Raw genomic sequence first — 52,556 nt, forward strand, 5'->3', positions numbered from 1 at the left:
CTGGTCCTGCCAACAGGGCGACACAAGTTAAAACAAATCCTCCCGGGCGTGGTGCTGACGCTGGCGCTGTTGGGCGCAGGAGGGTGGGGGTTTTCTGTCTATATCGCGCAATTCGCTTCTTACAGCGCAACTTACGCAGGTCTGGCAGGAGCGATGGCCGCGTTGATCTTCCTGTATCTGTGCGCAGCTATTCTGATCCTCGGGGCCGAATACAACGGTGCGCTGATGGATTTGCAGGATGAAACCGATGGGCCAGCGGTGTGAGGCTGGTTGCGCTCTTTTTCAGTCTGTTTGTACCTTTAGGCGTATTCGCTGAAACCCCGAATTATGTCGGGTCTGACCAATGCGTTGAGTGTCACGCGGATGAGGCAAAGGAATGGGCCGCGTCCCATCACGCTCTGGCCTGGACCCAAGTTGACGAAGGTCACGTCAAAGCGGATTTCGACGGTGTGCGGTTTGATCATGACGGTATGTCCGTGGAATTCGTACATACCGACGATCTGCTGCAGGCCCGTGTGACCGAGAAGGACGGGGTTGAAACGCTCTATGACGTGCATTCAGTCGTCGGGATCGAGCCGTTACAGCAATATCTGTTCGAAACTGAGCCCGGCCGATTGCAGAGTTTTGATGTCGTCTGGGACACGGAAAACCAGCGATGGTTTCATCTTTATCCCGATCAAGACCTGCCACCGGATGACGGGTTGCACTGGACTGGTCCTTACAAAAACTGGAACGCCCGTTGTGCGGAATGTCACGCCACCAGGTTTGAAAAGAACTATGATGCGCTGACCCGAAGCTATGACTCGGCTCAGGCCGAGATCGGGGTCGGATGTGAGGCCTGCCACGGCCCCGGATCTGCGCATATCGAATGGACGCGGGGCCAAAGTCTTTCTGCCGATCTGGGCGAATTTGGATTCACCTTGAATTGGGGCAGGGGCCGGGTTGAGGAGGAAATCCAGCAATGTGCCGGTTGCCATTCCAGACGCGAAGCACATGGCGACGGAAACCCGATCCCGGGAACACCCTATCACGACGCCTACAATATGGCGGTGCTACGCCCCGGTCTTTACCACCCGGATGGCCAGATATTGGATGAGGTTTACGTTTACGGCTCGTTCTTACAGTCCAAGATGTACGGGCGAGGCGTGGGTTGCATGAATTGCCATAACCCACACAGTGCAGAGTTGAGGGCGGAAGGAAACGGGGTCTGTACCCAATGCCATTCTCCGGCTGGCAATCCTGATTTTCCGACCTTGACGGCAAAGGACTATAATACGCCCACACATCATCATCACCCGGAAGACAGCGAAGGGGCGCAGTGTACATCCTGTCACATGATCGAACGTGTCTATATGGGCGTAGACGGGCGGCGCGACCACAGTTTCCGCATACCGCGTCCCGACCTGGGGCTGGGCGAAGATGCCTGTACCGATTGTCATCAGACGAAGGATCAGGCTTGGGCGGCAAGTCAGATCGAAGTTTGGTTCCCTGAAACCACTCATCGTGGTCCACATTTCGGAGCAGTGTTTCAAGCAGCTATGACCGGACAGGCCGGGGCGCCGGATGACTTACTGGCAATTGCGAGTGACGCGGAAACAGCAGGTATCGTGCGCGCAACTGCGGCCTACCTGCTTCAACCCTATGCAACGGGGGAAATAGCGTCAAAAACCACACCCCTATTGTCAGATCCAGACCCTCTGGTGCGTGCCAATGCAGCTCCGTTGCAACGTCAGGCAACCTTGACGGATCGGGTTCAAAGGCTGGAACCGCTACTCTCGGACCCAATGCGCAACGTGCGAATTTCAGCGGCCAAAGAGTTCCTGAACGTCCCGAGCCAATCCCTGACTTCGGATCAACAGGCGCGCGTCGGGCAGAGCATGGGCGAATGGCAGGATGCAATCGCCAACCGTCTCGATTTTCCGGAAACTCACCTTGTTCTGGGCGGGATGGCTTTGACATTCCGCAACGCTCCGGCCGCCGAACGCGCATTCCGAGAGGTCGTAACTCTGGACCCGCAGCGCGTCGAAGCCTGGCCGATGCTGGTACAACTGGCACAGATAAATCGAGGGCCAGAGGCAGCGCTAGAGGCGCTGAAAGAAGGGCTGGCAATGTTGCCGGAAGATCCTGGCTTGCTGCAGTTAAAGTCCCAACTGTCCCCATAGATCGGCATTGCGTGGCCCGGTTTGCGCCATGAAACGGGCAAATTCATCGATTAACGACTGGGATGGGTGAAATCTTCGCCAGCCTTAAAGGTGTTTCATGTCTGACAAACCAGTCCACACATCGCAGCTACAAAATCCGGTTTCCCTGAATCAGAGGATCGCGGAATTACAGGCCAGAAAACCGCAGTTTATTAATCGCGACGAAGCGTTGGAGTTGCAGCGTGACGCTGCCGCGTCACTGCGCGAACAATTCTTGGCCGGAGACCGCAGTTGGCTGGACGATTAAGTCAGCCTCGGAACCCGGTCGCGACCACGAATTTCTCGGAACTGTCCGAACGTGATGCGGGTGGTTTCACATTCGCCACCTTTTCAAACTTCTGCTTCAGAAGTTTTTGCAAATCGCCCTCGGCTCCTCCGGCCAGAACCTTGGCAACAAATGTGCCACCTTCTTCCAGAACGTCAAAAGCAAAGTAAGTCGCTGTTTCGCACAGCGCCATGATCCGCAGGTGATCGGTTTGCTTATGCCCGGACGAGGCCGCTGCCATATCCGACATCACCACATCCGCCTTGCCGCCGAGCCATGTTTTGACCTTTTCGTCGGCATCATCTTCCATGAAGTCCAGCACATGTGCCTCGGCACCTGCGACCGGTTCAACCTCTTGCAGATCGACGCCCAGAACGGTTCCAATCCGTTTGCCTGATCGCTCGCCCAGCGCATTGACGCGTTTGACGGCTACCTGCAGCCAGCCACCCGGCGCGCAGCCCAAATCAACCACGCGCGCACCGGGAACCAGGAACCGGAACTTGTCGTCCAGTTCGAGAATTTTATATGCCGCGCGCCCACGATAGCCCTCGGCTTGCGCGCGCTTGACATAAGGATCGTTCAACTGCCGCTCAAGCCAACGGGTTGAGCTGAGTTTGCGCCCGCGCGCTGTCTTGACCTTAACTTTCAGGTCGCGTTGTCCACGGCCCGAGTTGTTTTTGCCACTTGGTGTCTTCGCCATCAGAACGGTCCGTCTTCCAATACGCCGTCCGCACTCATTTGTGCATAAAGCAAACCTTCGCGCAGCCCACGGTCCGCCACGGAAAGGCGGTCGGTGGGCCAGCAGCGAAGCAATGCCTGCAAAATGGCCGAGCCGGACATGATCAGGGCCTGCCGGTCATCGCCGATACGCGGATCTCGCCGCCGCCCCAGTGGGCCGAGTTCTAAGTATCCTCGTATGACTTTGTCAATCTGATCGCTGGTCATACGCAGACCATCCACCTTCGTTCGGTCATAGCGTTTCAGCCCCAGATGTGAGGCGGCCACCGTAGTGACCGTTCCGCTGGTGCCGACGATCTGAAATCCTTCGCGGGCCTGTTCGTCTTTGTAGGGGGCGAAATCGGCTAGGTTCTCTTCGAAGAACCAACTCATCAGAGCAAAGCGAGCTGAGTCGTCCTCAACATCGTTGAACTGGTCCCGCAGTGTCGCCACACCCAGCGGGACACTGATCCAGTCCACCACTTTGGCTGTCGGAAAAGGGCTGTCGGCTGTATGAAACCCGTGATGCAGGCGCATGATCGCCGCCGGACGGTCCCGACGCGGCACCGATGAGATGTCGATCCATACCAACTCAGTCGAACCGCCACCGATATCCACGACCAACAATTGTTCGGTCTTGGTCGACACCAGCGGCGCGCACGAGATGACGGCCAAGCGCGCCTCTTCCTCGGGCTGGATGATCTCAAGCGTCAGTCCGGTTTCGCGCTTAACCTGCCGAATGAAGTCACGCGAGTTCTTGGCGCGTCTGCAGGCTTCGGTCGCGACCAGCCGCATCCGTTTGACCTTATTGCGTTTCAGCTTTTGCTGGCAGATTCGCAGCGCCTGAATGGTGCGTGCCATAGAAGACCGAGACAATCGTCCGGTCCGCTCCAAACCCGCGCCAAGCTGCACGGATTTGGAAAAACTGTCCACCACATGGAACCCGCTGCCCTTGGGCTGGGCTATCAACATGCGACAGCTATTTGTCCCCAAATCCAGTGCTGCATAGAGTGCATCCGGATCGGGTCTTGCTGGCGCGGGGCTTTCGACCGCCTTCGGGAACGCGCCCGCACCTTTGGGACGCTTGGGCGCCATATTTAACGCCCTCCGATTTTCGAGTTACCCCGACCATAGGTCGGCCTATTCCATCGTGCAAGACGCTCATTAAAGTGATGAGTATTTTGATATGCGCACATGCGTGCATTTTCGTTACAAGACCCGTATCCCATCCTGGGCAAAAGGTCGTTTGAAATACGCCGTGTGTCGAAAATCGACCGACCTTGCCCCATATAGAAGTTTAGAACCGACCCATCTGGTTAGGAGGAATCAACGGCAATGCCTGACGTCACCATCGTTTACTGGCGCGACATTCCCGCTCAGGTCATCGTCGGCAAAGGCCGTCGCGGCGCCAAGCGGCAGTTGGAGGAGCGGTTCGAGCAAGCCATCGACCGTGCTGCCATGAAGGTGAATGCCAAGGACAGTGATGCCTACCTGGCTGAATGGCGCAAGGCTGATCCCTTTGCAGTCGAGGGCGACCCGTCCGAGATTGCCGAGGCCGAGGCCACGCGTTTGGAAACGGAATACGATCAGGACCGCATCAAAGCGCTGATCGCCAATGACGGTTGGGCATGAGCCCTGATCTATATGGGAGGCCGGAATGGCTTTGCTGAACTTTAAGAAACGTGATGCGGCCGAGAAGGCCCCGGTGAACCCGACCGTCGAAGCCTTTTTGCAAGGCTATTCGATCGAGGTGATGCCACGCACTGCTGAAAAGGTCGAGGATTTCCGGGCGCTGCTGCCTGAAGGCACGCGCGTCTACATCGCCCACATCGAAGGCACCCCGATCGAGGATATGGTCAAAACAGCCAAACGCATCGCGGCGGAAGGCTATCCGGTCATGCCGCACTTCCCGGCGCGGATCATCAAGGATGCGGCGACCCTGGAAAACTGGATCTCGATGTACCAGGGCGAAGCTGGTGTTGATCAGGCGCTTCTGCTGGCTGGTGGTGTTGAAAAACCGCATGGAGATTTCCACAGCTCGATGCAGTTGCTGGAAACCGGTCTGTTCGACAAGGCGGGTTTCAAACGCCTGCACGTGGCGGGTCACCCCGAGGGCAACAAAGACATTGACCCGGACGGTTCGACCAAAAACGTGGACGACGCGCTGCGCTGGAAACAGAAGTTCTCGGAAACCACCGATGTGGAAATGGCTCTGGCAACCCAGTTTGCTTTCGACGCCAAGCCAATCATTGCTTGGGCCGACAACCTGAAAGAGGCGGGTATTGATCTGCCGGTTCATATCGGCATCGCTGGCCCGGCAAAACTGCAGACGCTGATCAAGTTCGCCATCGCGTGCGGCGTGGGCCCCTCGCTGAAGGTTCTTCAGAAGCGTGCGATGGATGTGTCCAAGCTGCTATTGCCCTATGAGCCAAACGATGTGATCACCGAACTGGCCAGCCACAAGGCGTCCAACCCGGACTTCAACATCACCAACGTGCACTTCTTCCCGCTTGGCGGCATTAAGACCAATGCCAACTGGGCGATCAATAACGGTGGCGCTTCGGCAAAGCCCGCAAACTCCTAAGGATCGGACATGACCCGTACAGTCGTAGAATCAAAAACAAAAACAGCCGTCCTGGGCTTTGACGAACCGTTCTGTGTGATCGGTGAGCGGATCAACCCGACCGGCCGCAAGAAGCTGGCCGCCGAGCTGGAAGCAGGCGATTTCTCGACTGTCGAGAAAGACGCGCTGGCGCAAGTTATGGCGGGCGCAACCGTTCTGGATATCAATGCAGGCGTTGTCTACAACTCGAACCCGAACCCGAACGAGACCGAGCCGCCCTTGATGCGCAAGATTGTTGAACTGGTGCAGGGGCTGGTCGAAGTACCGTTGTGCATCGACTCGTCGGTTCCGGGTGCGCTTGAAGCCGGTCTTGAGGCGGCCGAAGGTCGTCCGTTGCTGAACTCGGTCACTGGCGAGGAAGAGCGCCTGGAACTGGTTCTGCCGTTGGTCAAGAAATACAACGTGCCGGTTGTTGCGATCTCTAACGATGACACCGGGATCTCGGAAGACCCCGATGTGCGTTTTGATGTCGCCAAGAAGATCGTTGAGCGCGCTGCCGACTTTGGCATCCCTGCGCATGACATTGTTGTTGACCCACTGGTTATGCCGATCGGTGCGATGGCAACCGCTGGCCAACAGGTGTTTGCTCTGGTTCGTCGTCTGCGCGAGGAACTGGGCGTGAACACCACCTGCGGTGCGTCAAACGTCTCGTTCGGTCTGCCGAACCGTCACGGCATCAACAACGCGTTCCTGCCGATGGCAATGGGTGCTGGCATGACTTCGGCTATCATGAACCCGGTTGCGCTGCCTGTGACGCAGAAGAAGATCGCTGAGAAGAAAGAGCAAGTGACTGCTGCCGGCATCATTCTGCCCGACGGCATGGATGATGAGGCATTCGTTCAGATGTTCGGTCTGGGTTCGACCAAGCCGCGTGCCGGTAAGGAAATGGAGGCTATCCGCGCCGCTAACCTGCTGACCAACAACGACGCGCATGGCGGTGAGTGGATCAAGTTCAACAAATCGCCGGATGAGGCTGGTGCTGCCGGTGGCCGTCGAGGAGGTGGCCGTCGCCGCCGCGCTTGATCCGTGAATTGAAAAACGTAGTGAGGCCGGGCAAGACGCCCGGCCTTTTTCGTGTTGATACTGATCAATGCCGAAATAGGCGCCGTAGGTCAGACTATCTGGACCAGATGACGAAGGACCAGCGCGGAATGAAACGGCATCAACCACCAAGACTAGCGGAAGCAGATCTTAGCAGAAAACTTGGAAAGCAGGCGTATTTCAAAAAAATGGCTGAATTGCAGGCGCAGCTGGCATTGATCCAACAAGCGTATCTGTTTCACGGGGTCAAAGGTGTACTTGTGTTCGAAGGCTGGGATGCGGCAGGCAAGGGTGGCACAATCCGGCGTATCAGCCAGGCACTGGACCCGCGAAGCTTCAAAGTGTGGCCGATCGGAGCGCCGAGGAACTACTATCTAAACCGACACTACTTGCTTCGCTTTTGGGAAAGATTACCGCCTCAAGGCGCAATCTCGGCCTTTGACCGCAGCTGGTACGGGCGTGTTCTGGTCGAGCGGATTGAGAAGTTCACCCCAGAAGAGCGCTGGAGGGCAGCATATCGTGAGATCAACGATTTTGAACGTATGGTGGTGGATGACGGTACAAAGATCGTGAAACTGTTTTTCCACATCTCTCAGGAAGAGCAGATGGAGCGTTTCACTGAGCGTCTTCAGAACCCGATGAAGCGGTGGAAGTTGACTTACGAAGACTTTCGCAATCGCGAGCGTTGGTCCGAGGCTGAAGTCGCCGTGGATGAGATGCTGGCGCGGACCTCAACAGATGTCGCGCCATGGCATGTGATTCCGGCTAACAACAAGAAATACGCGAGAATCAATGCTATGCAGGCAATTGTTGATACGTTTTCCGAAGGAATTGACCTGAATCCGCAGCATTTGGATAAGCGTACATTGGATGCAGCCTGCGAAGTTTTGGACGTTGATCAATCTCTAATCGACAGCCTACGCGCCCGGACCGAGTGATTGTTGCACCCAAACGAAAGGTGCTTGCGAACGATCAAAGTGGGGTGTTATCCAACGCTACGCGGCGGGTATGATGTAATGGTAGCCTGTCAGCTTCCCAAGCTGAACGCGCGGGTTCGATTCCCGCTACCCGCTCCAACGGATCATGAGCATGAAAAAAGAACTTACTCGGCGCGCTAGAGTTTTGGTTAAAGAAGGCGGGCCTGTGGGGGCGCTGGCGCGCCTTTCGGCGGTGGCTAATCCTGACGGGGTGGTTTTTGATATCGGCGTAAACCGCGGGACGATCGCCCGGCACTTGATCCGGGTATTTCCCGATCACCCTTGTTACTTGTTCGAACCACTGCCTGGTCAGGCCGCATATGTGGCCGAAAGGTTCTCGGCATTCGATACAGTCACCGTTGTTGAAGAGGCGCTTAGCGACGAACCGGGCGAGGCTGAGTTCTTCGTGGGCAAGGCGCTTGGCACCTCGTCCTTGCTGTCGTCAAACACGACGACCCTAGAGCAGCACCCCGAAGCGGAAGTGGATACCTCGATCCGCGTCAAGCTGAATACTGTGGATGCGTTTTGCGGGCAAAACGGTATTTCCCAAATTAGCTGCATGAAGATCGACGCGCAGGGGTCAGAACTGAACATATTCAAGGGCGCTGAGAAAATGCTTTCAGAGCAGCGTGTTGATATGATCATGTTTGAATGGTTCGCGACGCCGCACTATGAAAATTGCCCGCTTCTGCTGGACCTGTGGAATGCTTTAGATCGGCAAAACTATTCGCTTTATAATATTTTTCCGGGTCGGCATTTCGCTAACGGACAGCGTCGGTTCGGCGATGCGGTCTTTATTTCGGAAAAGTTCCGATCAGAAAGATTGCCTCACCTCTGAAAATCTGTTGGTTTCCAGTTTCAGTTCCTTAAATGCCGACGCCCTAGCCAGAGCGTCGGCATTGCTTTCTTGGATTTTTACCCCCGGCGACGGCGACGGCGACCACCAGCGTTTTCAGTCTCTCCGCCAGTGTTGAACGATGGCGCGGGCAGGGTGACAACCTGAGCCAGTTCCGGAAATGGGTCGGTTTTGTGGGGGATCGCATTGGCGGCGACAAAATGGTCTTGGAACTTGGGCTCGATTGCGGTTTCGACCTTGGTGATTTCACGCACAACACGCTCAATTTCAGATCGTGCCGCGATGTTGCACAGGGCGATACGCGCGCCTGTCCCGGCAGCGTTGCCCGCGCTTGAGACCTTATCCAGCGGCGCGTCCGGGATCATGCCCAGAACCATCGCGTGTTTGGTCGAGATATGTGCGCCGAACGCACCGGCCAGAACGACGCGATCAACCTTGTCGACCTCCATCTCATCCATCAGCAGCCGGGCACCCGCATAGAGCGCGGATTTGGCAAGTTGGATGGCGCGGATGTCGCCCTGCGTAACGGTGATGCGCGGGCCTCCTTCGGCGCTGGCATCGTGGATCAGATAGGCGTGGGTGCGTCCTTCGGGTATGCAACGGGCTGTGCCGGTCTGTTCGGCCGACCCGATCAGCCCGCTTTCGTCCAGCAGGCCCGCGATGCGCATTTCGGCGACCGCCTCGATAATGCCGGATCCGCAGATGCCGGTGATGCCCGTTGTTGCAATGTCCTGATCAAAGCCTTCTTCGTCGGACCACTTTTCGGACCCAATGACCCGAAAACGGGGTTCCTTTGTGGTCGGGTCAATCTCAATCCGTTCGATTGCACCTGGTGCGGCGCGTTGACCGGAGCTGATCTGCGCCCCTTCGAAAGCTGGACCAGTAGGTGAGGAGCAAGCCAGAACCCGGCTAGCATCGCCCAGCAGGATTTCGGCGTTTGTCCCAACGTCGACGATCAGAACAAGGTCTTCGGACTTGCCCGGCTCTTCCGACAGGGCAACTGCCGCACAGTCGGCCCCAACATGGCCTGCGATACAGGGCAGGATGTAGACCTGCGCGCGCGGATTCATCTTGGTCAGGTCCATCTCGCGCGCGGGTAGAGAGATGCTCTCGGACGTAGCCAAAGCAAACGGGGCCTGACCCAGCTCAACCGGATCCAGACCCAGCAATAGATGGTGCATGACCGGGTTACAGACAAACACGGTTTCGACGATCAAATCCGCGTCAATCCCGGCCTCATCAGCGATCGAGGTCGTCAGGTCATTGATTGCCTCACGCACGGCTTTTGTCATCTCTTGATCGCCGCCGGGGTTCATCATCGAGTATGAAACGCGGCTCATCAGGTCTTCGCCAAAGCGGATTTGCGGGTTCATCAGGCCCGACGAGGCCTTGACCTCACCGGTCTCCAGATCAGTGAGGTGTGCCGCAATGGTGGTTGAACCGAGGTCAATGGCCAAACCATATAACCCGTTTTCATGCAGGCCGGGCCAAATCTCGACGATGCGCGCGATGGAATCCTTGTGGCCCTTGTGAACGGCTACCGTGACCTCCCATTTACCCTTGCGCAGAACCGGTTGCAGCTTGGACATCAGCGAAAGATCGGCAGTGACGGCGTCGATATTCCATTGCTGGCGCAGCGCGCGTTCGAGCCTTTCCAGATCGCCAGTTGGTGAATGCATGTCGGGCTCTTCCACCACCACAAAATACAGACGCGTTGCCGGATCCATTGTGATGGCGCGTGCGGCGGCAGCCTTGCGGACGACCTGACGGTGCACTTGGCTTTCGGGTGGTACGTCTATGACTATGTCACCCTGAACCGTGGCCTGACAGCCCAGTCGGCGGCCCGGCTTCAGCCCGCGCTTGTCGTCATATCGCTGTTCGACCGCGTTCCATTCGCTCAGCGCGTTTTCGGACACGGTAACGCCGTGCTTGGGAAACTCACCATAACTTGGGGTGATCTGACACTTGGAACAAATTCCACGCCCGCCACAGACCGAGTCCAGATCAACGCCCAACTGTCGGGCTGCAGTCAGAACCGGGGTTCCAACGGGAAAATGCCCACGTTTGCCCGAGGGGGTAAAGATGACAAGAGGGTCGGTGGTCATAACTGGCCTGCCTTTTCGTATTCGCGCGTATGCCGGGCAAGATATGAGTTTGTGCGCAAAGGGAAAGGGCATTCCGCGGCACGTTTTGGATAAGGAGCGTCGTTTTTTGCCGCGGTGGCGGCCCGCGGGTGAAAACTAGTTTAAGTCAGGGGCTTTCCCTTGACTTGAATCCATGTAATAGGGTCACCGCCAAACGGGCTTTTGCATGAGGTTAGCAGATGCAGATTCGTGAGGCACTCACCTTTGACGACGTACTCTTGGTTCCGGGGGCATCGACGGTGCTGCCTGCGACGGCGGACACGACCACGCGCGTGACCCGTCAGATCACCATGAACATTCCGCTGCTTAGCTCGGCGATGGACACGGTGACCGAAGCCCGCATGGCTATTGCAATGGCGCAGGCTGGCGGCATTGGTGTGATCCACAAGAACCTCTCGGTTGAGGAACAGGCCCGAGAGGTGCGTAGGGTCAAACGGTTCGAATCGGGCATTGTTTACAACCCAGTCACACTACGCGCTGATCAGACGTTGGCAGATGCGCAGGCATTAGTGCAGCGATATAACTTTACCGGTTTCCCGGTCGTGGACGAGGAAGGCCGTGTTGTGGGCATCGTAACCAACCGCGATATGCGCTTTGCCACCTCGGATGATACGCCGATCAAGGCGATGATGACTTCGGACAACCTTGCGATGCTGCAAGAACCTGCCGACCTGGAAGAAGCTAAAAGCCTGATGAGGGCTCGTCGGATTGAAAAGCTGTTGGTAGTAGACGAAGCGGGCAAGTTGACCGGTTTGTTGACTTTGAAAGACACTGAACAGGCTGTGCTAAATCCCACCGCCTGCAAAGACCGACTGGGCCGTCTGCGTGTTGCGGCGGCAACCTCGGTTGGGGATGCAGGCTTTGAACGGTCCGAGCAACTGGTGGATTCCGGCGTAGACATCATCGTGGTCGATACAGCGCATGGCCACTCACAAGGTGTTCTGGATGCGGTGAAACGGGCCAAAACTCTGTCGAATGAGGTCCAGATCATTGCTGGTAACGTCGCCACAGGTGACGCAACCAAAGCGTTGATCGACGCAGGTGCCGACGCGATCAAGGTCGGCATCGGGCCGGGATCGATCTGCACCACGCGAATGGTCGCTGGTGTTGGGGTGCCTCAGCTGACGGCGATCATGGACTGTGCATCAGCAGCAGGTGATGTACCGGTAATCGCCGATGGTGGGATCAAGTTCTCTGGAGATTTCGCCAAAGCAATCGCTGCGGGCGCGTCCTGTGCCATGGTTGGTTCGATGATTGCTGGAACTGATGAAAGCCCGGGTGAGGTGATCCTGTATCAGGGTCGTTCGTTCAAATCCTATCGTGGTATGGGCAGCTTGGGTGCAATGGCGCGCGGTTCGGCGGATCGGTATTTCCAGAAGGATGCCGCAAACGATAAGCTGGTCCCAGAAGGAATTGAGGGGCAGGTGCCCTACAAAGGTTCGGCCGGCGCGGTTGTGCACCAATTGGTTGGCGGCCTGCGCGCGGCGATGGGTTATACCGGTTGCGCGACGGTTGAGGAAATGCGTAAGAACTGCAACTTCGTCAAAATCACTGGCGCTGGCCTGAAAGAAAGTCATGTGCATGACGTGCAGATTACACGTGAGAGCCCAAACTATAGACTTTCATAATCAGTGAGTTATTGCTGATGCACGGGTGATCGTGCATCAGTTGATTGCCAGAAGGCGTCGTGAACACACCAAGAACAACTCAGAAAAACTGATGCAAACTGATGCGTTTTAAGATAGTGGCGATGAGTAACTGATGCAGATTTGGTTCACTGATCCTTCGCGAAAAAGAGGAATTATCGTCGCTGAAAGGCGATGCAGTTATCAAGATACGAGCTATGGCAAGACGGTCGATATCTGACAGAGAGATTGCTCTGATCAAAGCGATGTTGCGACGGGAATGAAGAATAAAGATATTCAGTTCTTCTTCAATCGCCCGGACAGATCGGTCAATTCAGGAAGAATTACCGATATCAGTAACGGAAAATACAGCGACTCTTTTTCTATTGAGGCCGCGACCGAACAGGATCTTGACGCTTTTCTGCGGGAGTTTGAAGCCACCGAGGTTTCCGCCTCGGTGGTGGTACCGGCGAGTGGACGTCCGGTTGATCCTCCCCCTCTGAAGTGGTCCGCCGTTATGGTTAAGAAAACGGAGGAACCACATGGCGAACAAGCGACCGAAGCCGGAAGAGATTGTCTCGAAGTTGCGACAGGTTGAGATATTGATGGGGCAAGGCATGTCCCGTCTGGATGCAATCCGGCAGATTGGTGTTGTTGAACAGACCTATTATCGCTGGAAGAAAAAGTACGGCGGAATGGGTACGGATCAATTGAAGGAACTCAAGCGCCTTCAAAAAGAGAATGAGCGTCTTCGAAAGGCCGTCTCGGACCTTACCCTGGACAAGCTGATCCTGACGGAAGCCGCAAAGTGAAATGTATGGTCCGCCCGTGATATGCAATCTCAGATTTTGATGCGCTGAACCGTTGCGTCAATGTATCCGGCCTCCGTGTGGAGCGCTGAGCTCCGGGCCTTGATGGGTATCCGCTGCCGCATATTGCTTGATACTAGCTCGGCCAGAACTGGCCAGTTTCCCACTTCAGCATCTATGGGTGGCGGATTGTTGCAGCGCCATCTCCTCTCACATCGCACATCATTCTTGAGCCTCAGGAGTACGCTTAGGCCTGAAGCGATCTGTATTCTTTTTCATTGGCCAGTACTGACCAGGCAATTCTCGCAAGCTTGTTTGCTAACGCGACGGTGGCAACATTCTTATGTGTTCTTTGTTCGAGATCATCGAGCCAGCCACCGATCCGATGCGTCGAACGGTTTCCGTTCAATTTGAAGCTTCGCGCGCCATGGATGAACATTCGGCGCAGGTAAGTGTTTCCGCGTTTGGTGATGCCGCCCAATCTGGTCTTGCCTCCGGTTGACATCTGTCGTGGCACTAACCCGAGCCAAGCTGCAAAGTCCCGCCCTCTTTTGAAAGCTGACCCGTCTGCGACAGCTGCAATCATGGCTGTGGCGACCAACGGTCCGACACCCGGAACTGTCATCAGGCGTTGGCATGCCGGATCTTTCTTAGCGAGATGTTCTAATTCCTGAGTGAGATTACGAACAGCTGCATCTGTTGACACCCATTCCGCCCAAAGACCTGAGATCAGCGTCCTCATGGCTGGCGAAAGCGCCAGATTCTCTTCGGCCAAAAGCTCCAGAACAACACCGCGCAATCCACCACGTCCTTGGTGCATGGTGATCCCATGTTCAACCAACAGGCCGCGAATTTGGTTGCTAACGGCAGTACGGCGACCAACAAGGCGATCCCTCACACGATGAACAGCCTGCAATTCCAGTTGCTCTCGTGTCTTGATCGGAACGAACCGCATTGTCGGTCGTTGAACAGCCTCGCAGATTGCTTCAGCATCGAGGAAGTCGTTCTTCTGAGTTCTGAGATATGGCTTCACGTACTGCGCTGGCATCAGACGCGCGTCATGACCCATTTCTGTCAGCGTACGACCGATGTAGTGGGCACTGGCACAGGCTTCCATGCCGACCAAACAAGGTGGCAGAGATCGAAACAAGGCGTACAGTTGTGGCCTTGTGGCCTTGTGTACTTGCGCCGCTTGACGATGTTTCCACGCACATCCATGGCGACAACGTGAAATACGTTCTTGCCGAGATCGATCCCGACGACTGCAAACTCTGGCATGGTCCTTTCCTCCAAATTTGTTTCGAGGAGAGGATGACCTGTATGGTCGCTCTCCGGAAAGGGCGGACCATCCCATTATTACTGAGCCCCGCCCGTCGCCGTGCCTGTATCGACCTAATCAGAAGCGAGATAAAGGTATCGGAACGTCGAAGCTGCCGGGTACTGGGGCAGCATCGCTCGACACAACGATATCAGCCACGTGCATGAGAAGACGAAAATCGTCTCGTAGCGGACGTGATAGAATTGGCCCGCCAGTAAGGCCGCTACGGTTATCGCCGGATCGCGGCTTTGCTGAGAGATGCGGGCTGGCAGGTAAATGACAAGCGCGTCGAAAGGCTTTGGCGTCGGGAGGGGCTGAAAGTGCCAATGAAACAACCAAAGAGGGGACGGCTCTGGTTGAATGATGGGTCGTGTATTCGGCTGCGGCCGGAGCATCGAAACCACGTTTGGAGTTATGACTTCGTGCATTGTCGAACGGATGACGGAAAGGCGTTCCGCACGCTCAACGTTATCGATGAGTACAGCCGGGAGTGCTTGGCGATCCGCGTGGACCGAAAGCTGAACTCCGGCGATGTCATCGACGTTCTGAGTGACCTGTTCATCATGCGCGGTGTGCCAAGCTACATTCGCTCCGACATTGGCCCTGAGTTCATTGCCGTGGCGGTGCAGACTGGATCAATGCAGTTGGAGCAAAGACCGCATACATCGAGCCAGGCAGCCCATGGGAGAACGGTTACTGTGAAAGTTTCAATGCGCGGTTCAGAGATGAGTTCCTGAATGGAGAAGTCTTCTAAAGTCTAAGAGAAGCGCAGATTTTGATCGAAGAATGGAGGAAACACTACAACACTAAACGCCCGCACAGTGCTCTGGGATATAAACCACCGGCCCCGGAAGCCATCGTTCAGATGGACCAAAGGCCAGTCATGCACTAACAATCAAATTGGACCACACAAGTGGGGCTGATCAGTGGCACCCGCACTTTCATATTCTTGTGTTCTTGAAAACGACACAGAAGGAGGCAGCTAAGTATCTCAGCATGAAGCAGAATTGGCTATCCTGTCTTCGCGCATTTGGCCTCGATGGCAACGGCCTCGCCTATTCTGTCGATGGAGTCGAGAAAGCTGCAAAATACATCTCCAAGTTCGGAAATAATGAGAAGGGCTCTGAAGACTGGGGCATTGCGCAAGAAGTGACCCTTTCTCAGTATAAATCGGACGGCACAAATTATGCGACAGGCCACACACCATGGGCTCTTCTTTCTGACTATACACACAATGGTGAAAAGCAGGCTGGTGCTCTCTTCGTTGAATATTGCAAAGCCTTCTACGGGAAACAGCAGCTTCAGTGGTCTCGTGGATTCAAGAAACTTGTTGGGGTTGATGAAATCTCCGACGAAGAAGTCGCTGATTGTGATACTGAATTCATGGGTGATCTTGATCGGATCGGGATCACAATACCCCCAAATGACTGGTTTGAGATGCTCAAAAAAACCAATCGTATTCAACGGCTTGAAATCCTGGAAACTGCCGAACTGACCGATGATGATGAAATGATTTGGGAAAAGGTTGAGGAGCTTCTGGGGCGTCCGGCGGATCGAGAACTCGACAAGTTCCGCCAGATCAAAGACCGTCGGGAGGTTATCAACCAGGAAGCGGAAAGCAAGGAAGTCGGCCCTCCCGTCTTAGTTGGACCGATTACTTGGCTCTTCCCCGACCCGAAAGACGAGTTCTACTTCGCTTGTAATACCGGACTGCCCAGGCGTTCACCTGTAGTGTAGAAAACAGCCCTGTGGGCCAGCCATTTACAGTAAGTGGTACAGGTGAACGATGGCGAGACTCGGAACTCAATGTCCGTTTCGAGCCAATCTTGACCGATTCTGCGCGACGCAAGAACGGGCGCGAACCACGTATTGCCGCCATTGGTTATGGTTAGTACGGCCCTTACCCGCCGTTCACGATTTCCGAAATCGCTGCACTGCAGTATTCCTGGGCCTGACATTGTTGTGGACAGCACATTCCTTGCTCAGGCAAACGCATAGTCACTTTTGGTGAGGATCGCAGTTTTGACTTCTACCTGCTTTCGTATTGGTCGCTTTCAATGCAGCGCTGACCGTGAGAAGATGAGTATATTACTAACTTCGGATAGTGTTCCCGCTCCGCGTCGGTGTCTTAAATTTAGCTTAGCAGCATCTCCAGAAAGTCTTTTCCGCGTACAAAAGTCCACCAGCTCGCAACCGTTCCGCACCCAATTGCTATCGTTACTCTCAACGACATCTCCGGGGTTGGACCAAGCTTGGTGAAAAGGGACAGCAGCGGCCAGGTGACCAGGACAATTGCAAGTTGACCAACTTCAACGCCGACGTTGAAGGCCAATAGGCTCTGCCAGATATTCGGAGACGTTACCTGCAGAATTTCGTGCAAAACGAAACTGAAGCCGAGACCGTGAAGGAGGCCCATCAATACTGTTATGACAAAAACCTTTCTGTTGGAACTGGTCTCTGAGCGGCCCTCCAACACTGCCAGAAAAGCCGCATAGATTATGGACAGAGCAATGCCCGTTTCCACGAATGGGACAAACCATGCGCCCGATGGCACGTAGCCAAAGAAGCCAAGCGACAAGGTGACGCTGTGACCAACCGTAAAGCCGGTGACCCGCCATAAAAGCGCATGCAATCCGTGCGCTCCGATGACGAGGCAAACAACAAACAGGACATGGTCGATGCCCTCCAGAATGTGGCGCACGCCCTCCCAGACAAAAGTTGCGATCCCTGCTATTCTGGAGCGGGAGACCTCGATCGGGTCCTTCATCAACCCCCGTGTTCGAAAAATCAATGGATCCCCGGCACCGTAATCCAGGATGAGGTTCGCGGTCATTTCCTGATCCGGCAAACCGGGGTCCAGCAGGCTTGAAAGAGCGTAGGCGGAAGGTGCCTGCCCGAATTGGTAGTGTATTACAATGTCCACAACCACGTCGCCGACATAGGCAGGCGGATTGGCCTGCAGGGTTGAGCCTTGAGATACAGCTTGTTTGGCTTCATTCAAAGTTGCAAAGCCGGGCTCTTGGCCCACAAGATGAAGCGCAACAGATTCAACATTGCCGGGAACATGTGTTTTCCAAGACTCTAAGACCGTACCAATCTCAGCGATATAGCCGAGCCCAAGCGGGTCTACCGCGATTTCGGCGGGATCGACAAAGTGAACCACACGGCCATTCTCAAAAGCATTGGTCGTAAACGGTGCGGCGGACGGAAGGTCGCCCTCAACTGGTTCACCGGTCTTGTCCGCGACAAGATATGGCATCGGCACGCGTAGAAAGATGCGGAGCCCGTCATCTGTGTGTTCAACATGAAAAACCCGCACATTGAGGTTCAGAAGGAAATGCGCCTGGCTTGCGACCGCTGAGACGATCAGAAAGGCGGTTATACAAATCAGAAGGATTTTTCGCATACGATCAGACATCTGGTGAACGTGCCTCCAGCACTGTGATGGCGGAGAGAGCCCAGTTTCCTCTGTTAGGCTGGAGCTCTACCCGGGCGCGATACTCCACGCGCCGACGGTGATCATGACCCCAATGCCCGGCCTGCGCGTTGACGCGCCACTGCACGACACCTTCGAACTGTCCTCTGCGGGTCATGTCGCCTTCGACAATAGCGACATCCGTGACGTCGACGATTTGCGCGCGTCCGCCGCCGGGCACTCGGATCGTCAAGCTGGTTTCCAACTCAGCAGCCACATCATCGAGCGATGTGTCGATGACGATCGGTGCAAGCGCCAGTTTCCGCTCTTCGGGAAATACTTCGAGAGCGGCTACATATGTATTGGTCAGAAGACGGGATATTGCGCCCGTCGCAATCTGAGTATCGGATTTGCCGGAGATCGGGCTCAGGACCGAAATTGCGTGTTTCCCTGAAAAGGCGATGCTGGTGAAAAGAGACATCGCAGAAAGCGCCACACAGCCAATCCGTATCAGTTTCCCGGATGATCGGAACGCAACTACGCCCGCGCCAGCCGAAACGACAACAGCCAGCACTGTCCACAACGGTACAACAAAGAGTCCCGCCGCTTGAACCGGTGCGACGTCGGGATTGTCGTATCGTTTCAGATGATTGGTCCATGTGACAACTGGTTCGTCAGGTGATGCCCACGCGAAGAAAGGGCCAGCAATGTCCGTCAGCGTTATCGGAACTTTTTGGATCGTATCATCAAACATGTCCCAGTTGATTGACGCTGTGGTCGGCAGTTCCGAGATCGGATAAGTCAGTATCAAGCCGACGAACGTCGTATCGGCTATCAGCGTCGGAGCGCCTTCAACCACTTGAAACCCTCTTTCTCCTAACGTCAGAAATGCTCCACGAGCCGAAGCAGACGCGGCAGTCTCACCGGAGATACTCAGTGGATTGCGGTCTTTGAACTCTTCCAGAGCAGCGGACATTATCTGCGATTGAAGCGCAGGTTCCAGCCTGTCACCGGTCATAAATTCCTGGTCAATCCACGAAGAGAGTTCTCGAACCCGGATGAGTACTTCGTGACGAATCTCACGCGGCGCCACGTAAAGATATGAGGTGGTGCCACTTTGTGCAGGTCGATTGAGATTTGGGTTTCCGAATGCCGTAAACCAGGGATCGGGCCAGTTGATAGTCAGTCGCGTGTCTTTGTTCAGAAAGCTGAAGCGCGTGACAGGGACCGAGCGGTCGAGAACCATAAAGCCAATTGCTGCTGCGCGCGATCCATCATCGGCATAGGGAGGGCGAATGATCAAAGTCTCAGGTCGCGCACCCTCAAAACTATAGAACACCTCAAGATATATGACCTCTGGGTTTTCTGGTGGGCCGGGGATTGGCCTTCCGGTGAGGGGGTCGATCTTTCCGGCAAAAGGCGAGGCCCGGTCAATTCTCTGTCGGTGCTCCATACGTATCACGTCAAACGGCAGCGGCTTCCCGTCAGCGCGAGCGACCACAATGCTTTCCGGATTCTCACCGGGTGACTGATGAAACTTGGCCCGTGTCGCGAGGGGTCCCGTTGTGAGCTTCAACTGAAAGGCGTGTTCGAAAACCTCCAAATCCTCGGGGTAGATTTCCAGTTGCAGACGAATGCCCTCGTCTTCAATTCGGAACACAGCGATATTTTTGGCGACTTCTGCCCCGCTGTACGGGATCACATCACCCTTGACGGCGGTTGCAAGGATGGAAACCGCGAGTGCCGTCAGTAAGCACTTGATATGTTGCGATAATCTCGTCATTGGTCAAAAACGGTACAACGCCCCCCTGCAATCATCGCGGATACACAAGTGTCGCAGACAGCCGAGCTCCCCAACCATCGGGGCCGGAGTCCGGAGAAACCAGGTAGTAGCGCGCGCCCGCCTGCAGCGATACGCGCTGTTCTCCAAACCTGACCAGCTTAGAAATCATGAGGTTCACCGGCGCGGTCCACTCGTCCGTGGTCCAGTCATAGGTGGATTCGGAATTCACCGTGTAAGTCAAAGCGTCCTTGGTGGTGTGCGCCAGAAAGGGCTGAAGGTAAGTTGAATTGATGTCGCTGCTTTCGAAAGACCAGATATGGTTGCCCAACCCGCCGATGGTCCATGGCCCCTCCTGAACCAGTATGACACCAGTGATCCCGCCACCCCATTCGCCCACGCCCAGTTCACGGTTACTGGATGTCGGCAAATAGAAGATGGGTCCGACGCCCCATGTAAACGACGACTTAGTTGGGCTGAACCAAAGGCTTACCGTTGAATCGCCGAAACCCTGGTTGCTCCCGGACTTGCCGGAAACATCGTTCTGCCATTTGTAAGGAATGATCGTCCGCGTGATCAGGTTCAGATTATCGTTCAGGGAAAAGGGTATGACAGGTTGAATGTTCAGAGTTGTCTGATTGCCATCTTCGCTACCGTAACCGGTGTCGTAATTGAACTGGAACGGAACCGAGATCAGCGACGCCAGCGGGTTCGACAATTGCTTGGCCAGTTCCGAGTCATCTGCTGCAGCGGGGCTCGATGCCAGAGCGGTAAGAGCAACCGACGCCAATATGCCTGATCGAGCCGGTTTGGATAAAAGGGATTTGGCAAGAGCTGTCATAAATCCGTTCTTTCCTTGAAACACTTTCCCTCACTCAGTCGGACAGAGACGCATCGACCTGCGATACTTGGGTTTGCAGGCGCGCCCGGCAGAGACGCGCCCTCCAAGTACGGACTATTTGTCATCCGGCATCTTCGGCGGGGTGTAACCCTTCCATTTCCCGGCCAAAATCTTGTCAGAGGGTTTATGTTCCTTGGACCGAGGCGCGTCATTATAGGCCTCTGTCACCGATGGGGGCAGCGCGTATTCGTCCACTGATGCTTCGCGCACCACGATTTTGTCCTTGGTCACGTTGATGACAGTCAAATCGCGCATCAATGTCAGGTCACCGTCATAGGTTGTGCGAATTCCCTCGAGGATTGCTTGGTAATTCTCCGGTGAAAGCACAGAATGATAACCCACCGCGTGACGAGGCTGGACTTCGGCCATGACTTTGCCAAAGGCCGCAGGCTCGGTGTGAACGCGCGTGGATACGTATGTCGCTTGGCCAAGGCTCCAACCGAAATATGGTGCCAGTGCTTTCGGTGGCAGGAAGGCTTCATGCGATGCGATATCTGCACCTTTGGCGTATTTCACGTACCAATTATTGGGATAGGTATCGCCGCCGAAGACATATTTCAGCCCATTCCATTCCAGTGAATAACTCACCGATCCATCCAGAAGATGAATGGCTGGCCAAGACCGTATCGTCACGCCGTTTTCCTGATAAACGATCTCATTTTCCTGCATATAATCGAATTCGGTCACTTCGATCTTTCCGCCATCGTCTGGCAATGCGCCTGTGCGACCTTCAAGATCCCAGGCATAGGCTTTCTTCATATTTTCCACGAAGGCCTTGGTACCCAATTCCGGAGTCGATCCGGTGGGGCCGTGGATTCTCAGGGGCGTATACCTGCCGGACAGCCAACTGCCGACGTGCAGTGCCATAAAGTCTCCAACGTGATCGACGTGCAGGTGACTGATAAAAACTTTGTCGATCTGTGAGAAATCCGGACGCAGCGAGAACAGGTTGCCCATCGAGCCCATTCCGATGTCGAACAGGAACACATCGCCGTTGCCAAGCTCGACAAGAAACGAAATGGACACCGCAGCCTTGGTTTGGTTTGGCATACCTGTTCCCAAAGCGGTAATCCGCATTTCATCTGTCCCCAGGATTTCCGTATTCGGGAAATAGCTGGCCGGATACTCTTCGTCGCTGATCTGCGTGGCGGTCCGGCCGGTCGGCAGGTTTTCGGCATAAGCTGCGGCGACGCCAAAAGACATTGCCAAGGTTGTGCAGGCAAATGCCAAATTGTGAAATCTTCTACCAATGCAATAAAACATATTCTCCTCCATCATTTATCTTGTCTCAGTTGCAAACGAGGCCGGGCCCGCAGTTGCAAAGATCGTTCGGGTTATCGGGGTTGTCGGCGGCACAGTGGCGAACCTCGCGGCGGTCATGTCGGCGATGCACGCCTGCCACCGATCCCGGCGACATTGGTCGGCCGAAATGGTCGATGAACAACGTCCCCGGGCCTGTGGCTTGTGGAATGTCACCCTTGATGACCTTGACGCCGGGATAGGTCATCGTTCCCTTGTCGTTCAGTGGCCGCTGCGACAACTCCACGACCACATCAACAGGCGGTTCACCATCCGCAACGATGGTCAGTAAGGCGTTGGGCGGGTCCACGGCAAAGCTGTCGTCACCTTCGGACACCATGTCCAGAAAGCCCCGTATGCTCTGGACGCCTGCATATCGCACCGGCCTATCACAGAAGAATGTGACGATGGGGCTGACATCTGTCATCGTTATCGTGTCAGCGGTCATCGACACAGAACCGGCATTTTGCACAAACAACGCCTTGCACTCCTGGCCATCACCGTCCTGTGCCTGAGCGGTGGACATAAGGCCCAGAACCATTGGACATACAAAGAATAGCGTCTGGCAGGTTCGTTTAATCATTCCCGTCTCCTTGCGTGTTGGAATTCAGGTCACGGCGTCGGGCAAGCTGCCTGTTCGAGCGAACGTCGTGCCGCATTAGTGGTGACCTTGTGCCTTGGATCTGACCTTGACCAAGCTTACGTATTCCATCAGTTCGAGCTTCAGATCCTCGCAGATCTGTTTGTATTCGACCGCTCGGGCTCGCCCGGTTTCTCCCTTAGCTTGAAAGCTGTGGAACGCGGTCACTGCCTCGCCGAAGTCACGGCAAATCGCCTGAAACTTTGGATCACTCCGCGACAAAGACACGATTGTGAATTCATCTTTGGGCGATTGTTTCACCAATTCGGAACATCCGGCAGCAAGAAAGTTTTCCACTTGCTCCCCTCCCGTCAAAGGCCGTTGGCCATCCGTGAGATTCTGTCTCCACGGTATGTCTGCTGGGGCACCCCATGGAGACACCAGATTAACATCCGAGGTCTGTGGACTGGGGTAACGAACATGTTCTGAACGTGTTCTGAACCTTAAAAATTCTTTTGTATGAATGTAATACTGGACGTAGTCCGAAAAACCCGGGTATCGTTAGGTTAGTTTGGATGGAACAAACACAGCCGACAGATACTGCGATGGAAAGTCAGTTATCCGAGCGGAAGTCAGCGCCGCCTCTGGAACAGGCGGCCATAGACGAACAGCTCGACCGTATGTTTGAGAGTTCTCAGTTTGGTGCGAATGATCGCCGACGCGCGTTCCTCAAATACATCGTCGATGAAACACTGGCCGGGCACGCTGACCGGCTGAAGGGCTATTCGATTGGCGTTTCCGTTCTGGGCCGATCCGAGGATTTCGACGCGACTTCAGACCCGGTTGTACGCCTGGAAGCGCGCCGTTTGCGGCGCGAGATGGAACACTATTACCTGACGGACGGAAACAATGATCCTTTGGTGATTACCATTCCCAAAGGGTCATATGTTCCGTCGTTCGAATTTCGGGATGTAACTTCGGCGCCTTCCGATAAGCCAGATCGGACAGGCAAGCGCGGCAGAACCGGCTTGCGGGCTCCGAACTGGGTCGTGTTGCTTTTGTTGACGCTGTTGGTGGGCGTGACAGCTTTCATGCTGTTCCAAAGTTTCGAAACTGAAAGCCTGTCTACCGATCAGGCGACCACGGACAATGACCTTTGGGGAGATTTACCTGTCGTTGCCGTGATGCCGTTCAATCCGTTGGGCAACAGCGCTGTTACATCCGTGGCGGCCCGCGGCATTGCCGAGGATATCACAACAGATCTGGCACGGGTGCAGGGCTTGCGCGTGATCTCGTTTGCGTCGACAGCCGAACTGTCCAACGGAGTCGTTGATCTGATCGACGAGGGGCGCAATCTGGGTGCGACCCATGTTTTAAGGGGCAGCCTGCAGACGATGGCGGATGGATATCGGCTCAACATTGGTCTGGTCGATACGGAAAGCCGGGGCGAAATCTGGGCCAAGCGGTTCGACTATAAAACCAAGGATCGCTTCGACACTCAGACAGAGATTTCGCGCGAGATTAGCTCTACTTTCTCCATCGAATTATTCCCCGAACTGACTTCCAGAATAGAGGATGCGCGCTGGACACGTCGGGATGCCAGAATTCTGTATCAGCAGGCACTGGACATCATTCACCCACCAAGCGACCCGTCGAGGTTCGACGCCGCACACACATTGCTGCAGCGTGTTGTGCGGTTGGAGCCGAACACCCCGCACGGTTATGCGGGTCTGGCGTTCGCGGAAGCGCACCGAACCTGGTTTGGGCTGGCCTCAAATACTGATGAAACGCGTGACTTAATCAGGCAAAATGCTGAAATCGCGCTGGAAATGGACACGGCGAGTGTTCGTGCGCTGTTGACGTTGGGCATTCTTGAAATCTTGATGGGAAATCCGCAACCTGCGATTGATTTCGGTGAACGTGCGGTCGAGCAGGAACCGAGTTCCAGCCTAGCGCATGGCTATCTGGGAATGTTTTTTTTGTATGCCGGGAAACCGGATCTGGCAATCACGCCGCTGAAACGGTCGCTAAGCCTCGACCCCCTAAGTATCCGGCGGCCCTACAGAAATATGCTGGGTGTTTCGTTATTCCACGCCGGAAACTATCGCGAGAGCCTGGACACGATACAGGAGAATCTGGACCTCGGCGGGCCGTTCGGTCCACATATGATGGCCTATCAGGCCGCTGGCAACGCCGCGCTTGAACAATTCGACCAAGAATCGGAAATTCTTGAAAGCCTTGCGGCCATGATCGCCGAAGGCGAGACCTTTCCGCTCCGACGGTGGCTGGAAAAGGTGATTTATGATCCGAAAATGATACAGCCTTTGCTGGACGAGTACGAAAAGGCCAAAGCACTGGCAGACACTCGGTAACGGCCAGCAGTATTGCGTGGGTGTGTTTTGGCGACCTCTGCATTTGTGATCTTATGTCCGGTTCAAGGACAATTGTCGATCTATTTTGCGTATGCCGCGCATGGCAGGATAGCATTCTTGATTGCGCCTGGCGAATTTACTGAATTCATCTTGCCGTATCGTTTTCTCTTTTTTGTGAATTTCGCTTGATGATACGTGTAAGGTCTGGAATTTCGGGTTTACCGTTTTGCTTTCGAGCCGCGGCTATGATCCGCGCTTGACGATCAAGATTCTTTTCCCGTTTGCCCAGTTCACGTTCTTTCTGCGTCAATAGTCTTTCGAATTCCAACAGTTTCTTCGCTTTGTCTTTTATCACTTTCGTTGCATCGTCTTTCATTTTTTGTATCGACTTCGCAATCTTCATCAGCTTCGGGTATGCCGGTGAAATTTCTTTGGCCAGTTGTTTTTGGCTTTGCTTGTCTTTTGGCCCGTTCTCGCCAAATACAAGTTTTTCCTTTTTGATGAGAGCTTTACTTCATCTTCTTCGAGCGCCTCAATTCCCCGTTCGTATGCTTCAGAAACCTCCTTGCGATATTCAACCGGGGCCTTGTGTTTACGGTTGGATTTCTCTTTTCCCCGTTTCAGCCCGATCCCTCCAAACCACTCGCCAGCGGCGTCTTGGGCGTTCTCATACGCCCTCAGGAGTGGGTGGGAGCTTGGCTCAATGAGCTTTTGAGTTCCGCGCCTCGCGGATGTTTTTTCAGTCCAAGGAACAATGATTGCATGAAAATGCAATGCCTGTTCGTCCCGGTCCAAGCGAAGGCAGCGCACTTGCCCAGGAAAGAAGTGATCGAAGAAGGCAGGGCCTTCTCTCTCAAACATGGCTACTTTCACCGGGTCCTTAAAGAACTCAGCGTTCGCTGACAGGATGGCTTCCCTTAGCGGCCCTCCGTTTGAGTGCTTCCACGGCTCCTTTAGCCCCTCTTCTTTGCGCTTGGCAGCATCCTTCTTCCGCTTCTTCGCTTCCAGGGCCACAACCTCGCTTGTAAGGTTCTTGCGCTTTGCATCTTCGATCTCTTCGCGCAAATCTTCAATCCATGTTTCGCTTCCGACATAGACTTGGTTTTGGTCTGTCTTGGTTTCGTCGATGTGGGACAAATCTCCGCCGGTTCGATTGCCATGCATCTCGAACCTACCGAGGTCATTGGGGTGCATTGATTGAAATCTTAGAACTACCGGAAAATCCATTTCCTGCCTCCTGTTTGTTTTGCTCTGAACAGGAGATAGGTCCCAACCGTCGCCTTCGGTGACGATTGATTACTCACTAAGCAAATGGCATCGGCTACGCTTCTTCCACTTGCCGTTCGCTCCGCCGAGGGCTCCTCCGGAAGCAAGGAGGACGTTCCGCACTCTCCCCGAACCCCTCTGCTCGGACAGCCTACGGCTGTTTGAAAAACTGCACAGTTACATTCATTCGCTACAGCGCTTTTTGGTAGTTCGCTCACTCATTGCACTGTGTATTTTTCAAAAAGTTTTCTGGCGCGTTCTTGTAACGCAATACAGAAACCCTAAAAGTCATCAATGAGCGCACACGAGATCATGACAGAAAAAGAGGCCGCAGAATTTCTGCGCGTGTCTCTGTATACTCTGAGGCGTCGCCGATCTTCACGTAAAGTCCCGTTCTACAAAGACGGCCGACTGGTCCGTTACAGTCGCTCAGCCCTGCTTCGATACGTCGAAGATGCCACGGTTGCAAACTTGCCAGTTCAACCAAGTTCGACAAAATACCGCAGGGCTGGGCATAGATCAGTTAAAAATCAAAGAGTTCTGCTTGACCTCATACGACTGATGAATCAGTACTTCCTTATCAAAAAGGATATACTGATGCAGGTTGTGAAGAAAATTGGGCGCTACCCTATCTGCGAAAATAGGGGCGCGCTTTATCTCAGATGGTGGAACAGATTTCTAAAGAAAACAGAGAGCTAACGTTTGGATGCTGGAAATCTCTTAGAGGCTGAAAGTCAGGCTAAAGAGCTTATCCGCGTCATTGCTGAGCCCACTGAACCGATTGCAGCCACTTCCGGCCTCGATCCTACCTTTGGTGAGGTTTGGCTTTCGTACGAGCAGCAAAAGCGCTCCAAGCTAAGCCCTGCACGGTTCAATCTCTTGAAGAACCGGCTGGATCTCTACTATCGGCCTTTTCTTTGGTCGTCTCGCATGTCTGAGATGGGACCTGCACTTACAGAATTCGTCAAATTCCTTCGCGGTCATAGATACAGCCGTAAGAAAGGGAAGGTGAAGGGCGGGATAGGGGATACTCCTCTTCATCCAAACACAATACAGGACATCGTTCAAACCGCGCACGCTTGCGTAGATAACGCCTACTCATCTGGATTGTCGCGCTATCCGGCACCAAGGCTTCCGGACATTCATGGAACTACCGCGCCCGACGAACGCGATCCTAAGGGGCGCTATGTCTCCGTAAAGGAAATTGGTGCTTTGATCGATGCTTGCAGTCGCCCGCACATTCTGGATCTCCTCCTTCTGGAGATTGGAACTGGCGCTCGGATCAGTCACATTGGCAACCTGCAAGTGGATCAGATTAATATGGATCTCGGGGTTATCGACCTTCTTGGTGCCGGTGTTCAAACAAACAAACGGAAGCCAATCGCGCCGATTTCCAGTCCCATGCATAGTATTCTTGATCGCCTTATTGGTGCGTCAAAGTCTGGGTATCTTCTTGAGGTTGGCGGAAAGAAGGCAATCCAAAGTAGAAACTACACACAAGTCATTCAAAGGCTCGTTGCTCGATCCGGTATCGGCAATTCAGGATCGTCCAAGGTCAATTGGTATTCGATCCGTCGCACCCTGGCAGACAGGCTTGACGAATGGGTATCGAGCGCCGCTATCTCGTCAGTTATGGGACATTTCAATATTTCGCGGCAGGAGCGTGAAAAGATTTTGGGTAGCCCGATGTCCATGGTGTATAAAACACGGAAGCTCGGGCCGATCCTTGAGGTTGCAGACGCCTTGAATGAGCATTGGTGGCCTGCTATCCAGCCGCACACAAGGATAGCTTTGACATCAACTGATGCAGCAACGAAAGCACAACCTGCTGATTCACTGATGCAAGCTGAAGCAAATGAGGAAAAAATATGTGTAAAATCAAAGCGCTTCAGCTTAATAATCTAAACGTGCATGACGTTCAGATCACACGTGAAAGCCCGAACTACCGGATCATGTGACCGACCGGCCAAACTGTGGCGGCGCCCAAATCGGGGCGCCGTTTTACGTTTTCCAAAGCCTCTTAGCCAGAATCGGATCTTGGCATGATACCCGCCGCGCGCGTTCAGGCATCAATAGAAATCCTTGACGAGATTCTGGCGGGTAAGCCAGTTGAGAAGGCTCTGACAAACTGGGCCCGCCGCAGCCGGTTTGCCGGGTCAAAGGATCGGGCTGCCGTGCGCGATCACGTGTTCGATGCATTGCGGTGTAAACGGTCTTTTGCCGCGCTTGGAGGGGCCCAGACCGGGCGCGGTTTGATGATTGGTGCGGTGCGGGCATCTGGGGAGGAATTGGACGGCTTGTTTACGGGCGATCGTCATGCGCCTGCAATTTTGGCTGCAGATGAGGCCGCGCGGGATTTTGTGACCGAAGCTGAGCAATATGACATCCCCGAGTGGCTTTGGCCACGCTTTCAGTCGTCGCTGGGTGGGCAGGCGGTTGAGGTGGCCGGAGCATTGCGACATCGGGCTCCGGTTCATCTGCGAGTCAACCTGATCAAGACTGACATGGCCGGTGCCATCGCTGCTTTGGACGCCGAAGGAATTAAAGCGGTTGTGCACCCGACCTGCGACACAGCGCTGGAAGTCACGGAGGGCGCTCGCAAAATTGCGCAGAGCAAAGCCTATACGGAAGGCTTGGTAGAACTTCAGGATGCCGCCAGCCAAGCTGTGGTGGCAGCACTAGACCTTAAGCCGGGAATGCGTGTGTTGGATTATTGCGCGGGTGGTGGGGGGAAATCTCTGGCACTTGCCGCACACCAGGGGGTTGATGTGTTTGCCCATGACGTGAATTCAGCCCGAATGCGCGATCTGCCAGCACGAGCTGAACGTGCAGGTGCACGAGTAACGCTTCTGTCGACTGCTGAACTTGCTGGGCAGGCGCCTTATGATGTGATCCTTGTGGATGCTCCATGTTCTGGTAGCGGTTCATGGAGGCGTGCGCCAGCCGGCAAGTGGGCGCTGACTGAAAACCGCTTGCAGGAACTGAGTGAAATCCAGTTTGGGATTTTAGACAAGTTGACGTCACTGACTGCTTCTGGCGGTGTTTTGGCCTATGCCACCTGTTCCATACTCGACGATGAGAATGGCTGCGTTGTCGATAGGTTCCTGCAAGCCAACACCGATTGGTCGGAATGCTTACGCAAAACGTGGCTTGTTTCACACGGCACAGACGGTTTCTTTGCTGCACACTTGACGCGATAGTGCGTCAGCGCATAGCAACTTTAAGGCGAATATCTGAATTTTGTTAATCGGGTATTAACCTTGGTTGGGCTGAGTACGTCAAAGCCCCTCGACTTGAGTTGTTTATGACTGACACGACAGAAGTACTTTCTGATCCTTCTTTGCAAAAATCACCATCTGGCCTTCGGCTTTTGTTTCTAATCTTGATGGGAGCATTGTTGAGCTTATCGCCGGTTTTGGGATTTCTGCCAGAGGTTTGGCACACCGGGTTTGTAGTGGCCGGGGTTTCGTTTCTGGCAACCGCCTTTCTGGTGTTACTACGGGGCAAAATCGCTGAATACCTTTCACGGCAAGCAATCAAGACAATGGCTGTTTTCTCGGAGCAGGACGTGTGCCCAAGCGTTGTTGCGAACGCTCAAGGCGATATCTTGGTCGCCAATTCCGAGGCGCGGGCGCAAGTTCATGCTTTCCCCGGTGGGCGGCTGGAGCAATGTTTAAGGTCAATGTTCGCCAATCCTCCGGCAGTTCTTTTACGCTTGCAGTCCAAGGCAGAAATTTACGGAAGGGCACGGGAAGACATTGTAACCTTGGCTTCTACGATTCCGGTTTCAGTATTTGATGTAGGTAGAGGATGGTTCTGCTGGCGGTTTCACCTGGATTCAACGGGCCAATGGGATGAAGTCGACGTCCCGGTATTTAGTGTAGGTCGAAATGGAAACCTTCTGCGCGTGAATGGGGCCGCTGCTCGATTAATTGGGCGGGGGCCGGAAAGGCTGCATCAGGTATTCCCCGATGAGATACCTGTGCAAGATGGCATTTTTCAGGTTCAAACGGTAAGCGGTCCTGTTTCCGCAGCTGTTTGTGAGATCAGTCGGTCTGGAACCGTTCGTGATCTTGTGGTTTTTCCGATTGAGGGAAAAAAGCAAACCAGTAGCGCGGCGTCGTTTGCTGATTTGCCCGTGCCGATAATATGCCTTTCAGCGGATGGAAGTATTCTGGAGGCAAACCGGCTTGCCACGAAGCTTATCGGTGAGTTCGAACCTGAAAAAACCAATATCGCCCAAATCATGCATGGGTTGGGTTATCCGATCCTTGATTGGCTTTCCAGCACGGCCGCGCGCGAACCCGCGATGCGTTCGGAATTCCTACGCCTCGCGCGTCAGGACAAAGAAGTATTTGTTCAGGTCACTTTGAACCGTGTAGTGAACAACGGCCAGGTTCGTTTGATCGCAGTGTTGAATGATGCGACCGAACTCAAGACACTTGAGGCCCAGTTTGTTCAGGGTCAGAAGATGCAGGCTGTTGGGCAATTGGCAGGTGGTGTTGCTCATGATTTCAACAATTTACTAACGGCTATTTCCGGCCATTGCGATTTATTGTTGCTCAGGCACGATCAGAATGACCCGGATTATGGGGATTTGGTTCAAATCAACCAGAATGCCAATCGGGCAGCCGCCCTGGTCGGGCAGTTGTTGGCATTTTCGCGAAAACAAACCCTACAACCCGAGGTTCTGGACCTGCGCGATACGATTTCAGATCTGATCCACCTATTGAATCGTCTGGTTGGTGAGAAAGTCCGCCTTATTCTAAGTCATGATCCCGTGTTAAAGCCGGTGCGAGCGGACAAGCGACAGCTGGAACAAGTACTTATGAACCTTGTCGTAAACGCTCGGGATGCAATGCCAGATGGTGGTGAGGTACGGATCGAGACCGAAGTGGTCGTGTTGAGCGAACCCTTAAGGCGTGATCGCGTGACCGTTAAATCAGGGGAATATGTTACGGTAAAGGTGAGTGACAGCGGAATTGGAATTCCGGCAGACAAACTGCAAAAAGTGTTTGAGCCATTTTACACGACCAAACGAACTGGTGAAGGAACCGGGCTTGGGTTGTCGACTGTTTACGGGATCATCAAACAGACAGGCGGTTTCATTTTTGTTGATAGTCTTCAAGGGCATGGTACGGAATTCATTGTCTATCTGCCGGTTTCGTCTGAACCTCAGGCTGTCTCGTCTGTGGCGGCGCCTGCCACCACTGTTCAAGGCACACGTCAAGGCGAAGGGGTTGTCCTGTTGGTCGAGGACGAGGCCCCGGTACGCGCTTTTGCAACGCGCGCGCTTCGTCTCAAAGGGTATACCGTGCTTGAAGCGGACTCCGCCGAAGAAGCCCTGCGCTTGCTCGAGGACGGTTCTCTGAGTGTCGACGCCTTTGTAACGGATGTCGTCATGCCTGGTATGGACGGCCCAACCTGGGTGCGCAAAGCAATGAAGACGCGCCCGGATGTGCGGGTTATATTCATGTCCGGTTATACCGAAGGTGCGTTTGGCGATTCCGGGCCGGAGATAGCAAACTCAACCTTCCTGCCCAAACCATTCTCACTGAATCAACTGACTGAAGCGGTGTTTCAACAACTCAATTAAATTGCCGCTTCATGACAGATGAATTCGTCTGCGTGTCGCCTGCGGAATTTTTGTTCGGTTTCTGGCGTCAGATGAGTTTCTCGTCGGGGGGAGACATTTTCCTGGGACAGTTCGATTTGCATGTTCAAACGGTCCTGTAGAAAGTTCAGGATCTTGTCCTGATTTTCATACTTGAAGATATGGCTTGCACCAAATCCGTTGCTTCGCGTGCGAAAAAATTGGCTTTGGCTGCCGACGTTAGCGTATTCAGGGCGGGGGTTTTGCATATAGGCTTGAACGAATTCCTCAAAACTCATGTCTCGGGTTGAGTGTGGGTGCCCGATGCGGTCGTCGCGACCGCGAAAGCGATACCAACTGCCCAGCCAGTCGATTGGTTCGCGCACCACAGCCATGATCTCCATCTCGGTATCATACATTTTACGAAAAACGTTTTGAAAAAATCGGTCATAACGCCGAACCGGCGCGTGTTTTAACTCTGGCGGGCCGGTCACCACAAAATCGGCACGGTCGTGCAGAGCGGAATGATATGCTGTGCTGCCTGTTTTGGGAACAGCCAGAAACGCAAGGCGTTCTTTATAGAAAACAAGCATTTATTTGCCCTTTGCCGATCTTCGTTAGGATCGCAGATTGGCGTAAACGACTCTTTAACACAATTGCCCAAGAGTAAGTTCCGTAAGTTTTAGTTGAAATGTTCTCTTTTTGGTCCCATAAGGAACAAGAGGCGAACAAAGCAGCGATTGCCGCCCGTTCAAGGGTGTGACAAAAGGGAAGCGACAGGACAATGGCGGATCTTCTGACAATGAGCGACAAGAAAAACGCAGACAAGCAAAAAGCGCTCGACAGCGCGTTGGCACAGATCGAACGGCAATTCGGCAAAGGCTCGATCATGAAGCTGGGCGAGAACGCCAAGCAGGACATCGACGCAAGCTCGACCGGTTCTCTGGGGTTGGATATCGCGCTGGGAATTGGCGGCCTGCCGATGGGTCGGATCGTTGAGATTTATGGACCGGAAAGTTCAGGTAAAACGACCCTGACCCTGCATTGTATTGCTGAGCAGCAAAAGCGCGGCGGTGTATGTGCGTTTGTGGATGCTGAGCACGCACTGGACCCGCAATATGCGCGCAAGCTGGGCGTTGATCTGGATGAGTTGCTGATCTCACAGCCCGATACGGGCGAACAGGCCCTTGAGATTACCGATACGTTGGTGCGATCCGGCGCGGTGAACATGGTCGTGGTCGACTCGGTGGCGGCACTGACGCCGAAGTCCGAGCTTGAGGGTGACATGGGCGACAGCAATGTTGGCGTGCAGGCTCGCCTGATGAGTCAGGCGATGCGAAAGCTGACGGGTTCGATCAGCCGCTCAAACTGCATGGTGATTTTCATCAACCAGATTCGGATGAAGATCGGCGTGATGTTCGGCAGCCCGGAAACCACAACCGGTGGTAACGCGCTGAAATTCTACAGCTCGGTCCGTCTGGACATCCGCCGTATCGGTGCGATCAAGGACCGTGACGAGGTGGTCGGTAACCAGACTCGCGTTAAGGTCGTCAAGAACAAGGTGGCGCCGCCGTTCAAGCAGGTGGAGTTCGACATCATGTACGGCGAAGGCATTTCAAAGATGGGTGAGCTGCTGGATCTGGGCGTCAAGGCCGGTGTGGTCGAGAAGTCGGGTTCGTGGTTCAGCTACGGTGATGAGCGGATCGGGCAGGGGCGTGAGAATGCCAAGCAATATCTGCGTGACAACAGTCGTGCGGCCCTAGAGATCGAAGATAAAATCCGCGCCGCACATGGGTTGGAATTCGACATGCCACCCGGCGCGGCTGAGGATGACGATATCCTCGAAGCCTAAGGTCCTCATGAAATGACGCGAACAGGGCGGTCCCAAGGGCCGCCTTGTTTCGTTCCTCGCTCCAATGTTGTGGACTATCCTCAGGGACAGAGATAAACCCTTTTCGACACATTATGATTGCGCGCTGAGAGAGCCTTATGCCCACGCTGAACGATATCCGCTCAACTTTCCTGAACTACTTTGCCAAACAGGGGCACGAAGTGGTGCCGTCCAGCCCTCTGGTCCCGCGCAATGACCCTACGCTCATGTTTGTGAACTCGGGCATGGTGCAGTTCAAAAACCTGTTTACTGGAGTGGAAACCCGCGATTATCAGCGCGCGACAACAGCACAGAAATGTGTGCGTGCAGGTGGTAAGCACAACGATTTGGACAATGTCGGTTATACTGCGCGGCACCATACATTCTTTGAAATGCTTGGGAATTTCTCGTTCGGCGACTACTTCAAGCATGATGCGATCCCCTTCGCCTGGGAGTTGATCACCAAAGAATTCGGAATCGACAAGAGCCGTCTACTGACGACGGTTTATCACACCGACGATGAGGCGTTCGAGATCTGGAAAAAGGTCGGCGTGCCGGAAGATCGGATCATTCGCATCGCCACAAATGACAATTTCTGGCAGATGGGACCGACTGGCCCGTGCGGTCCGTGCACCGAGATTTTCTATGATCATGGCGATCACATCTGGGGCGGCCCTCCGGGTTCGGCCGAGGAAGATGGTGATCGTTTCATTGAAATCTGGAATATCGTTTTCATGCAGAACGAGCAGTTCGAAGACGGGTCGATGGTCGAACTCGACATGCAGTCGATCGACACCGGTATGGGTCTGGAACGGATAGGGGCTCTGCTACAGGGCAGCCATGACAACTATGACACGGACCTGTTCAAGACGCTGATCGAGGCGTCGGCGGATGCGACCGGTGTAGACCCATATGGCGATCAGAACGTTCATCATCGGGTGATCGCGGACCATTTGCGCTCGACCTCATTCCTGATTGCGGATGGGGTAATGCCGTCAAATGATGGGCGCGGCTATGTTCTGCGTCGCATCATGCGTCGCGCGATGCGTCATGCCCATCTTCTGGGTGCCAAGGATCCGGTGATGCACCGTCTGGTGCCGTCGCTGGTGCAATTGATGGGCGCGCAGTATTCCGAACTTGGCCAGGCACAGGCGTTGATCGAAGAAACGCTTCTGCTGGAAGAAACTCGTTTTAAGCAGACTTTGGATCGCGGACTGAAACTGTTGGATGATGAGGTCGCTGGCCTGCCAGAAGGCGCAGCCTTGCCTGGTGATGCAGCGTTCAAACTATATGACACCTACGGTTTCCCGCTGGATCTGACGCAGGATGCACTGCGTGAAAAGGGCCGGACTGTAGACACTGATGGTTTTGATGAGGCGATGGCTGAACAAAAGGCCAAGGCCCGTGCTGCTTGGGCTGGTTCAGGCGAGGCCGCGGATCAGGCGGTTTGGTTCGACGTGCTCGACAGTGCCGGAGCAACCGATTTCCTGGGCTACGATACAGAGAAAGCCGAAGGGCAGGTGGCCGCGTTGGTCGTGGATGGCGCTTTGGTTGACAAGATCGAAAACGGCGATTCTGGTTGGGTCGTCGTCAATCAGACGCCTTTCTACGGTGAAGCTGGCGGTCAGGTTGGGGACACAGGTGAGATCCGCCGACTTGAGAACATGCAAGATGTTGCGCAGGTTGAAGACACGCGCAAGTTTGCCGAAGGCAAGATTTATGCGCATCGAGTGACGATTAACCAAGGTACGTTGTCAAAAGGTGACGCGGTTGAACTTGAAGTCGATCACGCCCGCCGCAGCGGTATCAGGGCAAACCATTCGGCAACGCACCTGTTGCACGAAGCATTGCGCGAAATGCTTGGCGATCACGTTGCACAGCGTGGGTCGTTGAATGCCCCAGACCGGCTGCGGTTCGATTTCAGCCACTCCAAGGCGCTGAGCCCCGAGGAAATCCAAAAAGTTGAGCGTGAGGTGAACGAGTTCATCCGCCAGAACTCGAGCGTCGAAACGCGTATCATGACGCCCGACGATGCTCGGGAACTGGGTGCTCAGGCGCTGTTTGGGGAAAAATATGGTGACGAAGTGCGTGTCGTCTCGATGGGCAAAGCGCCAACTGGCAAGGGCCACGACGGCGAAACTTGGTCTATCGAACTGTGTGGTGGCACTCATGTTAAGCAAACAGGCGATATCGGTACCTTCGTCGTGTTGGGCGACAGTGCCAGTAGCGCTGGCGTGCGACGGATTGAGGCTCTGACCGGGGATGAGGCGTTTCGACATCTGTCAGCCCAAGACCAGCGTTTGGGTCAAATTGCGGCCGAGCTGAAGGCCCAACCTGATGACGTTGTCAGCAGGGTCAAGGCTTTGCTGGACGAACGCAAGGCTTTGCAGAACGAAGTTGCCCAACTTCGCCGTGATCTGGCCATGGCTGGTGGCTCAGGGCAGGGCGGTGCCGAAGCGCGGGATGTAAACGGTGTTCTCTTCCTTGCTCAGGCTTTGACCGGAGTGTCAGGCAAGGATCTTCCTGCGTTGATTGATGAACATAAATCCCGGTTGGGCTCGGGCGCAGTGCTGCTGATTGCTGATGCGGGTGGTAAGGCCGCTGTCGCGGCTGGTGTGACCTCTGACCTGACAGATAAAGTTTCTGCTGTTGATCTGGTTCGGGCCGCCGTATCTGAACTGGGCGGAAAAGGCGGCGGTGGACGCCCTGACATGGCGCAGGGCGGTGGCCGTGATGCTTCGAATTCAGATGCGGCCATCAAGGCTGCGGAAAACGTATTGGGAGGGTAAGATGTCCGCACTCTGGATCGCTCATGTGTCAGTCACTGACGCTGAAGCTTATGGGAAATACGCTGAATTGGCGGGCCCTGCGATTGCAAAGCACGGCGGTAAATTCATTGCCCGTGCTGGTCGTTATGTACAACTTGAAGGTAGGGACCGACCCCGGAATGTAGTGGCCCGTTTTCCTTCGGTTGAGGCCGCTGTGGAATGTTACAATTCTCCTGAATACCAACAGGCACTGGATCACGCACGTGGTGCCAGCGAGCGTGAGTTGTTGGTCGTTGAGATCACCGAATAACGCTTACAGTTCAATTACTAACGATTGTAATAGTAATAAGCGAAATTTAGCCGATATTGAAAACCGGGCAACTTAGCAAGTTGTCCGGTTTTTTGCAGTTTACTTGCTGCCTTTTTTATCAGTGGCTTACGGTCGTTTCATGGGACTGCATTCGTAGATGTGCCCCAAGATTATGGCTTTGCCCTCTCATTTTTTGCCTTAAATGGCCATAATGACTGACGGAATTCTGCCTCTTTTCGTTTCCAATCTCGCCTCAGATTGCGCTGAGGGCGTCGGTTACCGATAATTTACGGGATCGTACTACGGTCTGATTTACCCAAAAGCGCACAAGGAAAATTGGATCGAGGAACTGATATGAAACCCACGAGCACTGATTTCAGAGCCGGTTTTGGACGGTTGGCCTCAACTATGGGGCGACTGGTCGTTGTCTCGGGGTTGGCGTTGGGTTCATTGAGTGTTGTTTCAGCCGCTAATGCTAGCGAGGGGCGTTTTATCAAAAGTGCTGTCGCGTCGCCGCCGCCATCGGGTGCAAAGCAGTTGTGTCGCCAATACAGCTGGGCTTGTTCAACCAAGACATCGGCGGCCATGTCTTACCAACAGGAAATGCGAATAATTCAGCGAGTTAATCGTCAAGTGAATGCAACGACTCGCTCGGTTACGGATCGTTCGCAGTATCGGACGGCAGAAAGATGGGCATTGCCGACATCGCGCGGTGGCGATTGCGAAGATTTTGCGTTGTTGAAGAAACGGGACCTGATTAGAGCTGGTGTCGATCCGAGCAAATTGCTTATTGCAACGGTCTTGGACACTAAGCGTAACTCGCATGCCGTCCTTGTGTACCGATCTGCGGCAGGTGATTTGGTTTTGGACAATCTGACCAATCAAATCAAACCTTGGTCGGCAACGCGTTATTTATTCCTGCGAATGCAAAATCCAAGTAAACCCAGCAGTTGGGTGGGTGTTTATCGCAGCAGTTAAAGCCCGTAAACAGCCCCCCGTTTATTGAGCGCTGGCAAACCAAAAGGGCGACACATTGGTGGTCGCCCTTTTTTTGTTGTTCAGTTCCACTGGGCCGGATTGGGCATATACAACCGGGCAGGTAAAGCTGCTTGGATGGCAATGCCAATCAACTCAGCCCCGCCACTGTTGTATTATTTCTTCTTGCCGCCCTTTTTGCCACCCTTTGTTCCACCAGGATTATCGGTGCCGTCCTGGTTATTGGTTTGGCCACCCGGATTGGTGTCGTCAGAATGTCCTGAACGGTTTTTGCCTTTGCCTTTGCCTTTGCCTTTATCGTCGTTATCGTCGTTATCGTCGTTATCATCGTTATCGTCGTTATCGTCGTTATCGTCGTTATCGTCGTTATCGTCGTTATCGTCGTTATCGTCGTTATCGTCGTTATCGTCGTTATTATCGTCGTCGTTATTATCGTCGTCGTTATTATCGTCGTCGTTATTATCGTCGTCGTTATTATCGTCGTCGTTATTATCGTCGTCGTTATTATCGTCGTCGTTGTTATCGTCGTCGTTGTTATCGTCGTCGTTATTATCGTCGTCGTTATTACCGCCGCCGCCACCGCCGCCGTTGTTTCCACCGTTTCCATCGTTACCGTTGTCATCCGAGTTGGATGAGGTGATGGTTGCGGTTGGGAAATCCGTCAGGACGGCCGCGAATGCAGGGCAGGATTCAAGTGTACGGGACAGAATATCTTCGAAATCAGACCGGCGTTGGATATAGCGCAGCATCCGTGTGTCCACGACGGTACATTCGCACAGAGTGTCCGTCGCCACAGATTGGCGCGCGGTTTTTATGTTACATCTCTCTGCCTGGGCTGTGCCTGCGGTAACAAAAGGAAAAGTTGCTGAAATAAAAACAAAAGACAAAAGATGGGATTTTACGCGCATAGCGCCACTCCTTCGATACTCGTTACAAACGCTGTTGTACTTACTGTTCGCTCTACTCGATTGCGTACAACATTGGTGCCTTAATTCAACCACAATATCATTCGTTTCTAGCCACAATTTCAAGGGGTGTTTATCTTATGTTAATATATAGGTTTTTTAGAATTTAAAAAAAATCGTTTAATACCAAAGAGAAAGCCCGCCGAGTGGGCGGGCTTTGCAAAAATTGACCTTTCGAGACTTGGGTCAAATTCGTCATAAGTGTGGCATTGTTGCATACATATCAACAATGCATTTTACAGCTTATGCTGATTTCGCCATACGCTTGCGCTCATGTGGGTCCAAAAAGCGTTTGCGAAGGCGGATCGCGCTCGGAGTTACTTCGACCAGTTCGTCGTCGTCGATATAGGCAATCGCTTCTTCCAAAGAGAACTGAATGTGAGGCGTCAAACGAACCGCATCGTCCGACCCGCTTGCGCGGACATTGGTCAGCTTCTTACCTTTAAGGGGGTTAACCTCCAGATCGTTGTCACGAGAATGCTCACCGATCACCATGCCTTGATAAACGTCAGTCTGCGGGCCGACAAACATGCGGCCACGCTCTTCGAGGTTCCAAAGAGCATATGCAACGGCCTGACCGTTTTCCATCGAGATCAAGACGCCCGCACGTCGCCCTGGGATCTGGCCCTTGTGCGCGGCCCAGCCGTGAAACACGCGGTTCAGAACACCGGTTCCGCGGGTATCGGTCAGGAATTCTCCATGGTAGCCGATCAGCCCACGGGACGGAACGTGCGCGATGATCCGGGTTTTTCCTACTCCGGCCGGACGCATCTCGACCAATTCACCTTTGCGCGCGCCGGTGACTTTTTCGATTACCGCGCCTGAGTATTCGTCATCCACATCGATGGTGACTTCTTCGACGGGCTCCAAACGCTGGCCGTCTTCCTCGCGGAACAGAACCTGCGGGCGCGAGATGCTGAGTTCGAATCCCTCACGACGCATGTTTTCGATCAGAACACCCATTTGCAGTTCGCCGCGACCTGCAACCTCAAAGGCCTCACCGCCGGGGGTGTCGGTGATGCGAATAGCGACGTTAGATTCGGCTTCTTTCATCAGGCGATCGCGAATGACACGAGACTGCACTTTCTTCCCGTCACGACCAGCCAGAGGGGAATCGTTAATGCCAAAAGTCACGGTGATGGTGGGAGGATCGATCGGCTGCGCGGGCAGAGCTTCGTCCACCTGCGGAGAGACCAGTGAATCTGCCACTGTCGCCTTGCTCATACCGGCGATAGTCACGATGTCCCCAGCCTCGGCCACGTCGATGGGCTGTTGTGCCAGCCCGCGGAACGCCAGAATTTTTGAGGCCCGGAAGTTTTCGATCAACTTGCCATCACGGCTCAGGGCCTTGAGGCTGTCGCCAGCTTTCAACGTACCGCTTTCCACGCGACCGGTCAGGATGCGACCGATGAACGGGTCGCTACCAAGTGTGGTGGCCAGCATGCGGAAGGGTTCGTTCTTTTTCTCGGCCTGTTTCGGCGCAGGGACGTGGTCGACGATCAGGTCAAACAAAGCGGTCAGGTCCTTGCGCGGCCCGTCCAGCTCCATATCGGCCCAGCCCGAGCGGCCCGAGGCATACATGGCTGGAAAGTCCAGCTGGTCATCATCCGCACCGAGATTGGCGAATAGGTCGAAACACTCGTCCAATGCACGGTCCGGTTCTGCATCGGGTTTGTCGACCTTGTTCAGAACAACAATTGGGCGCAGGCCCAGCGCCAGCGCCTTGGAGGTCACGAACTTGGTCTGAGGCATCGGGCCTTCGGCGGCATCGACCAGCAGGACAACACCGTCAACCATGCTGAGAATCCGCTCGACCTCACCGCCGAAATCGGCGTGACCGGGGGTATCGACGATGTTGATGCGCGTGCCATTCCATTCGACCGAGGTTGCTTTGGCCAGGATGGTGATCCCGCGCTCGCGCTCAAGGTCGTTACTATCCATGGCGCGCTCGGCCACGGCCTGATTTTCCCGGAACGCGCCGGATTGTTTGAGCAGCTCATCCACCAGGGTCGTTTTGCCGTGGTCAACGTGAGCGATGATTGCGATATTGCGCAGGTCCATGAGAGGTCAGCCTTTGAACGGGAAGTTGCCGCGCGCATAACGCGGTTTGACCAAATAGACCAGCCCTAACAGGCGGTCAGTGCCCGGCAGTCTTGGAAAATAGGTGAATGATCAGGATTCCGACCAAGATCATCCCCAATCCGATGACGGCAGGCCAGTCCAACCTTTGCCCAAAAACGATATACCCGATGATAGCAATCAGTACGATGCCGAGCCCCGACCAGATTGCATACACAATGCCGACGGACATGTATTTCAGTGTCAGCCCGAGACAGTAGAAGGAAATGCCATAGCCAATTACGACCAAAACGGACGGCCAAAAGCGACTGAACTGCTGGCTGGCTTGCAAAGAGGTTGTGCCGATGGTCTCGGCAACGACCGCCAGCAATAAGATCAAATAAGCTTTGGGCATAGAACGTTCCCGATACTTGTTTTCTGCGGTTGAGCACGAAACCTGCAGGCCGGGCAAGAAAAATCGGGTTACTCCCGTAGAGGGCGTCGTAGGATCGATGTTCTGACTTTTTGGGTAAGTATGGATAACCTTACTGTTCTTTGGTTGAAGCTACTGTTAAAAACAATTGGATTTTAACGGTTTTTGTAAAAAAAAGCTGGCGCAGAATCGACAAGATAATGCGGTATGCGTTTCGGCAATGACTGAGGTGCCTGGGTGGTTTGCTGACGAGGGGGTCCGTCGACAAAATGTAGCCGAGTTTGTTGAACGGGTAGAGAGTTTTCAGGTTTGTGCGCCCGCCGAAACACGGGAAAAAGAGGCCTTTGTGCCTCTTTTTCTTTATCTAGATGTTGGCTGTCGCCGCGAAATAATTATTCAATTGGGGCTGAAGCCAAGCCCACAAACCCGGAGCGCCCCGTTGAACCGGAGTACCGACACGTTGTTCAATCTGTGTATAAGTAACGTTGTAATCTTTCCAAGAGCCGCCGCCCGTTGCCAAATTTCCCACTGGCGCCTGAAAACGGTCAATTGCCTTGGCAAATTTGGCGTCGGGACTTTCGGCGGCTTCAAACTCACGCCATAAATCGTGGAATTCAGCATTCTGGTCCTCAGGTAGAAGGCCGAATAACCTTTTCGCAGCGGCCTTTTCCTCGGCTTCTTGGGCCGCGTGATTGACCTGCCCGTGAATGGGGTGGTCGCCGGCGTCGATCTCAACGACATCGTGAAGCAATAGCATTTTCAGAACCCGGTCGATTGAAACATCGGGGAAGGAGTGCTCGGACAAAATCCATGCGTATAGCATGATGTGCCATGAATGCTCGGCTGAATTCTCGAACCGCTCATCGTTTAAAAGCCGTGAGGCGCGGTAGACAGACTTCAATGCGTCACTCTCGGTCACAAAGGGCAGGCGGTCCGAGAATGGATTTGAAGCAAGAGGGATACCTTCCAGCAGGCTGCGTGCCGCGTCAAAAGCCAGCGGAAATTCGGTTTTCAGATACGCCGCGCGACCCGTGTTCAGATTTTCCCGAACGATCTTGCGGTGTTCTTCCATCGAATTAGGGGCGCTCAGAACCTGAAACATAGGCTGACAACGGTCGAGGTATTTGGCGAATTTCGCGTCGGGCGTTTCGTCCGATTCAAATTCTTGCCAGAGAGCAAGGCATTCCGTTGCCTGATCATCAGGTAAAAGCCCAAACAGTTCGGCTGCGGCTGCTTGCTCGGAACGTTCAACGGCCTGCCAGTCCGTTTGCAAATGGATCGGGTGATCGCCGACAATGATCTCGACCAGATCATGAAGCAACAACATCCGGATGACACGGTTGATGTCTACCGGCTCACCGGCCAAAGGCTGCATCACCAAAGCCCACAAGGCCAATTGCCAGCTGTGTTCGGCGGCGTTTTCTGGTCGAGACTGGTTCAGTAGGAAGTTAGCGCGATTGACTGACTTTAGCCTGTCCGCGCATTTCAGAAACTCAATTTGCGCGGACAGTCTTTCAGTCATTGTTTTTCAATCGCCTTAAGTTTTGAACGGTGGTCAGCGAGTTTTTGAATCACAAACTTGCGCGCTTTCCGTTCGGCCAAACGCACCCGAATTTCCGTCAGGAACGCCTCTTCCAAGGTTTGGGAAGACGCGCCCAGTACTTCACCCACCTCGACAAAGAAACGATCATCGCCGGTTTCATCCATCACTTTCATCGTGTCCTCGGCCAGTTTAGCGGCGAGGGAGGTGATGGTGTCTGACATCAGCGCGTGTTCTCTGTCAGGCGGCGTTTCACATAGTCGCTGACATCCGTGATCAGCGTGTCCATGTGGCGTTCCTGGAAGAAGTGGTCGGCACCTTCAACCTCGTTGTGAGTGATGGTGATTCCCTTTTGCTCATGCAGCTTGTTCACCAATGAGACGGTGTCCGCCGGAGGCGCCACACGGTCGGCTGATCCGTTGATGATCAAGCCCGATGACGGGCAGGGCGCCAGGAACGAGAAGTCGTACATGTTTGCGGGCGGTGAGACACTGATAAACCCGGTGATTTCCGGGCGACGCATCAGAAGCTGCATTCCAATCCAGGCTCCAAACGAGAACCCCGCGACCCAGCAGTGTTTCGAATTGTTATTCATAGACTGCAGGTAATCCAGCGCCGATGCTGCATCGCTCAGCTCACCCACACCCTGATCGTATTCGCCTTGACTGCGTCCGACGCCACGGAAGTTGAACCGTAACACGGTGAAGCCCATATTATAAAACGCATAGTGCAGGTTGTAGACCACCTTGTTGTTCATGGTCCCGCCAAATTGAGGATGCGGGTGAAGCACGATGGCGATCGGTGCGTCTTTTTCCTTTTGCGGGTGGTAGCGGCCTTCCAGGCGGCCTTCGGGTCCGGGAAAAATCACCTCGGGCATGTGTGCTTTGGTCCTGTCTTTTTCTTCCGGGTGCCGTGATATACTTGACGATTATCGTCAGGCACCTTAGAACGGTTCTAATTGTAATGCTTTGCGCAAGGCGCTGCCAGTCGGAGATACGCACTGGCAGCGGCGGCGTCAATGTTTTCGCGCGGGTTCAGCCACAAGGGGACGACAATGAAGCTCTCGACCAAAGGTCGTTATGCGATGGTTGCACTGGCAGATATCGCCCTTCAACCTCAGGACACCCTTGTGACATTGGGCGAAATATCCGAACGCCAGGACATCTCTCTTCCTTATTTGGAACAGTTATTCGTGAAATTGCGTCGGGCTGAACTTGTATCCTCGGTGCGGGGGCCGGGTGGGGGCTATCGTTTGGCTCGGCCAGCCTCAGATATCCGTGTGGTCGAGATTCTTTCAGCCGTAGATGAAACTGTTGATGCTCTGAAGAAAGGGGCAGGTGCGTCTGGTGCGTCCTCGGGCAGTCGGGCGCAGTCGTTGACCAACCGTCTTTGGGAGGGGCTTAGCGCCCATGTCTACGTTTTCCTGCATCAGACCCGGTTGTCGGATGTTATCAAGAATGATTTGGCGCCATGCCCTGCAGTTCCGAATTTGTTTGCTGTTGTGGATGAATAGGTCGATGCAACGAGTTTCTGATTGCCTTGAATGGTTTGGCGTTCACGAAAAGGTGAATCCATGACTCGTGTTTATCTGGATCACAACGCGACCACTCCGTTGCGAGCCGAAGCCCGAGAGGCGATGGTCGCGGCAATGGAGGTGTGCGGCAATCCGTCCTCGGTGCATGCAGAAGGGCGCGCAGCCAAAGCTTTGATTGAGCGTGCTCGTGCACAAATCGCCACTGCTTTTGGAGCAGATGGGGCGGATATCGTGTTCACATCGGGCTCGACCGAAGGGGCCGCGGTGACGCTTGCAGGGCGTGATCTGCATGGGTCCGCTGTTGAGCATGATGCTGTAAGGTCTTGGACAACCGAAGATTTAGCGACGGATCTTTCAGGTCGCGTTAAACTTCATGATCCCGCAAAATCGACCTTACAGTTGGCAAACTCGGAAACCGGGATCATTCAATCCTTGCCCGAGGGTCTGGCTGTGACTGATGCGACTCAAGCATTTGGCAAACTTCCGGTGGCATTCAACTGGATGGGTGCACAGATGGCATTGATCTCTGCCCATAAGTTGGGTGGTCCCAAAGGTGTGGGCGCTGTCGTGATGAAACGCGGTACAGACTTGCCTGCTCAGATTAAAGGCGGCGGTCAGGAAATGGGTCGCAGGTCCGGCACGGAAAATGTCATTGGAATAGCGGGTTTCGGGGCCGCAGCTGAGGCTGCTGCAAGGGATCTGGCCAATGGTGTGTGGGAGCAGGTTGTAGATTTTAGAAATATTCTAGAAAAGGCTCTTGAGGCTGGTTCAAAATCTACTATTTTTGTCGGGAAAGATCAGGGCCGCCTGCCCAACACATCGTGTTTTGCTACTCCGGGCTGGAAGGGTGAAACACAGGTGATGCAGATGGATCTGGCGGGATTTGCGGTCAGTGCGGGCTCGGCCTGTTCCAGCGGCAAGGTTCGTGCCAGCGCGGTTCTTACCGCAATGGGATTTGACGAGGTTACAGCAGCCAGCGCTATCCGAGTTTCGCTGGGACCTTTAACCACGGAAGAAGACGTGCTGCGTTTTGCTGAAACGTGGCTTGAAAAAGAGAAAAAGCATCGCGCGCGTGCCGCGTGATCTGACGGAGTGAAGGATATGGCCGCTTTGGACCAGACCCAGGTAAAAGAAGGCGTCGATCAGGAAACCGTGGATGCGGTGCGCGAGGTTGGCACCTATAAATACGGCTGGGACACCGATATCGAAATGGAATATGCGCCCAAGGGTGTGAATCCGGATATCGTCCGTTTGATCTCTGAGAAAAACGAAGAGCCCGAGTGGATGACCGAATGGCGTCTGTCGGCCTTTGAGCGCTGGACCAAGATGGATGAGCCCTCCTGGGCGATGGTCAACTACCCTGAGATCGACTTTCAGGACCAGTATTATTACGCCCGTCCAAAATCGATGGAGGATAAACCGAAATCGCTGGACGAGGTCGACCCCAAGCTTTTGGCTACATACGAAAAGCTGGGCATCCCGTTGAAAGAACAGATGATTCTGGCAGGCGTCGAAGGTGCCGAGGATATGCCCGCTGAAGGCCGCAAGGTCGCTGTGGATGCTGTATTTGACTCGGTGTCGGTGGGTACGACGTTCAAGGACGAACTGGCAAAACATGGCGTGATCTTCTGCTCGATCTCCGAAGCGATCAAGGATCACCCTGAACTGGTGAAAAAGTACTTGGGCACCGTGGTTCCTGTGTCAGACAACTTCTACGCCACGCTGAACTCGGCCGTGTTCTCGGATGGGTCCTTTGTGTACATCCCGCCGGGCGTACGCTGCCCGATGGAGCTGAGCACCTATTTCCGTATCAATGCGGAAAACACTGGTCAGTTCGAACGCACGCTGATCATCGCCGACAAGGGCTCGTACGTGTCCTATCTGGAAGGCTGCACTGCGCCCCAGCGGGATACGGCGCAATTGCATGCTGCCGTGGTCGAGATTATCGTCGAGGAAGACGCCGAGGTGAAATACTCGACCGTTCAAAACTGGTTCCCCGGAGATGAAGAAGGCAAGGGCGGTATCTACAACTTTGTGACCAAACGCGCCGATTGCCGGGGTGATCGGTCCAAAGTGATGTGGACGCAGGTGGAAACTGGCTCGGCCGTGACCTGGAAATACCCGTCCTGCATCCTACGCGGGGACGAAAGCCAGGGCGAATTCTATTCGATCGCCATCACCAACAACTATCAGCAGGCCGACACTGGCACCAAGATGGTTCATCTGGGCAAAAACACCAAGTCGCGCATCGTGTCCAAGGGCATCAGTGCAGGTAAGGCACAGAACACTTATCGCGGTCTGGTTTCGATGCACCCGAAAGCCAAGAACAGCCGGAACTACACCCAGTGTGATAGCTTGCTGATCGGCGATAAATGCGGGGCGCACACGGTTCCGTATATCGAGGTCAAGAACAACTCTTCACGTGTTGAACACGAGGCGACGACGTCCAAAGTGGACGACGATCAGCTGTTCTATTGCCGTCAGCGCGGAATGGATGAGGAAGAAGCCGTGGCGCTGGTTGTTAATGGCTTCTGCAAGGACGTGCTGCAGGCGCTGCCGATGGAGTTTGCCATGGAGGCACAGCAACTGGTGGCAATTTCACTGGAAGGCTCTGTTGGCTGATGGCGCGGACACCCCGGAAAGGCATCCAAAAGGATGATGTGCTGACCTGGCTTGGATATGCACTGCCGGTTTTGGGCGGCCTGCTTGGGGTGGCCTACGTCAACATCTTCTACATGGACTTCATCAACCCGGTCCGGGCGGTCGGCATCGGGGCAATCCTTGGGTGGGTTGCCGCACGTCTGATCCGCAAAGGGCTGGGATAGGAATTTATCGGGGCCGGGGCGCCCCTTGCGATACGCAAAAGGACAAAACATGCTGGAAATCAAGAACCTGCACGTACAACTTGAAGAAGAAGACAAGCAGATCCTGAAAGGTGTGGACCTGACGGTTGAGGCCGGTAAGGTGCACGCGATCATGGGGCCGAACGGATCGGGTAAGTCTACGCTTAGCTATGTTCTGTCGGGCCGCGATGGTTACGAGGTGACTGACGGCTCGGCCACACTGGGCGGCGAAGACCTGCTGGAGATGGAGCCGGAAGAGCGCGCCGCAGCAGGTGTCTTTCTCGCGTTCCAATACCCGGTCGAAATCCCAGGCGTGGGCAACATGACCTTCCTGCGGACCGCTGTGAACGCGCAACGCAAAGCGCGCGGGGAAGAGGAACTGTCGGCTGCTGACTTCCTGAAACTCGTTCGCGAAAAGGCGAAATCGCTGAAGATCGACGCGGATATGTTGAAGCGTCCGGTCAACGTCGGTTTCTCGGGCGGCGAGAAGAAGCGCAACGAAATCCTGCAGATGGCGATGCTGGAACCCAAAATGTGCATTCTTGACGAGACTGACTCGGGCCTTGATGTGGATGCAATGAAGCTGGTTGCCGAAGGTGTTAATGCGCTGCGGGACGAAGGGCGGGGTTTCCTTGTGATCACCCACTACCAACGCCTGTTGGATCACATCAAACCTGATGTCGTCCACATCATGGCGAATGGTCGAATTGTAAAGACCGGCGGTCCTGAGCTGGCTCTGGAAGTTGAACATAATGGTTACGCCGACATTCTGGCCGAGGTGAACTGATGGCTTTGCCGCAAGCAAAACAGACCGCAACCGAGGAACGGCTGGCAAGCATGTCGTTGCCCGAAATGTGCGGATGTACCCGCGCCGCGCGCGAGGATGCGCTGGTCCGTGTACGCGAAATGGGTCTACCCGGACGGCGCGATGAATACTGGAAATATACGCGCCCCGATACGCTGATCTCGGCGGAAGCGCCACACGCTGTTGTTTTTGACGCTGGTGAATCGTTGATTTTCGAGGACATGGACAATTTGAAGATTGTCTTTGTCGATGGTGTCTTTAGCCCTGAAGAATCTGATGATCTGACCCTCGAAGGTGTGACGATCGACCGGATTGAAGACATCTGCCACAAGGACATCCACTGGGCGAAAGAGCTGTACGGCAAGCTGGAAGCGCGTGGTCAGGTTCCGGTGCAACGCCCTCTGGCTGCGCTTAACACGGCTTATGCCAAAGACGGTGTGGCTATCCACGTATCCGGCAAGCCCTCCAAGCCGATCTGCCTGATGTATCGTCACGCCTCAGAAGCGTCGGACGCGATGCTGCACCATATTGTTCGCGTGGAATCCGGTGCCGAAGTGACCGTACTTGAGATTGGCCCGGCCGCCTCGCGTTTTAACAAGTGCATGGAGATTGACATTGCTGACAACGGCACACTGCACCATGTACGCGCGCAAGGCCGCGATCACGAACGTCGGGCGGTGACCCATATGTTCACTCGTCTGGGTGAAGAATCCACCTATAAGTCGTTCACGCTAACTGCAAATGGCGTTCTGACCCGCAATGAACAGGTTGTCGAACTGACCGGTGACAATGCGGTGGCACATGTGGCTGGTGCGTGCGTTGGCGACGGTGATTTCCATCATGACGATACCGTATTCATCACCCATGACGCTGTGAATTGCGAAAGCCGTCAGGTATTCAAGAAGGTGCTGCGTAACGGCGCAACGGGCGTGTTTCAGGGCAAGATCCTTGTGAAAGAAGGCGCGCAGAAAACCGACGGGTATCAGATCAGCCAGTCCCTGTTGCTGGACGATGACAGCCAGTTCCTGGCGAAACCGGAACTTGAGATCTATGCCGATGACGTTGCCTGTTCTCACGGCTCGACCTCGGGTGCGATTGACGAAACGGCTTTGTTCTACCTTCGGTCGCGTGGTGTTCCCCACAAGGATGCCACCAACATGCTGACACTGGCCTTTTTGGCCGAAGCGGTGGATGAGATCGAAGACAAGGAACTGGCCGAAGAGATCGTGACCCGTCTGGAAGGCTGGCTGGCGCGGCGCAGCTGATGCCTCTGACATCTGATATCGTGGCCACCTACCGGGGGCCGGGGCGGGTGGTGCGTCGGCTTTTGGACCTGGGTGAACGGGAAGATCGGGCGCTGATCTTCGTCATGGGATTCTGCGTGGTTGCATTTGTCGCGCAGCTTCCCAGCCTTGCGCGTCGGGCGCATCTTGAGGGGCTTGAGCTGAACATGCTTATGGGCGGCGCCTTGTTGGGTACCGTTATCATACTGCCGCTATTCTTTTATATGCTGGCCTTTGTGTCTTATGGAGCGGCTCGTCTTGCGGGCGGTCGCGGTTCAGCCTACGGCGCACGTCTTGCGCTGTTTTGGGCTTTGCTGTCGTCGACACCTCTGGTGCTGTTGAACGGTCTGGTCGCGGGGTTTATCGGTCCAGGCCCGGCGTTGACCTTTGTTGGGTTAATCTGGCTAGGGGTATTTATCTGGTTCTGGCTGGCTGGCCTTAAACAAACGCAAGGGCGAGCGGAATGAATATCACGATGTTGGGCAACCTCGCGGTTCTGACCCTGATCAATCCAGCAAGCGCCGCGCGTGAGTTGCTGGCCATGCGCCTCGGGCGCGAAGCTTTGTGGCTCGGCTTTTGTCTGGCTGTGGTGTTAAATGGCTTGGTTCAGTTCGGGTTCGAGAATTTACTGCCTGTACCGGAAGGTCTCGAGGTTGCTCCGCCAGAACCTATTTTCATCAGCCTGATCCGTTCTGGGGTCTTGATGATGTTCAGTGTCACGGCATTCCTGGTGGTAGGTCGCCTGCTGGGGGGAAGCGCAACGTTCAGCGAGATTATGACGCTGACGATCTGGCTGCAGTTCCTGCAGATCACTGCAATGTTCATTACGCTAGTGCTGGCCATTGCAATTCCGTTTGTGATGGTGCTGTTTTTGTTCGCCACAGCAATAGTAAGCCTTTACGTCACACTCCATTTCCTTAATGAAGCGCATAAATTCGGGACGCTCTGGAAATCGGTCGGGGTCTTGTTGTTGTCTGCCGTGGTTGCTGTACCCATCATCCTCGCATTGACGCCCAGCACCCCGGTATAGGGAAAAAAAGACCATGTTCGACGTAGAAAAAATCCGCGCTGACTTTCCGATTCTATCGCGAGAAGTGAATGGTAAGCCGTTGACCTACCTAGACAATGGTGCGTCGGCTCAGAAACCTCAGGTGGTTATCGATGCGGTAACACGGGCTTATGCAGAAGAGTATTCAAACGTTCACCGCGGCCTGCATTATCTTTCCAACCTTGCGACCGAAAAATACGAAGCCGTCCGCGGCACAATTGCCAAATTCCTTGGTGCAGCGGATGAGGATGAAATCGTCCTAAACTCGGGCACGACCGAGGGGATCAATCTGGTAGCCTACGGTTGGGCGATGCCGCGCCTGCAAGCGGGGGATGAAATCGTCCTCAGCGTCATGGAGCACCACGCCAACATCGTGCCGTGGCACTTTCTACGCGAACGTCAGGGTGTTGTCTTGAAGTGGGTTGATGTGGGTGCAGATGGTGGCTTGGACCCGCAGGCTGTGATTGACGCCATTGGTCCAAAGACCAAGCTGGTAGCCGTGACCCAGTGTTCGAACGTTCTGGGAACCGTGGTTGACGTCAAAGCGATTACTGAAGGCGCACATGCCAAAGGTGTCCCGGTGCTGGTCGATGGTAGCCAAGGGGCTGTGCACATGCCGGTGAATGTTCAGGATATCGGCTGCGATTTCTACGCAATTACCGGGCATAAACTGTATGGCCCGTCCGGCTCGGGGGCAATCTACATCAAGGCCGACCGCATGGCCGAAATGCGCCCGTTCATCGGTGGTGGTGATATGATCAAAGAGGTCACCAAAGATCAGATTATCTATAATGACCCGCCGATGAAGTTCGAGGCCGGTACTCCGGGTATTGTGCAGACCATCGGGTTGGGTGTTGCGCTGGATTATATGATGGGTTTGGGGATGGAAAACATCGCCGCCCACGAAGCAGGTTTGCGCGACTATGCCATGCAACGCCTGACTGGCCTGAACTGGTTACAGGTTCAGGGCACGCGCCCGGATAAGGCTGCGATTTTCAGCTTTACACTGGATGGGGCAGGGCACGCGCATGATGTATCGACGATTTTAGATAAGAAGGGTGTCGCCGTGCGGGCCGGTCATCACTGTGCTGGGCCACTGATGGATTTCTTTGGGGTGACAGCAACTTGCCGCGCCAGTTTTGGTCTCTACAACACCAAAGATGAGGTCGATACGCTGGTCGATGCCCTTGAACTGGCGCATGATTTGTTTGCGTGAAACCTGTCCCGTGCGGGTGGATTTCCAGTTGCACCCGGATCGGATCAAGGATAGCTAACGGCCAAGGCACCTGTAGCTCAGCTGGATAGAGCGCTGCCCTCCGAAGGTCATTAGTGCATAAAGCGCCTGAGTGACCTAGATAGCTACTAACTTCTTGAAAATAAAAATAAAATCAGCGGTGCGGGGCGCTATTTTGGGTGTTTAAGGGGTGTCTAAAATTGCACAATAAGACACCCTCAGGTGTCCCCACTGCACACTGTTCCGCAAAATCTCGTCAAAAAGTATAACCCTACTTTCTGGCCAACCTGAAATTTTAGCGCAACTTTGGGTGTCTGAACGAACACCCTATTCAAAGCTGCGACTAGCTGGGCTTTTGATCTTCTTGATCTTTCAATAAGAGCTTTGTCGTCTCCAAGCTTGCCGCTATGGCGGCTGAGCCGCATATTACTTTTCAACGAGCGAGACGCGCAGAAACGGCTTGTCATTGACCTGCAACGTGATACTAACGCCCTCGTGCTCGCGTAGCTCAGCTGGATAGAGTGTCGCCCTCCGAAGGCGAAGGTCACAGGTTCGAATCCTGTCGCGAGCGCCATTATATACGTCAGGTTGCTGAATAATGTTTGTGACCATTTTTATTTAGTATGTTGACCTGTAGATCCATGAAATTTGGAATAGTTTAGCATCTTTGCGGCAGGATCTGTCAACCAGAAGTGATTAAGGAACCAAGGCAATACACTAATGACAAGCGTTACGATGTCAGATGCAGATTTCGAGGCGGTAATTCTAGTAAGAGAAGAAAATCTCGAATTGGAGTTCAAAAGGACGCTCGACCTTTCTTCAAACAAGGGTAAGGCGAAACTGGCCCAAGAAATCTGTGCACTGTCTAATCATGGTGGCGGGTGGATAGTGTTCGGTAGGGAAGATGATGGCGAAGTCGTAGATGAACTCCCGCTAGAACTAGTCGATCTGGAACAAGATACTGTTAACCAAATTTCTTCGACCTGTCTGACGTCAGCACCAATGGGACAGTTTAGGTCGATTTGATAAGAGAGGGTTTCTGGCTCATCGTAACCGCCAAGGAGTGGAGATGAGAAAGAAACCCGGA

General features: G+C 54.3%; 48 protein-coding genes, 2 tRNA genes and 3 pseudogenes (1 of these 53 cut by a window edge). 34 read left to right on the forward strand and 19 right to left on the reverse strand.

What is annotated here, in order from left to right:
- The 3 genes from ACR0D7_RS07645 to ACR0D7_RS07655 all read left to right on the forward strand — a co-directional run.
- Window positions 1-264, forward strand: partial view of a YihY/virulence factor BrkB family protein gene (locus tag ACR0D7_RS07645; protein ID WP_480678486.1) — the end only. It extends 603 nt beyond the left edge of the window; 264 of the gene's 867 nt are visible here — the last part of the coding sequence; its start codon lies off the left edge, out of view; its stop codon occupies window positions 262-264.
- A complete protein-coding gene (locus ACR0D7_RS07650) occupies window positions 261-2,162 on the forward strand; it encodes a multiheme c-type cytochrome (RefSeq protein ID WP_480678487.1) in 1,902 nt (633 codons plus the stop codon). The genes ACR0D7_RS07645 and ACR0D7_RS07650 overlap by 4 nt, the downstream gene beginning before the upstream one ends.
- Window positions 2,163-2,259: 97 nt before the next feature.
- On the forward strand, window positions 2,260-2,448 hold the full coding sequence (locus tag ACR0D7_RS07655) for a hypothetical protein (RefSeq protein WP_480678488.1): 189 nt from the start codon (window positions 2,260-2,262) through the stop codon (window positions 2,446-2,448).
- Between the two features lies 1 nt (window position 2,449).
- On the opposite strand, the gene ACR0D7_RS07660 is transcribed toward ACR0D7_RS07655, so the two are convergent.
- Window positions 2,450-3,166: an RlmE family RNA methyltransferase gene (locus tag ACR0D7_RS07660; protein ID WP_480678489.1), complete on the reverse strand. Its 717-nt coding sequence runs from the start codon at window positions 3,164-3,166 to the stop codon at window positions 2,450-2,452.
- Window positions 3,166-4,278: a Ppx/GppA phosphatase family protein gene (locus ACR0D7_RS07665; protein ID WP_170381082.1), complete on the reverse strand. Its 1,113-nt coding sequence runs from the start codon at window positions 4,276-4,278 to the stop codon at window positions 3,166-3,168. Before ACR0D7_RS07665 ends, ACR0D7_RS07660 begins: the two co-directional genes overlap by 1 nt.
- A gap of 240 nt (window positions 4,279-4,518) precedes the next feature.
- On the opposite strand from ACR0D7_RS07665, the gene ACR0D7_RS07670 reads away from it, so the two are divergent.
- The 6 genes from ACR0D7_RS07670 to ACR0D7_RS07695 all read left to right on the forward strand — a co-directional run bounded on the left by ACR0D7_RS07670 (window position 4,519) and on the right by ACR0D7_RS07695 (window position 8,662).
- A complete protein-coding gene (locus ACR0D7_RS07670; RefSeq protein ID WP_480678490.1) occupies window positions 4,519-4,815 on the forward strand; it encodes a virulence factor in 297 nt (98 codons plus the stop codon).
- 25 nt (window positions 4,816-4,840) lie between these two features.
- On the forward strand, window positions 4,841-5,767 hold the full coding sequence (locus ACR0D7_RS07675; RefSeq protein ID WP_480678491.1) for a methylenetetrahydrofolate reductase: 927 nt from the start codon (window positions 4,841-4,843) through the stop codon (window positions 5,765-5,767).
- 9 nt (window positions 5,768-5,776) lie between these two features.
- Window positions 5,777-6,829, forward strand: coding sequence for a methyltetrahydrofolate cobalamin methyltransferase (locus ACR0D7_RS07680; RefSeq protein ID WP_480678492.1), 1,053 nt, complete (start codon window positions 5,777-5,779; stop codon window positions 6,827-6,829).
- Window positions 6,830-6,957: 128 nt separating this feature from the next.
- The gene (locus tag ACR0D7_RS07685) at window positions 6,958-7,785 is read left to right on the forward strand and encodes a polyphosphate kinase 2 family protein (protein ID WP_480678493.1); all 828 of its coding nucleotides are present in this window, start codon (window positions 6,958-6,960) and stop codon (window positions 7,783-7,785) included.
- A gap of 64 nt (window positions 7,786-7,849) precedes the next feature.
- Window positions 7,850-7,923, forward strand: a tRNA-Gly gene (locus ACR0D7_RS07690).
- A gap of 13 nt (window positions 7,924-7,936) precedes the next feature.
- Entirely contained in the window at window positions 7,937-8,662 is a 726-nt protein-coding gene (locus ACR0D7_RS07695) for an FkbM family methyltransferase (RefSeq protein WP_480678494.1), read from the forward strand.
- Window positions 8,663-8,739: 77 nt separating this feature from the next.
- Here the strand turns inward: ACR0D7_RS07695 and ACR0D7_RS07700 are convergent, their stop codons facing one another.
- Complete coding sequence (locus tag ACR0D7_RS07700) at window positions 8,740-10,785, reverse strand: ASKHA domain-containing protein (RefSeq protein WP_480678495.1); 2,046 nt, start codon at window positions 10,783-10,785, stop codon at window positions 8,740-8,742.
- A 218-nt stretch (window positions 10,786-11,003) separates the two neighbouring features.
- On the opposite strand from ACR0D7_RS07700, the gene guaB reads away from it, so the two are divergent.
- From guaB to ACR0D7_RS07715, 3 genes and pseudogenes are all read left to right on the forward strand, one after another.
- Complete coding sequence (gene guaB, locus ACR0D7_RS07705; protein ID WP_480678496.1) at window positions 11,004-12,452, forward strand: IMP dehydrogenase; 1,449 nt, start codon at window positions 11,004-11,006, stop codon at window positions 12,450-12,452.
- Between the two features lie 277 nt (window positions 12,453-12,729).
- On the forward strand, window positions 12,730-13,047 hold the full coding sequence (locus tag ACR0D7_RS07710) for a hypothetical protein (protein WP_480678497.1): 318 nt from the start codon (window positions 12,730-12,732) through the stop codon (window positions 13,045-13,047).
- Window positions 12,992-13,258, forward strand: a pseudogene (locus ACR0D7_RS07715) (transposase); the annotation flags it as partial. The gene ACR0D7_RS07710 and the pseudogene ACR0D7_RS07715, both read left to right, overlap by 56 nt.
- 247 nt (window positions 13,259-13,505) lie before the next feature.
- Here ACR0D7_RS07715 and ACR0D7_RS07720 read toward each other — a convergent pair.
- Window positions 13,506-14,551: pseudogene (locus ACR0D7_RS07720) on the reverse strand (IS110 family RNA-guided transposase).
- A 63-nt stretch (window positions 14,552-14,614) separates the two neighbouring features.
- On the opposite strand from ACR0D7_RS07720, the pseudogene ACR0D7_RS07725 reads away from it, so the two are divergent.
- Window positions 14,615-15,468, forward strand: a pseudogene (locus ACR0D7_RS07725) (IS3 family transposase); the annotation flags it as partial.
- A 104-nt stretch (window positions 15,469-15,572) separates the two neighbouring features.
- A complete protein-coding gene (locus ACR0D7_RS07730; protein ID WP_480678498.1) occupies window positions 15,573-16,313 on the forward strand; it encodes a hypothetical protein in 741 nt (246 codons plus the stop codon).
- A gap of 397 nt (window positions 16,314-16,710) precedes the next feature.
- Here ACR0D7_RS07730 and ACR0D7_RS07735 read toward each other — a convergent pair whose 3' ends face one another.
- From ACR0D7_RS07735 to ACR0D7_RS07760, 6 genes are all read right to left on the reverse strand, one after another.
- Window positions 16,711-17,994 carry a HupE/UreJ family protein gene (locus ACR0D7_RS07735; protein WP_480678499.1) on the reverse strand — a complete coding sequence of 428 codons (1,284 nt, stop codon included), beginning with the start codon at window positions 17,992-17,994 and terminating at the stop codon, window positions 16,711-16,713.
- Window positions 17,987-19,774: a hypothetical protein gene (locus ACR0D7_RS07740; protein WP_480678500.1), complete on the reverse strand. Its 1,788-nt coding sequence runs from the start codon at window positions 19,772-19,774 to the stop codon at window positions 17,987-17,989. Before ACR0D7_RS07740 ends, ACR0D7_RS07735 begins: the two co-directional genes overlap by 8 nt.
- A 31-nt stretch (window positions 19,775-19,805) precedes the next feature.
- Window positions 19,806-20,612 (reverse strand): transporter, encoded by an 807-nt coding sequence (locus ACR0D7_RS07745; RefSeq protein ID WP_480678501.1) that lies wholly within the window; start codon window positions 20,610-20,612, stop codon window positions 19,806-19,808.
- 114 nt (window positions 20,613-20,726) lie between these two features.
- Window positions 20,727-21,875: a guanitoxin biosynthesis MBL fold metallo-hydrolase GntH gene (gene gntH, locus ACR0D7_RS07750; protein ID WP_480678502.1), complete on the reverse strand. Its 1,149-nt coding sequence runs from the start codon at window positions 21,873-21,875 to the stop codon at window positions 20,727-20,729.
- 85 nt (window positions 21,876-21,960) lie between these two features.
- Window positions 21,961-22,554: a hypothetical protein gene (locus ACR0D7_RS07755; protein ID WP_480678503.1), complete on the reverse strand. Its 594-nt coding sequence runs from the start codon at window positions 22,552-22,554 to the stop codon at window positions 21,961-21,963.
- 75 nt (window positions 22,555-22,629) lie between these two features.
- Window positions 22,630-22,908 carry a hypothetical protein gene (locus tag ACR0D7_RS07760; protein WP_480678504.1) on the reverse strand — a complete coding sequence of 93 codons (279 nt, stop codon included), beginning with the start codon at window positions 22,906-22,908 and terminating at the stop codon, window positions 22,630-22,632.
- Window positions 22,909-23,126: 218 nt separating this feature from the next.
- Here ACR0D7_RS07760 and ACR0D7_RS07765 point away from each other — a divergent pair, with 218 nt between their 5' ends.
- Complete coding sequence (locus tag ACR0D7_RS07765) at window positions 23,127-24,923, forward strand: tetratricopeptide repeat protein (RefSeq protein WP_480678505.1); 1,797 nt, start codon at window positions 23,127-23,129, stop codon at window positions 24,921-24,923.
- A gap of 145 nt (window positions 24,924-25,068) precedes the next feature.
- Here ACR0D7_RS07765 and ACR0D7_RS07770 read toward each other — a convergent pair whose 3' ends face one another.
- Together ACR0D7_RS07770 and ACR0D7_RS07775 are read right to left on the reverse strand one after the other, a co-directional pair.
- Complete coding sequence (locus tag ACR0D7_RS07770) at window positions 25,069-25,299, reverse strand: hypothetical protein (RefSeq protein ID WP_480678506.1); 231 nt, start codon at window positions 25,297-25,299, stop codon at window positions 25,069-25,071.
- A gap of 26 nt (window positions 25,300-25,325) precedes the next feature.
- On the reverse strand, window positions 25,326-26,150 hold the full coding sequence (locus ACR0D7_RS07775) for a plasmid recombination protein (RefSeq protein WP_480678507.1): 825 nt from the start codon (window positions 26,148-26,150) through the stop codon (window positions 25,326-25,328).
- A 351-nt stretch (window positions 26,151-26,501) separates the two neighbouring features.
- On the opposite strand from ACR0D7_RS07775, the gene ACR0D7_RS07780 reads away from it, so the two are divergent.
- From ACR0D7_RS07780 to ACR0D7_RS07795, 4 genes are all read left to right on the forward strand, one after another.
- Window positions 26,502-26,888, forward strand: a complete 387-nt coding sequence (locus ACR0D7_RS07780; protein WP_480678543.1) for a helix-turn-helix domain-containing protein — start codon at window positions 26,502-26,504, stop codon at window positions 26,886-26,888.
- 3 nt (window positions 26,889-26,891) lie between these two features.
- Window positions 26,892-28,094 (forward strand): tyrosine-type recombinase/integrase, encoded by a 1,203-nt coding sequence (locus tag ACR0D7_RS07785; protein ID WP_480678508.1) that lies wholly within the window; start codon window positions 26,892-26,894, stop codon window positions 28,092-28,094.
- Window positions 28,095-28,231: 137 nt separating this feature from the next.
- Window positions 28,232-29,389, forward strand: coding sequence for an RsmB/NOP family class I SAM-dependent RNA methyltransferase (locus ACR0D7_RS07790; RefSeq protein WP_480678509.1), 1,158 nt, complete (start codon window positions 28,232-28,234; stop codon window positions 29,387-29,389).
- Between the two features lie 104 nt (window positions 29,390-29,493).
- Window positions 29,494-31,785 carry a hybrid sensor histidine kinase/response regulator gene (locus tag ACR0D7_RS07795; RefSeq protein WP_480678510.1) on the forward strand — a complete coding sequence of 764 codons (2,292 nt, stop codon included), beginning with the start codon at window positions 29,494-29,496 and terminating at the stop codon, window positions 31,783-31,785.
- Here the strand turns inward: ACR0D7_RS07795 and ACR0D7_RS07800 are convergent.
- The gene (locus ACR0D7_RS07800) at window positions 31,782-32,375 is read right to left on the reverse strand and encodes a sulfotransferase family 2 domain-containing protein (RefSeq protein ID WP_480678511.1); all 594 of its coding nucleotides are present in this window, start codon (window positions 32,373-32,375) and stop codon (window positions 31,782-31,784) included. The genes ACR0D7_RS07795 and ACR0D7_RS07800 overlap by 4 nt on opposite strands.
- Window positions 32,376-32,566: 191 nt before the next feature.
- Here ACR0D7_RS07800 and recA point away from each other — a divergent pair, with 191 nt between their 5' ends.
- From recA to ACR0D7_RS07820, 4 genes are all read left to right on the forward strand, one after another.
- Window positions 32,567-33,634, forward strand: a complete 1,068-nt coding sequence (recA, locus tag ACR0D7_RS07805) for a recombinase RecA (protein WP_480678512.1) — start codon at window positions 32,567-32,569, stop codon at window positions 33,632-33,634.
- Window positions 33,635-33,771: 137 nt separating this feature from the next.
- Window positions 33,772-36,441 (forward strand): alanine--tRNA ligase, encoded by a 2,670-nt coding sequence (gene alaS, locus ACR0D7_RS07810; protein ID WP_480678513.1) that lies wholly within the window; start codon window positions 33,772-33,774, stop codon window positions 36,439-36,441.
- Between the two features lies 1 nt (window position 36,442).
- Window positions 36,443-36,730, forward strand: a complete 288-nt coding sequence (locus tag ACR0D7_RS07815; protein ID WP_480678514.1) for a DUF1330 domain-containing protein — start codon at window positions 36,443-36,445, stop codon at window positions 36,728-36,730.
- A gap of 354 nt (window positions 36,731-37,084) precedes the next feature.
- Window positions 37,085-37,708 carry a transglutaminase-like cysteine peptidase gene (locus tag ACR0D7_RS07820; RefSeq protein ID WP_480678515.1) on the forward strand — a complete coding sequence of 208 codons (624 nt, stop codon included), beginning with the start codon at window positions 37,085-37,087 and terminating at the stop codon, window positions 37,706-37,708.
- Between the two features lie 173 nt (window positions 37,709-37,881).
- Here ACR0D7_RS07820 and ACR0D7_RS07825 read toward each other — a convergent pair whose 3' ends face one another.
- The 6 genes from ACR0D7_RS07825 to ACR0D7_RS07850 all read right to left on the reverse strand — a co-directional run bounded on the left by ACR0D7_RS07825 (window position 37,882) and on the right by ACR0D7_RS07850 (window position 43,599).
- Window positions 37,882-38,634, reverse strand: coding sequence for a hypothetical protein (locus ACR0D7_RS07825; RefSeq protein ID WP_480678516.1), 753 nt, complete (start codon window positions 38,632-38,634; stop codon window positions 37,882-37,884).
- Window positions 38,635-38,934: 300 nt separating this feature from the next.
- Window positions 38,935-40,752 carry a translational GTPase TypA gene (typA, locus tag ACR0D7_RS07830; RefSeq protein WP_480678517.1) on the reverse strand — a complete coding sequence of 606 codons (1,818 nt, stop codon included), beginning with the start codon at window positions 40,750-40,752 and terminating at the stop codon, window positions 38,935-38,937.
- Window positions 40,753-40,828: 76 nt separating this feature from the next.
- Window positions 40,829-41,164: a DMT family transporter gene (locus ACR0D7_RS07835; RefSeq protein WP_480678518.1), complete on the reverse strand. Its 336-nt coding sequence runs from the start codon at window positions 41,162-41,164 to the stop codon at window positions 40,829-40,831.
- Between the two features lie 382 nt (window positions 41,165-41,546).
- Window positions 41,547-42,704 (reverse strand): HD domain-containing protein, encoded by a 1,158-nt coding sequence (locus tag ACR0D7_RS07840; protein ID WP_480678519.1) that lies wholly within the window; start codon window positions 42,702-42,704, stop codon window positions 41,547-41,549.
- Complete coding sequence (locus ACR0D7_RS07845; protein ID WP_170381100.1) at window positions 42,701-42,946, reverse strand: hypothetical protein; 246 nt, start codon at window positions 42,944-42,946, stop codon at window positions 42,701-42,703. Before ACR0D7_RS07845 ends, ACR0D7_RS07840 begins: the two co-directional genes overlap by 4 nt.
- On the reverse strand, window positions 42,946-43,599 hold the full coding sequence (locus ACR0D7_RS07850; protein WP_480678520.1) for an alpha/beta hydrolase: 654 nt from the start codon (window positions 43,597-43,599) through the stop codon (window positions 42,946-42,948). Before ACR0D7_RS07850 ends, ACR0D7_RS07845 begins: the two co-directional genes overlap by 1 nt.
- A gap of 177 nt (window positions 43,600-43,776) precedes the next feature.
- Here ACR0D7_RS07850 and iscR point away from each other — a divergent pair, with 177 nt between their 5' ends.
- The 11 genes from iscR (at window position 43,777) to ACR0D7_RS07905 (ending at window position 52,495) form a co-directional block, all read left to right on the forward strand.
- The gene (iscR, locus tag ACR0D7_RS07855) at window positions 43,777-44,235 is read left to right on the forward strand and encodes a Fe-S cluster assembly transcriptional regulator IscR (RefSeq protein WP_480678521.1); all 459 of its coding nucleotides are present in this window, start codon (window positions 43,777-43,779) and stop codon (window positions 44,233-44,235) included.
- A 60-nt stretch (window positions 44,236-44,295) separates the two neighbouring features.
- The gene (locus ACR0D7_RS07860) at window positions 44,296-45,339 is read left to right on the forward strand and encodes a cysteine desulfurase family protein (RefSeq protein WP_480678522.1); all 1,044 of its coding nucleotides are present in this window, start codon (window positions 44,296-44,298) and stop codon (window positions 45,337-45,339) included.
- An 18-nt stretch (window positions 45,340-45,357) separates the two neighbouring features.
- Window positions 45,358-46,878 carry a Fe-S cluster assembly protein SufB gene (gene sufB, locus ACR0D7_RS07865; protein WP_480678523.1) on the forward strand — a complete coding sequence of 507 codons (1,521 nt, stop codon included), beginning with the start codon at window positions 45,358-45,360 and terminating at the stop codon, window positions 46,876-46,878.
- Entirely contained in the window at window positions 46,878-47,081 is a 204-nt protein-coding gene (locus tag ACR0D7_RS07870; protein WP_480678524.1) for a hypothetical protein, read from the forward strand. Before sufB ends, ACR0D7_RS07870 begins: the two co-directional genes overlap by 1 nt.
- Before the next feature lie 49 nt (window positions 47,082-47,130).
- The gene (sufC, locus tag ACR0D7_RS07875; RefSeq protein ID WP_170570377.1) at window positions 47,131-47,886 is read left to right on the forward strand and encodes a Fe-S cluster assembly ATPase SufC; all 756 of its coding nucleotides are present in this window, start codon (window positions 47,131-47,133) and stop codon (window positions 47,884-47,886) included.
- Entirely contained in the window at window positions 47,886-49,169 is a 1,284-nt protein-coding gene (gene sufD, locus ACR0D7_RS07880) for a Fe-S cluster assembly protein SufD (protein ID WP_480678525.1), read from the forward strand. Before sufC ends, sufD begins: the two co-directional genes overlap by 1 nt.
- Window positions 49,169-49,654, forward strand: coding sequence for a YIP1 family protein (locus ACR0D7_RS07885; protein WP_480678526.1), 486 nt, complete (start codon window positions 49,169-49,171; stop codon window positions 49,652-49,654). The genes sufD and ACR0D7_RS07885 overlap by 1 nt, the downstream gene beginning before the upstream one ends.
- On the forward strand, window positions 49,651-50,217 hold the full coding sequence (locus tag ACR0D7_RS07890) for a YIP1 family protein (RefSeq protein WP_480678527.1): 567 nt from the start codon (window positions 49,651-49,653) through the stop codon (window positions 50,215-50,217). The genes ACR0D7_RS07885 and ACR0D7_RS07890 overlap by 4 nt, the downstream gene beginning before the upstream one ends.
- 13 nt (window positions 50,218-50,230) lie before the next feature.
- Window positions 50,231-51,451, forward strand: coding sequence for a cysteine desulfurase (locus tag ACR0D7_RS07895; RefSeq protein WP_480678528.1), 1,221 nt, complete (start codon window positions 50,231-50,233; stop codon window positions 51,449-51,451).
- A gap of 515 nt (window positions 51,452-51,966) precedes the next feature.
- Window positions 51,967-52,043, forward strand: a tRNA-Arg gene (locus tag ACR0D7_RS07900).
- Between the two features lie 146 nt (window positions 52,044-52,189).
- Complete coding sequence (locus ACR0D7_RS07905; protein WP_480678529.1) at window positions 52,190-52,495, forward strand: AlbA family DNA-binding domain-containing protein; 306 nt, start codon at window positions 52,190-52,192, stop codon at window positions 52,493-52,495.
- Window positions 52,496-52,556 lie beyond the last annotated feature (61 nt).

The sequence above is a fragment of the Ruegeria sp. BB7 genome, assembly GCF_056539365.1.

Coding starts and splice junctions, on each gene's coding strand:
- ACR0D7_RS07890 (WP_480678527.1), top strand. CDS start 49,651: ATGAATATCACGATGTTGGGCAACCTCGCGGTTCTGACCCTGATCAAT.
- ACR0D7_RS07780 (WP_480678543.1), top strand. CDS start 26,502: ATGACAGAAAAAGAGGCCGCAGAATTTCTGCGCGTGTCTCTGTATACT.
- ACR0D7_RS07885 (WP_480678526.1), top strand. CDS start 49,169: ATGCCTCTGACATCTGATATCGTGGCCACCTACCGGGGGCCGGGGCGG.
- ACR0D7_RS07730 (WP_480678498.1), top strand. CDS start 15,573: ATGAAGCAGAATTGGCTATCCTGTCTTCGCGCATTTGGCCTCGATGGC.
- ACR0D7_RS07820 (WP_480678515.1), top strand. CDS start 37,085: ATGAAACCCACGAGCACTGATTTCAGAGCCGGTTTTGGACGGTTGGCC.
- ACR0D7_RS07675 (WP_480678491.1), top strand. CDS start 4,841: ATGGCTTTGCTGAACTTTAAGAAACGTGATGCGGCCGAGAAGGCCCCG.
- ACR0D7_RS07840 (WP_480678519.1), bottom strand. CDS start 42,704: ATGACTGAAAGACTGTCCGCGCAAATTGAGTTTCTGAAATGCGCGGAC.
- ACR0D7_RS07825 (WP_480678516.1), bottom strand. CDS start 38,634: ATGCGCGTAAAATCCCATCTTTTGTCTTTTGTTTTTATTTCAGCAACT.
- ACR0D7_RS07665 (WP_170381082.1), bottom strand. CDS start 4,278: ATGGCGCCCAAGCGTCCCAAAGGTGCGGGCGCGTTCCCGAAGGCGGTC.
- ACR0D7_RS07660 (WP_480678489.1), bottom strand. CDS start 3,166: ATGGCGAAGACACCAAGTGGCAAAAACAACTCGGGCCGTGGACAACGC.
- sufD (WP_480678525.1), top strand. CDS start 47,886: ATGGCTTTGCCGCAAGCAAAACAGACCGCAACCGAGGAACGGCTGGCA.
- ACR0D7_RS07790 (WP_480678509.1), top strand. CDS start 28,232: ATGATACCCGCCGCGCGCGTTCAGGCATCAATAGAAATCCTTGACGAG.
- typA (WP_480678517.1), bottom strand. CDS start 40,752: ATGGACCTGCGCAATATCGCAATCATCGCTCACGTTGACCACGGCAAA.
- ACR0D7_RS07795 (WP_480678510.1), top strand. CDS start 29,494: ATGACTGACACGACAGAAGTACTTTCTGATCCTTCTTTGCAAAAATCA.
- ACR0D7_RS07765 (WP_480678505.1), top strand. CDS start 23,127: ATGGAACAAACACAGCCGACAGATACTGCGATGGAAAGTCAGTTATCC.
- ACR0D7_RS07860 (WP_480678522.1), top strand. CDS start 44,296: ATGACTCGTGTTTATCTGGATCACAACGCGACCACTCCGTTGCGAGCC.
- ACR0D7_RS07815 (WP_480678514.1), top strand. CDS start 36,443: ATGTCCGCACTCTGGATCGCTCATGTGTCAGTCACTGACGCTGAAGCT.
- iscR (WP_480678521.1), top strand. CDS start 43,777: ATGAAGCTCTCGACCAAAGGTCGTTATGCGATGGTTGCACTGGCAGAT.
- ACR0D7_RS07745 (WP_480678501.1), bottom strand. CDS start 20,612: ATGACAGCTCTTGCCAAATCCCTTTTATCCAAACCGGCTCGATCAGGC.
- sufB (WP_480678523.1), top strand. CDS start 45,358: ATGGCCGCTTTGGACCAGACCCAGGTAAAAGAAGGCGTCGATCAGGAA.
- ACR0D7_RS07710 (WP_480678497.1), top strand. CDS start 12,730: ATGAAGAATAAAGATATTCAGTTCTTCTTCAATCGCCCGGACAGATCG.
- ACR0D7_RS07735 (WP_480678499.1), bottom strand. CDS start 17,994: ATGTCTGATCGTATGCGAAAAATCCTTCTGATTTGTATAACCGCCTTT.
- ACR0D7_RS07695 (WP_480678494.1), top strand. CDS start 7,937: ATGAAAAAAGAACTTACTCGGCGCGCTAGAGTTTTGGTTAAAGAAGGC.
- ACR0D7_RS07740 (WP_480678500.1), bottom strand. CDS start 19,774: ATGACGAGATTATCGCAACATATCAAGTGCTTACTGACGGCACTCGCG.
- ACR0D7_RS07680 (WP_480678492.1), top strand. CDS start 5,777: ATGACCCGTACAGTCGTAGAATCAAAAACAAAAACAGCCGTCCTGGGC.
- ACR0D7_RS07850 (WP_480678520.1), bottom strand. CDS start 43,599: ATGCCCGAGGTGATTTTTCCCGGACCCGAAGGCCGCCTGGAAGGCCGC.
- sufC (WP_170570377.1), top strand. CDS start 47,131: ATGCTGGAAATCAAGAACCTGCACGTACAACTTGAAGAAGAAGACAAG.
- ACR0D7_RS07655 (WP_480678488.1), top strand. CDS start 2,260: ATGTCTGACAAACCAGTCCACACATCGCAGCTACAAAATCCGGTTTCC.
- recA (WP_480678512.1), top strand. CDS start 32,567: ATGGCGGATCTTCTGACAATGAGCGACAAGAAAAACGCAGACAAGCAA.
- ACR0D7_RS07905 (WP_480678529.1), top strand. CDS start 52,190: ATGACAAGCGTTACGATGTCAGATGCAGATTTCGAGGCGGTAATTCTA.
- ACR0D7_RS07670 (WP_480678490.1), top strand. CDS start 4,519: ATGCCTGACGTCACCATCGTTTACTGGCGCGACATTCCCGCTCAGGTC.
- guaB (WP_480678496.1), top strand. CDS start 11,004: ATGCAGATTCGTGAGGCACTCACCTTTGACGACGTACTCTTGGTTCCG.
- alaS (WP_480678513.1), top strand. CDS start 33,772: ATGCCCACGCTGAACGATATCCGCTCAACTTTCCTGAACTACTTTGCC.
- ACR0D7_RS07700 (WP_480678495.1), bottom strand. CDS start 10,785: ATGACCACCGACCCTCTTGTCATCTTTACCCCCTCGGGCAAACGTGGG.
- ACR0D7_RS07835 (WP_480678518.1), bottom strand. CDS start 41,164: ATGCCCAAAGCTTATTTGATCTTATTGCTGGCGGTCGTTGCCGAGACC.
- ACR0D7_RS07755 (WP_480678503.1), bottom strand. CDS start 22,554: ATGATTAAACGAACCTGCCAGACGCTATTCTTTGTATGTCCAATGGTT.
- ACR0D7_RS07895 (WP_480678528.1), top strand. CDS start 50,231: ATGTTCGACGTAGAAAAAATCCGCGCTGACTTTCCGATTCTATCGCGA.
- ACR0D7_RS07685 (WP_480678493.1), top strand. CDS start 6,958: ATGAAACGGCATCAACCACCAAGACTAGCGGAAGCAGATCTTAGCAGA.
- ACR0D7_RS07770 (WP_480678506.1), bottom strand. CDS start 25,299: ATGAAAGACGATGCAACGAAAGTGATAAAAGACAAAGCGAAGAAACTG.
- gntH (WP_480678502.1), bottom strand. CDS start 21,875: ATGTCTTTTGGCGTCGCCGCAGCTTATGCCGAAAACCTGCCGACCGGC.
- ACR0D7_RS07775 (WP_480678507.1), bottom strand. CDS start 26,150: ATGGATTTTCCGGTAGTTCTAAGATTTCAATCAATGCACCCCAATGAC.
- ACR0D7_RS07870 (WP_480678524.1), top strand. CDS start 46,878: ATGGCGCGGACACCCCGGAAAGGCATCCAAAAGGATGATGTGCTGACC.
- ACR0D7_RS07845 (WP_170381100.1), bottom strand. CDS start 42,946: ATGTCAGACACCATCACCTCCCTCGCCGCTAAACTGGCCGAGGACACG.
- ACR0D7_RS07800 (WP_480678511.1), bottom strand. CDS start 32,375: ATGCTTGTTTTCTATAAAGAACGCCTTGCGTTTCTGGCTGTTCCCAAA.